The following is a 56577-nucleotide window of genomic DNA, read 5'->3' as shown; positions in this document are numbered from 1 at the left end:
GCCGCTCGGCGCCGCGCAGCCGCAGCAGGTGCACGGTGGGCACCGGGGACGGCAGCGGCGGGTGGTGCAGCACCAGCACGGTGCCCTGGGGCGCGGGGCGGGCCAGTTCCTCCGCCAGCCAGCCCAGCTGGGCGTCGTACAGATGGCCGTCGTGGCGTCCGGGCACGCTGCTGTCCAGCACCACGATCCGCAGGCCCCCGACCCAGTGCACCCGGTCGGCGGACTGCTCTCCGTCGAGCAACTCGGTGCGGAACGCGGTGCGTTCGTCGTGGTTGCCCGGTACGTACACCACCTCGGCGCCGATGCGCTCCGCGAACGGGGCGATCACCCCGCGCAGCCGACGGTACGCCTCGGCGGCGCCGCTGTCCGTCAGGTCGCCGGTCAGCAGCAGCGCGGACACCCGGGCCCCGGAGGCCGCCACCAGCTCGATGGCGGCCTCCAGGTTGGCGAGCGTGTCGACCAGCCCGTGCATCAGCTCACCCTCGGGAAGGATGTGGGTGTCGCTGAACTGCACGAGGGTCAGCTCGGGTGTAGTCATCTACTTGGCCGGGAGCAGCTTGGACGCCTGCTTGCGGGCGCCCGCGAGCGTGGACTTGGGGTCGGCGCCCTGGTAGACGGCCTTCTCGACCGCGTCCAGCATCTCGTTGCGCGCCTGGATGTAGTTCTTGCCGGGGAAGGACTGCCACGGCTCCATGCGGGCCAGCTGGTCCAGGTTGGGCTTGATCAGCGGGTTCTGCTGGGCCCAGGTCTTGAGGCCCTTGGGGTCGTCGACCAGTCCGGTGCGCAGCGGCAGGTAGCCGATCTTGCTGGAGATCATGGTGTACGCCTGGTCGCTGGTGAGGAACTTGATCAGGTCCCAGGCGGCGCGCTGCTTGGCCTTGTCCTTGGCGTAGACGAACAGCGCGGAGCCGGAATTGGTGGGGACGACGGGCTTGCCGGTGAAGCCGGGCGAGGTGGTGGCCCGCAGGTCCCACTTGTCCTTGGAGCCCTTCATGAAGAGCCCCTGGACCGCGCTGGTCTCCAGGATCATTCCCATGTCGCCGCGGGCGAACTCGGTGTACGCCTGCTCCTGGTTGAGCTTGGGGGTGGCCCCGGACTTCACCATGGCCTGGGCGTTCTTGACGGCCTCGACGGCCGGGGGCTGGTCGAAGGTCAGCGCGGAGCGGTCCTGCGAGATGACCCGCCCGCCGTTGGAGCGGACCATGGACTGGAAGCACCAGTCGGTGGCGATCTTGGTCAGGCAGTCGCTGTAGTGGCCGTCCTTGCCGGTCTTCTTCTTGATGGCGAGTGCGTCCTTGGCCACCTCGTCCCAGGTCCTGGGCGGCTTGGCGGGGTCGAGACCGGCCTTCTTGAACAGCGAGGCGTTGTAGTAGAGGACCGGGGTGGAGAACACGAACGGGACGCCATAGGTCTTGCCGGACCAGTCGCCGAGCGCCTGGGCGCGGGTGGCGTACGGGTGGGCGCCACCGAAGTTCTTCCGCACCTCGGCCTTGCCCACCAGGTCGTCCAGCGGCTGCGCCCCGAGGCCGTTGACGGCGTAGTCCAGGTCGCCGAAGCCGAGCTGGGCGACGTCCGGCGGGTTTCCGGAGGCGGTCTCGTTCTGGACGCTGGAGACGGCGTCGGCGGCCGGGTTGGGGCTGTTCCCCTGCGGCTTCTGTGCGGTCACCTTGATATTCGGGTGGGCCTGTTCGAATTTCTTGATAAGTGCGGTGAACGTGTCCGTCCACGGGCCCGCCTGGCCGAAGTTATAGCTCTCGAAAGTGATCGAGACCTTCTGGTCGGCTGCGAGTTCGGGCACCGGAGAGGAACCGGATTTCTTGTCCTCGGCGGCGCCGAGCCCGCCACAAGCGGAGGCGCCGAACAGGATCACGGCGGTGCCGAGGGCGGCGCCGAAACGGGAACGAGAGGTGCTCACGGGAAATGCTCCTAGTGAAGCGTCTGGGCGTGCTGGTACGGGGAGGGAGCGGGGGACGGGGAATTCGGCGCGGGGGACGCGGCGAAGGAGTCGGATTCCGGGGCGGAGACCGGATCGGGGTTCCAGGTCAGCCTGCGGCCGCCGGCCCGGTCGAAGAGGTGGACATGGTGCGGCGCCACGCCGAGCCCCAGCGCGTCGCCGGTGGAGACGCCCAGCGGGCGCGGACCGCGCAAGCTCACTTCGGCGGAGCCGACGGTGCAGTGGGCGACCTCGTCGCTGCCCAGGTTCTCCACCGCCCGCACCCGGGCGCGCAGCATCGGCGTTCCGGACGGGGTGAGGTGTTCGGGGCGTACCCCCAGCACCACATCGCGCGGGGGCAGGTCGGCGGCGATGCCCAGGGGGACGTCGATGTGCTGGGCCACCGCCCGCAGTTCGCCGTCGCGGCTGACGACCTGGGCGTCCATCAGGTTCATCGGCGGCGCGCCGAGGAAGCCCGCGACGAACACCGAGGCGGGCTCGTCGTAGACCTCGGCCGGGGTGCCCACCTGCTCCAGGCGGCCCGCGTTCAGCAGGGCGATCCGGGTCGCCATGGTCATGGCCTCGACCTGGTCGTGGGTGACGTACACAAAGGTGGAGCCGAGCCTGCGGTGCAGGCTCGTGAGTTCGGCGCGGGTGGAGGACCGCAGCTTGGCGTCGAGGTTGGACAGGGGCTCGTCCATCAGGAACGCGCCGGGGTCGCGCACCAGCGCCCGGCCGAGAGCGACGCGCTGGCGCTGGCCGCCGGACAGCTCGCGGGGGCGGCGGTCCAGCAGCGCGGCGAGGTCGAGCACTTCGGCGACCTCCGCGACCCGGCCGCGGATCTCGGGCCGGGACCGGCGGCGGGCGCGCAGCGGGAAGCCGATGTTCCGCTCGACGCTCAGATGCGGGTAGAGGGCGTAGCTCTGGAAGACCATGGCGAGGTCGCGGTCGCGCGGCGGGCTGTGGGTGATGTCGGTGTCGTCAAGGCGGATGCGGCCCGCGGTCAGCGGGGTGAGCCCAGCGATCATCCGCAGCAGGGTCGACTTGCCGCAGCCGCTCGGCCCGAGCAGGACCAGGAACTCGCCGTGCCCGACATCCAGGCTGACCCCGTCGACGGCGACGGCCCGGCCGAAGCTTTTGGTCACGCCTTCGATGCCCAATCGGCTCACGAGTCAATTCCTTTCCCGCCGGGTTATGGTGCGGGAGAACCAAAACAGCCGCAGATGGATTCGAGGTAAACCAGTCCTGACGATATGCGCTCGTCGGGCGGTGATTGATTTCTTCGATCAGCCGAGTGGAGAAGGGAATTGACAAGAAAGGGGACGGGGGGCGCCGGACAGCATGGAACCCATGCGCTCTCGTCCGCTCCTCGCATTCATTTGTACCGCCACTTTTCTGGTCTATCTCGACACCAGCATCACCCCGGTGGCCCTCCCCGATATCCGCGCCGACGTGGGCGGTGGCACGACCGCCGGGCAATGGCTGCTCGACGCCTACACGCTGGCGTTCGCGTGTCTGCTGCTGACGGCGGGCTCGCTCGGTGACCGGCTGGGCCGCCGGAACGTCCTGGCCCTGGGTATCGCGGGGTTCACCGCGGCGTCGGCGGGCTGCGCGCTCGCCCCGGACACCGGCGCGCTGATCGCCGCGCGGGCCGCGCAGGGCGTGTTCGCCGCGGCGATCGTGCCGCTGTCCCTCGCGGTGGCCTCGGGTCTGTACGACGACGCGAGGCAGCGGGCCCGGGCCATCGGGATCTGGGGCGGCACCAGCGGGGTGGCGCTGGCGCTCGGACCGCTGCTGGGCGGGCTGCTGGTGGAGGCGGCGGGCTGGCGCAGCATGTTCTGGATCAACATCCCGATCGGCGTGGTGGCCCTGACCGGGCTGCTCGCCACCATGCCGCCCGCCCCGCCGTCCGGTGCCGCGCGGCGGGTGGACGGCGTCGGCCAGCTGCTGTTCACCGGTGGCGGGGCGGCGCTCACCTTCGTGGCCATCGAGGGACGGGCCCTCGGCTGGCTGTCCGCGAGCGTGGTCGGACTGTGCGTGGTGGCGGTGGCCGCGCTGGGGGTGTTCGGCTGGTGGGAGTCGCGTACCCGGGAGCCGATGCTGCCGCCCGCGCTGCTGCGCATCCCGACGGTGGCCATCGCCTGCACCGTCAACTTCCTGGGTCTGCTCGGGCTGTACGCGGTGCTGTTCCTGCTCACCACCCACCTTCAGGGCACGCTCGGGCTGTCCGCCCTCCAGACCGGGCTGCGCTTCGTGACCCTGTTCGGGTGTCTGGCGGTGGCGGCGGTCGCCGCCTCGTCGGTGGTGGCGCGCTGGGGCACCCGCCGCACCATGGTGACCGGCCTGGTGTGCGTGGCGGCCGGGCTGGCGGGGCTGACGCTGGTGGAGGCCGGCGTCGGCTACCCCGGTTACGCCTGGGCGCTGGTGCTGCTCGGGGCGGGCGTACCGCTGTCGAGCGGGGTGGTGGCGATCCAGGCCATGATGGGCGACGTCCCGCCGCGGCTGGCCGGGACCGCTTCGGGCACCGTGAACACCTTCCGGCAGTTCGGCGCCGTCCTCGGGGTCGCGCTGGCGGGAATCCTGTCGCCGGAGCGCGGTGGCGCGGTCCACGCCATGCATCTGACCTTCCTGGCCACCGCGGTGGCCGCGGCCCTGGCCGCCGTGCTCACGGCAGTGGTGCTGCCGGCCGGATCAGCGGCGCGGCGGCCAGTCGAAGCCGACGGGGTTGGGAATCGGCACGGCGCCCGCGGTCATGACGAGATCGGCGAACGGGCGCACACACGCGACTAGTTCCTCGGTGCGCGCCTGCCCCAGCGCCCGGTAGGGGCGCGCCGCCAGGCGGTCGGTGTCCGTCTCGATCCGCTCGCGGACGAGGGCACCGGCCGCCGTGAGCGTTCCGTCCCCGCCCAGCCAGCCGCGGCGGGTGAGTTCGCCGAGCGCGCCGGACCACTGGTCTTCCGTCCACTTGTGGTACTTCTCCGCGTCGGACCGCGGTGAGCGGCCGGACGCGGCGGCGAGTACGTGCGCCGCGCACGGTTCGATCTCCTGCCCGGCCAGTACCGCGACATGGCCGTCGCCCCGGTACTCGCGCAGCGTGGTGAGCGCCTGCCACAGCGCCAGATGCGGCGCGTCCGGCACCGGCAGCGCGGCGTTGGCCGCGCCCAGGGGCCGTCCGCCCGCGCCCGCCACGATGGTGGCGGCGGCCGTGGCGAGTTCGGCCGCCCGGACCAGGCCCGGGGCGTCCAGCACCGGCCCGGCCAGCCGGTGCAGCGCCGCGTCCATGGCGGTGAGCCGGGCCCGGAGGAAGTCGTGCGGGGTGGCGTGGTCCCACAGCGCGGGCACGGAACGGGCCACCATCGCGGGCGCCAGGTGGTAGAACACCGAGGTCGCGGCGGCGGCCCCGATGGCGCCCAGCGGTGCGGCGCGGCAGCCGAAGTACCACATCCACCGGCCTGGCAGCCCCAGCGGCCCGGTGGCCTGCTGGGTCTCCGGCGCGTAGTAGAGGACGGCGTGCACTGGTTCGGCGGTGTGCCAGGCGTAGCGGACCAGGCTCAGTTCCACGCTCGCTGTCCCTCCGTGTCGGCCATGGCCCGCACGATCCGTTCGATGATGTGCGGTGAGGTGGCGAGGTTGAGGCGGGCGTGGCCGACGCCGGGCGCGCCGAAGAGGCGGCCCGCGCTGAGCGCGACCCTGGCCTCGCGCAGCCAGAACTCCGCCGGTTCTGCGGGTAGTTGGAGGGCGCGGAAGTCCAGCCAGGCCAGATACGTCCCCTCGGGGAGGCGGTACCGTACGGCGGGCAGCAGCTCGTCCAGGAGGTCCGCGAGCAGCCGCCGGTTGGTGTCCAGGGCGCTCAGCACCCCGGCCAGCCAGTCGCCGCCGTGGCGGTAGGCGGCGGCCCCGGCTGCGATGCCGAGCGGGCTCGCGTTCCCGGTCGTGGCGGCGGGCAGCGCGGACCAGACGGCGCGGTCGCGCTCCGATGTGACGATCGCCTGGGCGCACATGAGCCCGGGGATGTTCCACCCCTTGGAGGCGGACACCAGGGTGACGGTGTGCCGGGCCGCGGTGTCCGACAGCGAGGCGTACGGCACATGGCGGTGGCCGGGGAACACCAGCGGGGAGTGGATCTCGTCGGCCACCACACGGCCGCCGTGCCGGTCGACCACGGCGGCGATGGCGCGCAGCTCGCGCGCGGTGGCGACCGTGCCCAGCGGGTTGTGCGGATTGCAGAGCAGCAGGATGCGGGCGCCCGCGGCGAACGCGCGGTCCACGGCGGCCGGATCGAGCGTGGGCCGCCCGTCCGTGGCGCTCATGGGCACCTCGATCAGCGGCCGCCGGGAGCCGCGCACCACATCGGCAAGCGGCGGATACGCGGGCACCGGGAGGACCACCGGGGTGCCGGGCGCGGAGTACGCCTCGAGGGCGACCCGCACCCCGTGCACCACATCGGGCAGCACGAACACCTGGCCGGGGTCCACCGGCCAACGGTGGGTGCGGGCCAGCCAGTCGGCGCAGGCGGTGACCAGCTCCCGGCGGGAGCGGTCGTCCGGGTAGCCGAACGCACCGCGCCGTACCGCCGCCTCGACGGCGTCGCGGACGGGCGGCGCCGTCCCGTGGTCCATCTCGGCCACCCACGCGGCGAGCACATCCGGTGGGTGGCGGGACCACTTCAGCCCACTGACGGAGTGCGTGGCGGTCATCCGGTGGCCACCCGTTCCGGCCGGTAGTCCCGGCCGCGGGTGACCACCAGTGCCGGTTCGGCCAGCGCCGACAGATCCCTCAGCGGATCGCCGTGCACCGCGATCAGATCGGCGTCGCGGCCCGGGGTGAGGCTGCCGGTCGACGCGGCCACGCCCAGCGCGGCCGCCGCGTCGGCGGTGGCGGCGCGTATCACCTCGGCGGGGGTGAAGCCGTAACCGGCCATGGTGGCCAGGGCCGTGGCGTACGCGGCGTGCGGGGTGTCGCGGATACCGGCGTCGGTTCCGGCGATGAACCGCACCCCGCGGCGGCGCATGTCGGCCACCACGCCGCGGCGCTGGGTGGCGTACGCCTCGTCGCGGGCGAGCAGCGGGTTGAACGTGCCGCACACCGGGATGCCCGCCGCGGCGATCGCGTCGGCGAGTGCGGGTTCATAGCCGTCGAAGCCGCGCTCGGTCTGCCAGGTGCAGTGTTCGATGGTGTCCACGCCGTGGGTTACGGCGGCGCGGATGCCCTCGACCCCGTGGGCGTGCGCGGCCACCGGCATGCCGAGGAGGTGTGCCTCGGCCACGGCGGCGGCCAGTTCGGCGTCGGAGAACTGGGGCAGCCAGGGCTTCGAGCGCGGTGTGGTGTGCCCTCCGGTCACCATGATCTTCAGCAGATCGGCGCCCCACAGGGCCTGCTCCCCCACCATCCGGCGGATCTCGTCGACGCCCTCGCACCCTCCGCCGAGATACCAGCAGTGGCCGCCGGGCGAGGTGAGCGGCCGGGTGGCGGTGAGCAGCCGGGGGCCGTGGCCGACGCCGTCGTTGATCTCGTCGCGCAGCACGATGTCCAGGAAGCCGTAGCCGCCCAGGTCGCGGGCGGTGGTGACACCGGCGGCGAGCAACGCGCGGGCGTTGCGCCGCATCGTCTCCAGCAACTCGTGACTGCTGGACCGGCGCAGGGCCGGTACCGGGTCGGGGCCGCCGTCCATCGCGAGGTGCACATGGGCGTCGATCAGCCCCGGCAGCAGGGTGCCATGGGGGAAGTCCACATGGTCCATGCCGGTGGGCAGCCGGCTGGCCCGGCCGACGGCCCGGATCACCCCGCCGCCCACCACCACCCCGCCGTCGTACAGGGTCCCGCCGTCGCCGGTCAGCACCCGGGCGGCCGTGTAGAGCTTCATCGCGGGGGCTGTCCGTCCCGGATCCACTCGGCGATCCCGGGACCGATGACCGTACTGTCCTTGATCCACTGGAAGTGGTCGCGGTGGACGACGGCCGACGACGCGTCGATGTGCCAGCGCGTGATGTCGGCGGACGCGATCCGGCCGCACAGGAAGTCCACGTTGGACTTCGGGCCGAGGGGGTCCTCGTCCAGCGAGATGGCCAGCACCGGCAGCTTCAGCGCGGCCAGCTTGCGGTCGTAGTCGTGCGACCGGCCCCGGGGCCGGTAGTGGCCGGTCAGCGAGTGGCGTGACCAGTCGGCCATCACCCGGCCCCGCATGGCCCCGGGGATGAGCACCCCGCCGGGCCACCGCCCGGTGACCCGGGCGACGATGCCGATCCACTGGATCTTCCACAGCGCCTCGAACCAGCGCCGGGGTTCGAACGCCCGCCAGTACACGCTGCCGGTGCCGATGACGGTGACACTGGAGATCCGGTGCGGCGCGGTGGCGGAGAACAGCAGCGCCACCTGGCCGCCGAGGCTGTGCCCGAACAGATGCAGCGGCGCCCGCGGAAAGCGCGCCGCCACGGCGTCGACGATCGCGGGCAGGTCGACCTCGGTCAGCTCGCGGTAGCCGAAGTCCGGCGCTTCGCGCAGCTTCGGGGTGGACTCGCCCTGGGCGCGCAGGTCGACGGTGGCGACCGAGCAGCCCGCCGCGGCCAGGGCCTTGGCCATCGGGAGGTAGAACTTGGCCTTCATCGCCATCGCGGGCAGCATCAGCACCACCGGGGCGGCCGGATCCTGGTGCGGCAGCAGCCGGACGACGAAGCCCGCACCGTCCCGGGTGGTCAGCCGCAGCTCTTCGAGCGCGCCGAACTCCGAGGGCCGTTCGCCGCTCTTGTGGGAGGTGGTCATCGGCGCTCCCGGTCCGCGCCGGTGGCCACGTCCACCACGTAGTCGAAGGTGGCCTTGGCGACGAGGACGTCGGCGTCGTCGTACATCAGCGCCTTGCCGTCCACGTCCATCCGCAGCTCGCCTTCTGCGGCCAGCACCTCGCGGATCGCCCGCTCGTCGATGAGCCCGATGGCGCGGATGCGGCCGATGGCGGGCTTGCGGAAGGCGGTCCTGCTGTCCCGCAGCACGAAGCGGCGGATGGTGTGCAGCCGGGTGGCGGCGGCGCCGAGGAAGGCGGCGGCACCGGCGATGTCCGCGGCGAGGAACAGGGCGCCCGCGTGCACGGTGCCCATGTGGTTCGTCAGATGCTCCTCGCCCGGCACCTCCACGACGGCGCGCTCCGGGCCGATCTCGGTGACCCGCACCCCGGCGTGGTTGCCGAACGGCACGAGGGTGGTGCAGACGCGGCGGATCTCGTCGTAGTCCGGGTCGGCCGGGTCGATGTGTCCGAACGACGCCGAGTAGGCGCCGCCGGGCTGGGTCTTCACGTCGGTGGTCACGCTCGTCATCCCCTGATCGATGGGTTGAGTGATCCGTTCACGCAGGTCACTGGAGGGTGCGCGGCACCCGATGTCACTGGACGGTGCGCAGCACCCGGCGGCCGATGGACCAGCGCAGCACCTCGGAGGCGCCTTCGTAGATGCGCACCGCCCGGGCCTCCACCAGGAAGCGGGCCACCAGGTGGTCCTCGCACACCCCGAGCCCGCCGTGCAGCTGCACCGCACGGTCGAAGACCCGCCAGACCGCCTCGGCCACGAAGGTCTTGGCGACGGACGCGGCGTGCCGGGCGGCCGAGCTGAGCGGGCCCTGCTCGTCGAGGACCGTGGCGGTGGAGTGGATCAGGGCCCGGGAGGCGGTGATGTCGATCTCGTTGTCCGCGACCAGCCCCTGCGCCATGCCGTGCTCGGCGATCGGCACGCCGAACGCGGACCGGCCGCTGATGTGGCGGGCGGACAGCTCATGGGCGCGGGTGGCCAGGCCCAGCCAGTTCATGCACAGGGTCAGCCGGGAGGGGGCCAGCCGCGCCTGGGCGTGGTCCAGGCCCCGGCCGACCTCGCCGAGCACCGCGCTGTCGGGGACCACGCAGTCCTCGAACGTCACCTCGCTGTGGCCGCCGGGGTTGCTGTGGTCGAGGGTCGGCATCCGGCGGCCGACCTTCATGCCCGGGTTGTCCTGGTCGACCAGGAACAGCGTGACACCGTCGTCGGTGTTGGCCACGCAGATGGTGAACGCCGCGCCCTCGGCCCCGGTGGTGAAGTGCTTCCTGCCGTTGATCACCCAGCCGTCGTCGGTCTCCTCGGCGACGGTCATCAGCATGCGCGGATCGGATCCGGCGCCGGGGGCGGGCTCGGTCAGGGCGATGGCCGAGCGCACCTCGCCCGCGGCGAGCGGGGCGAGGTAGCGGCGGATCTGCTCCTCATCGCACGCGTGGGCCAGCAGATGGATGTTGCCGTCGTCGGGCGCCGAGCAGTTGACGGCGAGCGGGCCGATGAGGCTGGTGCCCGCGGCCTCCATCACCAGCGCCGCGCCGCGCATGTCCAGGCCGAGACCGCCGTGTTCCACGGCGGACATCGGCCCGAAGACGCCCGCCTCCTTGGCCGCCTTCTGGAGTTCCAGGCGCAGGGCGTCGTCCATCGGGCGGCCGTCCACCACCACCTCCCGCTCGACGGGGAGGACGTGATCGGACACGAAGGCGCGGGTACGGGCGGCGAGTTCCTGTGGGCTGGGCACCGCGGACTCCTCCTCGGCTGGCGCGGGCATCGGCATGTCGCGACCATTCCGCCAGACCGCCACGCGGGGATCCGGTGTCATTGCCAGAACCAATCGGCCGAATGGAGACCGGTGCCGCGGATTTCCTCGCCGCTCTCCTTCGGAGAGACTTCCCCGTGCCCGCCGATACGAGGAGGACGCATACCGTGGCGACGTTGGCTGAGTGGACGGCCCTGGAGGTCGCGACCGTCCGCGACGAGGCGGCGGAAGTACGCTCATTCGAACTGGTCGATCCGGACGGCGGACTTCTGCCGGAATGGGAACCGGGCGCGCATATCGATGTGCTCGCCCCGGACGCCGGCCCCGAAACGGTACGCCAGTATTCACTGTGCGGAAATCCCGATGACCGCCGCCGCTACCGTATCGCGGTATTGCGCGAGGAGAACGGCCGCGGCGTCTCGCGCTTTCTGCACGACCGTATCGAGGCCGGGGCACGGCTGCTGACCGGCGCCCCGCGCAACAACTTCCCGCTCGTCCCCGCTCCCCGCTATCTGTTCGTCGCGGGCGGCATCGGCATCACGCCGCTGCTGCCGATGCTGCGCGCGGCGGCCGCCCGGGGCGCGGACTGGGAGCTGCACTACGGGGGCCGGCGGCGCGAGCGGATGGCGTTCCTCGCGGAGCTCGACGGCCACGGCGAGCGGGTGCGGGCCCTGCCCGAGGACGAACACGGGCTGCTGCCGCTGGCCGGGATCCTGGACACCGCGCGGCCGGACACCGCCGTCTACTGCTGCGGTCCCGAGCCGCTGCTCGCCGCCGTGGAAGGGCGGTGGGGCGAGCGGCGCACGGGCACCCTGCACATCGAGCGCTTCCAGCCCCGCCCCCAGGCCCCCTCCACCGCCCCCGACAAGGGCTTCGAGGTCCGGGTCGCCAGCACGGGCAGGACCGTCCGGGTGGGCCCCGAGCAGTCCATCATGGACGCCCTCGGAGCGGCGGGGATCGAGGTCCCGTCGTCCTGCCGCGAGGGGACCTGCGCCAGTTGCGAGACCACCGTCCTGGACGGCGAGGTGGAGCACCGCGACTCGGTGCTGACCGAGGACGAGCGGGTCAACGGCGACACCATGATGCTGTGCGTGTCACGGGCCGCGTCCCCGCACCTGGTGCTGGACCTGTGACGCGATAGCGAACGGCCATGGACCGGTTGTCCAGTCCAATCACGGGCGGGTGACGGGCCGTCATCGTGCACACTCGACCGAACACCTCAGCGGGATTTCGCTCCATGCGATCCCGTGCGGTGAAATCGGGGAATCGAGGAGATCGGACATCATATGCAGCTCACCGTTCTTGGATGCCGGGCCGGAATGCCCGCGGACGGACAGCCGAGTTCCGGATATCTGGTGGAAACCGCCGGGGCGCGCCTGCTGCTCGACTGCGGACCGGGCACGGCCGTCGCGTTGAGCGCGGTCGCACCACCGGCCTCCCTGGACGCCGTGGTGATCACCCATTTCCATTCCGACCACTGCTACGACCTGCTGCCGATCGGGAAAACGCTGCTGAACGGCCTGATCGAGGTGCAGGGCGGCCCGCCGCGCCACGGGGGCGCTTTCCGCCCCGTACCGCTGTACGTCCCCACCGGCGCACGGGAATTGTTCGCCACCTGGGGCGCGCTGTTTCCGGTGACCACGCTGCCGCTGCTGGACCGGGCCTTCGAGGTGGCGTTCGACGTGCGCGAATACACCCCCGGGACCAGCTTCCAGGTCGGCGACTGCACCGTCACGCCACGGGAGTTGCGGCATGTCCTGCCGAACTGCGGGCTGCGGGTGGAGGCCCCGTCCGGCTCCCTGGCGTACACCGGGGACACCGGAGTCACCCCGGCACTGACCGAACTGGCCGCCGGAGTGGACCTCCTGCTCGCCGAGGCGACCCTCGCCGAGCCCGACCACAGCGACCACGGCCACCTCTCGGGGACGGACGCGGGCCGTACGGCGCAGGGCGCGGGCGTCGGCGAACTGGTGCTCACCCACTTCGCCTCCGGCGAGCCGGAATGGCTCGCGCATCTCGCCAAGACCGCCGCGAACGAGTTCCCCGGCCCGGTCCGGCAGGCCACCCCCGGGCTGAGGATCCCGGTGCGGTCGGCCGAGTAGGCGCGTGCGCGCGGGGGCTCGGTCGCGAAGGGGCGTTGTCAGTGCCGGGTGCGATGCTGCCGCCATGACGCCGTTAACCCTGCTCGACCTCGACAAGGCCCTGCGCGCCAGCTGGGCCGCCGACACCTGTTCACCCGACGATCTGGCCGACTGGCGGCCGGGCAATCCGGCCAAGGGCCACTGCGACATCACGTCCCTGGTCGTCACCGATGTCTTCGGCGGCGACCTGGTGGTCGGGGAGGTGTATCTCCAGGACGGTTCCCGGCGCGGCTCCCACTGGTGGAACCGGCTGCCCAGTGGCGTCGAACTCGACCTGACCCGCGAGCAGTTCCAGGAAGGCCAGACCATCACGGCCGCCCGGGTGATGCCGCGCCCGCCGGGTCCCCTGCGGCGGCGCTGGGCGGAGTACCTGCGCTTGCGCGAGCGGGTCACCGAGCGTCTGGGCGGCCCGCTCCCGGAACCGGTGTGACCGCGGACGTACCCACCAGGGGCGGGGCGGCGGGCGAGCCGGTCAGCGCCTCGGCGGCGGCGATGCCGGAGACCCGGGTGGCGCCGTAGGTGACCACGTCGGCGGGGTCGGCCGCGCCGCCCGGGGGGAAGCCCATCTCCACCACCACGGCGTCCGGCCGGTCGCGCAGCAGGTCCGCCACCGCCTCGGACATCCAGCGGTGGCGGGCCGCGTCGCGCACCACGACGACGAGGGCACGACCGGCGGCGGGCGCCAGCGCCTCGCGCTCCAGCGCCCGGCCCGCCCGGTCGACATCGGCTTCGGTCAGCCGCGCCGATGTGGTCGTGGGCCGCAGCTGGCGCAGCGGGGCGGCGAGGCCCCACGGGGTCCGGCCGTCCACGGCGAGGCTCATCGCCGGGGAGAACTCCACGACATGGACGTCGCCGGAGACCGGCAGCACCTCGGGGGCGCCCGGGCGGCGGCGTATCCGCAGCGCCCGGCGCGCGGCGGTCAGGCCGATGTCGGAGCGCGTGCCGTCGGACGGGACGGAGCGCGCCCGCTCACCGGACCACGCGGCGAACCGCCGTACCCCCGCGGCCGCTTCGGCCAGCCGCTCCTCCTCCAGCGCGCCTTCCCGTACGGCGCGTACGACGGCGTCGACCAGCCCATGGGTGACGGCCTGCCCGGCGTTCTCGCCGCCCACGCACACCGCGTCCGCGCCACCGGCCAGTGCCTTGACGGTGGCTCCGCCGAGGCCGTAGCGGTCGGCGACCGCGCCCATTTCGATGGCGTCGGTGACCACCAGGCCGGTGAAGCCGAGCTTCTTGCGCAGCAGATCCACCAGCACGTGGCGGCTGAGCGTGGCGGGCGCCTCTGGGTCGTACGCCGTCACCAGCAGATGCGCCGTCATCACGGCGCGGACGCCCGCCTCCATCGCGGCGGTGAACGGGGGCAGCGCGGTGCGGGCGATCTCCCGCGCTCCGGCGGTCACCGTGGGCAGGCCGTGGTGGGAGTCGACGGCAGTGTCGCCGTGGCCGGGGAAGTGTTTCGCGCAGGCGGCGACCCCCGCGGACTGCAACCCGCGGATCCATGCGGCGGTGTGCCGGGAGACGACATCGGTGCGGGCGCCGAAGGAGCGCACACCGATGACCGGGTTGAGCGCGTTGGAGTTGACGTCGGCGCTCGGCGCGTAGTTCATCGAGATCCCGGCGGCGTGGAGTTCGCGGCCGATGTCCCGGGCCACGCGCTCCGTCAGGTCGGTGTCGTCCACGGCGCCCAGGGCCAGGTTGCCCGGGCGGGTGGCGCCGGTCCGCGCCTCGATGCGGGTGACGTCGCCCGCCTCCTCGTCGACGGCGATGACCAGGTCCGGGTTCTCGGCGCGGAGTTCCGCGGTGAGCGCGGCGACCTGCTCGCCGTCCACGATGTTCCGCCCGAACAGCACCACGGAGTGCAGGCCGTCGGCGATCGCGCGGCGTACCCAGTCCGGAGTGGTGGTGCCCTCGAAGCCCGGCTGAAGCACGGCGTGCGCCAGCCGCTCCAGTTCCGGATCGCTGCTCGCTCCCATGGCGGGGCCTCCGAGGCGTGATGACGCGCGCCGCCGCGAACGCGACGGCGCGACACAGATCACCTGGATGTTGGCCTAGACCATTGGGGGTGTCAAGGCATTGCCCGTCAGCACCCACGAGGACGGCACACCTGCCCGTGCCCGCCCCGGCGGCACGCGAGACGCCTCGCGTCTTGCGCCACCGCGAAAACCTGAGCATAGTTTCTGTGTCCCGTATGCCCTGGCCGGTGAGCGGAGTCCCCGATGAGGTTCGGTCTCGCGATCATGAACGACTTCCCCCCGGGCGTGGTCCCCGCGGAGCGGATCGGCGCCCTGCGCGAGCAGGTCGCGGCGGCGCGGGAGGCCGGGTTCTCCTCGGTGTGGATGCTCCAGCACTACCTCGGAAACATGCCCACCCTCCAGCCGCTCCCGACGCTGGCGGCCCTGACGGCCGAGACGGGGGACATGGACATCGGCAGCAACATGCTGATCCTGCCGCTGCACCACCCCGTGGAGGTCGCCGAGCTGTACGCCACGCTCGACCATCTGTCCGGCGGCCGCGTCATCGCGGGCTTCGGCATGGGCTACCGGGAGAACGAGTTCCGGTCGTTCGGCATCCCGATGGACGAACGCAAGTCCCGCTACGAGGAGGCCGTCGAGGTCATCCGCGCCCTGTGGTCCGGGGAGACGGTACGGCACACCGGCACCCACTTCTCCGTCCGGGGCGAGCGGATCAGCCTGCCCCCGGTGCGGCCGGGCGGCCCGCCGGTGTGGATCGGCGCCGGGGCGCACCGGGCGGGGGCGCGGCGGGCGGCGCGGCTCGGCGACGGCTGGATCATCCCGCCGCATGTCGCGCCGGACCGGCTGAGGACGGTGATCGGCTGGCACCGCGAGGAGGCGGCGCGGCGCGGCCGGGAGGAGCGGCCGTTCTCGTACGTCGTCCGACGTGAGCTGGTCCTCGACCACGACGGCGACCGGGCGCGGGAGATCGGGCTGCGCGCGCGGGGCGCGCTGACCCGTGCGTACGCGGCCTTCGACGCACCGGACACCACGGCCTCGTACCGGCATCTGACGAGCGACGCGGCGGCCACGCAGGTGGCGGACGAGTCGTATCTCTTCTGCACCCCGGACGTGGCGGCCGCCAAGCTCGGCGAGCTGGCGGCGCTCGGGGTGGACTGTGTGATCCTGCGGATGCAGTGGTACGACCTGGCGCAGGAGCAGGTGCTGGCCACGATGCGGCTGTTCCGGGACGAGGTGCTGCCGCGGTTCCGGGCATAGGACTTCAGCGCGAGAAGCGGAAGCCCGGGTAGCCGCGTTCGGCGAGGGATTCGCAGTGGCGGCGGTAGGTGCCCACGCCGCCGACGTACGGCATGAAGACCCGCGGCTTGCCCGGGATGTTCGCGCCCGTGTACCAGGACCTGCCGCGCGGGAAGAGGGTGCGGTCGGCGACCTCGTTGACGTGCGCGACCCATGTGTCCTCGGCGTCCTCGTCCGCCTCGGCGCACACCATGCCGCCGCGCCCCGCGTGGTGGAGGAGGTCCGCGATCCAGTCCACGTGCTGCTCGATGGACACCACCATGTTGCTGATCACCGAGGGGCTTCCGGGGCCGGTGATCAGGAACAGGTTGGGGAAGCCCGCCGTGGCGAGCCCCAGATAGGTGCGGGGACCCTCGGCCCACTTCTCGCGCAGGCTCCGCCCGTCCCGGCCGCGGATGTCGACCGCGAGCACGGCTCCGGTCATGGCGTCGAACCCGGTCGCGAAGACGATGCTGTCCAGCTCGTAGGTGGCGTCGGCGGTCCGGATCCCGTTGGGGACAATCTTCTCGATCGGGGACGAATCGACATCGACCAGGGTGACGTTGTCGCGGTTGTACGTGGCGTAGTAGCCGGTGTCGACGGTGACCCGCTTCGAGCCGACCGGGAAGCCGCGCGGGGTCAGCAGGTCGGCCACCGCCGGGTCGTGGACGATGTCCCGGATCTTGGCGCGGATGAAGTCGGCGGCGGTGTCGTTGGCCCGTTCGTCGGTGAGCAGGTCGTTGAAGGCGCCGATGAAGCCGCCGCCGCCCTCCTGCCAGCGCGCCTCGTACTCGGCGCGGCGCGCCTCCGGTGAGGCGTCCAGCGCCGACTGGTCGTTGTTGCGACGGCCCGTTCCGTTGGGCGAGTAGCGGACCATGGCGCGGTGCTCGCGGTAGCGGGCCTTCAGTGCCCGCTGCTCGGCGGGGTCGAGGGGCCGGTTGCGCGCCGGGAGGCTGAAGTTCGCGGTGCGCTGGAACACCGTGGTGTGCGCGGCCCGCTCGGCGATCAGCGGGATGGCCTGGGTGCCGGAGGAGCCCGTGCCGATGACGCCGACCCGCTTGCCGCGGAAGTCCACGTCCTCGTGCGGCCAGTTCCCGGTGTGGTAGGTCGCGCCCTGGAAGGAGTCGAGGCCGGGGAGGTCGGGGACGCGGGCCGCGGACAGGCACCCGGTGGCCATGACGAGGAACCGCGTGCGGAACCGCCCGCCGCGGTCGGTGGTGAGATCCCAGGCGAGATCCCGCTCGTCGAAGGCGGCGCGGGTCAGCCGGGTCTCCAGCCGGATGTCGCGCCACAGGTCGAAGCGGTCGGCGACATGCTCCAGATAGCGCAGGATCTCGGGCTGGGCGGGGTAGCGCTCGGTCCACACCCACTCCTGTTCCAGCTCGGGGGAGAACGAGTAGGAGTAGTCCATGCTCTCCACGTCGCACCGCGCCCCCGGGTAGCGGTTCCAGAACCACGTACCGCCCACGCCGCTCGCCGCGTCGAGGCAGCGGACCGACAGACCGAGGCCGCGCAGCCGGTGCAGCGCGTACAGCCCGGCGAAGCCGGCGCCCACCACGACGGCGTCGAGATGGGCAGGGGGCGGGGACACCGGGGAGTCGGCCATCGGAAGTTCCTCCCGACCGTGAGCGGGTGACGCGACGAGGACGAGTGAAGCACAAAACATGCGCCTGTTTTAAGAGGCGGGAGCCGGGCTTCAGAGCAGCGAGCGCCCGACCTCGGACCAGGGGCCCATGTGGAGGTAGGTCATCTCGCGGCGGGCGAAGACCCAGCGGTCCCCCCGCCGCACATAGGCGTCGGCGTAGCGGAGGGCGCCGATGTGGGTGGCGCCTCCGAGGCCCATCTCGACATGGCCCAGCACCGTGCCCCGCGCCCGCTCCTCGTCCAGCTCGTCGAGCACGCAGGAGTGCGGCGCGTGGACGGATCGCCCGGCCCCGGCCAGCCGCTCGCGCAGGGCGTCGACCACCGCGGTCCGGCCGCGCGCCTCCTCGCCGCGGATGGGCATGGTGGCGTCGGCGTCGAACAGCGCGGCCAGCGCCTCCCAGTCGCGGTCGTCGATCGCGAGGCAGTAGCGGGCGACCAGCTCCTGGACGGCCAGCCGGGCCTCCACGTCCCGCAGTCGTCGTTCGAGGTCCATGGACACGTCCTCTCCCGGGGTGGGTGCGGCGTCTTGACCCTACCTCAAAACCAGGCGCATGATATGCACACTACTTCCGCTGGGGGGTGTACGAGTGCCGGGCAAGCGCTATCTCGTGACGGGGGCCGCCCAGGGCATGGGCCGCGCCATCGCCCTCGAAGCCGCGGCCCGCGGTGCCGAGCACGTGGCGCTGGCCGACATCGCCCCCGAGGCCGCGGAGTCGGCCGCCGCCGAGGTGCGGGCGCTGGGCGCGCGGGCGACCGCGATCGCCGTCGACCTGCGCCGTCCGCCGCAGGTCGAGGAGATGGTCGGCGCGGCGGCGGACGCCATGGGAGGGATCGACGTCCTGGTGAACAACGCGGGCGTACTGGACTCGGCCTTCGCGCCCGGCGCCACCTTCGAGACACTGCCCGAGGACGCCTGGGACGCGGTGCTGGGGATCAACCTCAAGGCGATGTGGCTCGCCACCAAGCACGCCGCGCCCCATCTGCGCGCCTCCGACCGGGGCCCCTCCGTGGTGAACGCCTCGTCGGTGGCGGGGCTCACGGGATACCCGGCGGCCGCGTACGCCGCCAGCAAGGGCGGGGTGATCCAGCTGACCCGCGCCTGCGCCATCGACCTGGCGCCCGACGTGCGGTGCAACTGCTACTGCCCCGGCTCCGTGGACACCCCCATGAGCCGCGCCCGCCTGGGCGTGGCCGAGGACCGGGCGGCACAGGAGCGCCGGATGTCCGGCACCCATCTGATCCCGCGCATGGGGCGGGCGGAGGAAGTGGCCAAGCTGGTGTGCTTCCTGGCCTCGGACGACGCGTCGTTCATCACCGGCGCCGTCTACGCCGTGGACGGCGGTACGACGGCGTGGCGCGGCATGCGCGACTGACCCGCCGCCGAGCCCGCCCGGGAACTATGCGCATGGTTATTGACTTGAGGAGAACCCTCAGGTCATGTTGGGGCGACACGTCGGGCCGCACGAGCGAACGAGGAGCCGTGGCGATGTCGGAGCAGATCCAGCAGTGCCCCGTCAGTCATACCGACTACCGGACCACCACCGCCCCCGCCGGACACTACGCACTTCTCGACCGCGAACGCGAGGCGAGCCGCTATCACTTCAGCGACACCACCGAGCGCGGCTTCTGGATGCTGACGCGCTACGACGACGTCCTCCAGGGCTTCCAGGACCCCGACACCTTCACCAACGAGGTCACCAGCGCGCTCAACCCCGAACGCGGCATCGACCTGCTTCCCCAGCAGCTCGGCGGCGAGGAGCATGCCCGGCTCCGCCGCGTGGTCAATCCGTACTTCTCCCCCGCCGCGGTCCGCCGGATGGAGCCCTTCGCCACCGCCCGCTGCGTCGAGCTGATCGAGGAGCTGCGGCCCCACGGGAGCTGCGACTTCGTGGCCGAGTTCGCCATCCGCTACCCCACCGATGTCTTCCTCGACCTGCTCGGCCTGCCCACCTCGGACGGCGCGTTCTTCGTGCCCTGGGTCGAGGACGTCTTCGGCGGCATCTTCACCGGGGACGCGGAGCGCGCCCGTTCCGCTTCGGCGAACATCACCGACTACTTCGACGCGCGGGTCAAGGAGCGCCGCCGCGATCCGCTCGACCCCTCCGTGGACCTGGTCTCCCGGCTGGTCCAGGCCCGTCGCGGGGCGGACGAGGAGCCGCTGACCCACGACGAGATCCTGACCGTCTGCATGACGCTCACGATGGCGGGGCTCGACACCACCCGCAGCGCGCTCGGCTACATGTTCTGGCACCTCGCCCGGCACGACGACGACCGCGCGACCCTCACCGGCGACCCGGACGTCGTACCGGCCGCCGTGGAGGAGTTCATACGGCTGTATCCGCTCGTCATCCAGGCCGGGCGCGAGGTGTCCCGGCCCGTCGACCTCGACGGGCTGCGCCTGGACGCGGGCGAGGTGGTGTGGCTCGGCATCGGATCGGCCAACCGCGACCCGCGCAAGTACCCCGAGCCCGACACGTTCCGGCTCGGCCGCAAGGGCGTCAACCAGCACCTGGGGTTCGGCGCCGGACCGCACCGCTGCCTCGGCATGCATCTGGCCCGGGTCGAGCTGGCCATCGTGCTGCGCGAATGGCACCGGCGGATACCCCACTACCGCATAGCCTCCGACGAGCCGCTGGTGGAGCGGGGCAGCCAGCTGACCCTGATGAGCCTGCCGCTGGAGTGGGACGCATGACCGCCTGGCTCCGCGTGGACGCGGCACGCTGCACCGGCCATGGGCGCTGCTACAGCGTGGCACCCGATCTGCTGAGCGACGACGAGGAGGGGTTCGTCGAGCAGCGCGGCACCGACCTCCCCGTACCCGGCCCGCTGCTGGGCCAGGCGGCCGACGCCGAGAGCGCCTGCCCCGAGATGGCGATCAGGCTGCTCGGTGCGGAACCTGAGAGCAGCGAGCCGTGACCGGCCGCCTCGAAGGCCGCGTCGCCGTCGTCACCGGGGGCCTGTCCGGGATCGGCGCCGCGACCGTGCGCCGCTTCCTGGACGAGGGCGCCGCCGTCGTCGCGGGCGATCTGCGCACCCCCGACCCCGCCGATGTCCCTCCCGGATACGGCGACCGCCTCACCCTGCTCACCGCGGATGTCGCCGCCGAGGACGACATCGAGGCGCTGGTCGAGACGGCGGTACGGCGCTACGGGCAGCTCGACGTCATGTTCAACAACGCCGCGGTCCTCGGGGCCATCGGGCCCATCGGCACGGCCGACATGGCCGAGGTCGACCGCACGTTCGCGGTCAATCTGCGCGGCGTGTTCCTCGGCATGAAGCACGCCGCCCGGGTCATGCGGCCCCGGCGCAGCGGCTCCATCATCTCCACCTCCAGCCCCGCGGGGCTCTCCGGCGGCCAGGGCCCGCACGCCTACAGCGCGGCGAAGGCGGCGGTCATCGGCCTCACCCGGTCCGTGGCCGCCGAGCTGCGCGCCGACCTGATCCGGGTCAACGCCGTCGTCCCCGGCGCGACCGTGACCGCGATGATGGCCGACCTCACCACCGGGGACGCGGCCGACCTGGCGGGCGCGGAGCGGAAGATGGCGGAGACCGCGTGGATGGGGCGGCCCATCCAGGCCGACGACATCGCCGAGGCCGTCGCCTTCCTCGCCTCGGACGGCGCGCGCTTCATCACCGGGGAGACCCTGTGCGTCGACGGCGGCATGACCAGCGCGCCCGGGTCCTCGCCGTTTCTCGCCGAGCGCTTCGCGGACACCTCCGCGATCTTCGAAGCCGGACGCAGGAGCCCGCGCCGATGATGCTGGAACACGTGCGGGTACTGGACCTGACCGACGCGCGCGGACTGCTGTGCGGCCGCCTCCTCGCCGACCTCGGGGCCGACACCGTGCAGGTCGAGCCCGCCCGGGGCTCCCCCGCCCGCCACCACTCGCCGCTCACCGGCGGCACCCCGCGCGGTTCGCTGCACTGGCACACGTACGCCGCGAACAAGCGCGGCGTCGCGCTCGACCTGGACGCGCCGAAGGACCTCGCCGCGCTGGAGCACCTGATCGACGCGGCCGACATCCTGGTGACGTCGTACTCCCCCGCCTGGCTCGCCGAGCGCGGCCTCGGCCACCGGCGGCTGCTGCGCGCCCACCCGCACCTGATCTACACGTCCATCACACCGTTCGGGCTGACCGGCCCCAAGGCGCACTACGCCGACAGCGACCTCGTGCTCTGGGCGGCCGGGGGCCCGCTCGACCCGCACCGCGAGGGCGACCGGCCGCCGGTGCGCATCAGTGTCCCGCAGGCGTATCTGCACGCGGCGGCCGACGCCGCGTCCGGTGCGCTGCTCGCCTACCTCGCCCGCCGCGCCACCGGGCGCGGCCAGCTCGTGGACGTCTCCGTGCAGGCGTGTCTGCCGGTGGCCACCCTCGGCCGGGCGCTCGCCGACGCGGTCGGCGACGGGAACCCCGAGTGGCAGCGCACCCCCGTCGCGCGGGGCCCCCGCACGGACCAGAGCGGAAGCGGCGCCGCCACATCGAGCGCGATGAAGAAGTGGGCGTGCCGGGACGGCGTGGTGGAATTCCACCTCGCGATGGGCCCCGCCTCGGGGGGCTTCACCAACACCTTCTTCCGGCTGCTGCACGGCGAGGGCGCCTGCGAGCCGCGCTTCGCCGCATGGGACTGGCGGCGGCTGCCGGAGCGGGTGGAGAGCGGCGAGGTCACCCCGGACGACCTTCAGGCGGCGCGGCGCGACATCCGCGCCTGGTTCGCCGGGAAGACGAAGGCGGAGATCCTGGACGCCGCGATCGAGCACCGGCTGCTGTGCATCGGCATCGCCGACCTGGCCGATGTCGCCGCGAGCCCCCAACTGGCCCACCGCGGCTACTTCACGACCGTCGGCGACGGGCCGCGCCAGGTCACCCTGCCCGGACGGTTCGCCCAGGTCAGCGACTCCCCGTATCCGTGCGTACGGCGTCCGGCGCCGCGTCTGGGCGAGCACACCGACGAGGTGCGCACCGAGTGGACCGCCCCCACGCGGCGACCGGAGGTGTCCGAACGGGCGGCGGCCCCCGCGCTGGAGGGCCTGCGGGTCCTGGACCTGTCGTGGGTGGTCGCGGGGCCCCTCGTCGGGCGGGCGCTCGCCGACCACGGCGCCGAGGTGGTACGCGTCGAGTCCACCCGGCGGATCGAGACCTCGCGCCTGATGCCGCCGTTCCACGGGGGCGTGCCGGGGGTGGAGAACTCGGCCCTGTTCGGCAACGCCAACGCGGGCAAGTACGGCCTCGCACTGGACCTCGGCACCGAGGCCGGACGCGCGGTCGCCGCCGACCTCGCCGCCTGGGCCGATGTGGTGGTGGAGTCCTTCTCGCCCGGCCGGATGGCCCGCTGGGGGCTGGGCCAGGAGACCCTGCGGGCGCACAACCCCCGGCTGATCGTGGTGAGTTCGTCCCTGATGGGGCAGACGGGTCCGCACGCGGCGCTCGCCGGGTACGGCAGCACCGGCGCCTCGCTCAGCGGCTTCCAGCACCTCGTCGGCTGGCCGGACGACCTGCCGATCGGCACCTTCGGCCCGTACACCGACTACGTCGGGCCGCGGATGGCCCTCGTCGCCCTGCTCGCCGCGCTCGAACAGCGCGAGCGGACCGGCCGCGGCTGCGCCATCGACGTCTCCCAGGTCGAGTCGGGCGTCTTCTTCCTGTCGCCCTACTGCGCGCGGTACGCGGCCGACGGCACCGTGGCCGGGCGGCGCGGCAACGCCGACGAAGCGCTCGTACCGCACGGGGTGTACCCCTGCCTGCCGGAGCGCGGCACACCCCGCTATGTCGCCCTGACCGCCCGCGACGACGAGGAGTGGCAGCGGCTGGCCCACGCCATCGGCCGCCCCGACCTCGCCACAGAACCGGCCCTCGCGACCGCCGCCGGGCGCCGGGCCCGGGAGGCCGAACTCGACGCCCACCTGGCCGCGTGGACCGCGGGCCGCACCGCCCTGGAGGCCGAGCGGCTGCTCCAGGCGGCGGGCGTCCCGGCCCATCTCTCCGCCTCCAGCGCCGATCTGTGCGCCGACCCCGCGCTGCTCCACCGCGGCCACTTCGTCCGGCTGCCGCACCCGGTGCACGGCGAGACCGTCGTCGAGGGGCCCCGCGCGGCGCTCTCCCTGACCCCGGGGTCGGTACGCGGCGCCGCGCCGACCCTCGGCCAGCACACCGCGTACGTCCTGCGCGAACTGCTCGGCTATTCCGAGGAGCGGATCCGCACACTCGAAGAGGAGAAGGTGCTGGTGTGAACGAGGACTGGCAGGCGGCCTGGCAGCCGGTCGTGGACGCGGTCGGACGGGACTTCTCCGACGGCGACGCCCCCGTCTTCGGCGCCGACCCCGTCGAGCGCGGCGCGATCCGGCGCTTCCTGGAGCCGCTGGAGCTGGACTGCGCCCTGCACACCGACCCGGCGGTGGCCCGCGCCCATGGCTTCACCGATGTGACCATGCCGTACACGGGCGTCATCACCTGGACGATCCCGCCGATGCGGGAGCCGGGGCAGCCGCTGTTCGACTCCGCCGAGCGGGACGCGCAGCCCGTGCACAGCCCGATCAACAACCAGGACATGCCGCTGGGCCCGCGCACCACGGGCTTCTTCGCCACCGGCATCGAACTCGACTTCCTGCGCCCGGTGGTGGCCGGTGAGCGCGTGGGGCGCAGCGGCAGACGGCTGGTCGACTGCGTCCCGAAGGAGACCTCGGTGGGCCGTGGCGCGTTCCTGACCTGGGAGAGCGACATCGTCACGGAGGCGGACGGCGAGGTCGTCGCCCGGATCCGCACCAGCACCTACGCCTACGAGCCGACGCCGAAGGGAGCCGGAAGGTGACCGCGAGCCCCGCGGCGGAACAGCGCTGCTTCGAGGACGTGCGCGAGGGAGAGGAGCTGCCGAGCGTCGCCTATCCACTGCCCGTCTACCGCCTGGTCATGGCGGCGGGCTCCAATCGCGACTTCAACTCCATCCACCACAACACCGACTACGCGCGGGCCACCGGCGCGCCCGAGATGTACGCCAACACCTCCCTGCTGCTCGGGATGTGGGAGCGGATCGTCCGCGACTGGATCGGCCCGGCCGGGACCATCCGCGGCATCAAGGGGTTCCGGATGCGGGCGTTCAACGTCGTCGGCGACACCACCTGGGTGCATGCCCGGGTGGTGTCGGTGGCCACCGAGGACGGGCCGGGGACGGTCGACATCGAGGTCCGCTGCGAGAACTCCTCCGGCATAACCGTCGGCCCCGGAACGGTCCGGGCGACCCTGCCGCTGCGCGCACCCGGCACGGACTGAGGAGGTGGCCGGATGTCCCATGAGCTCTCCGGCAGGACCGCCATCGCCGGTCTCGGCATCACCGAGCTGGGCAAGGTGTACGGCCGCACGGCGACGGACTTCGCGGTGCGCGCCGTCGCCCTGGCCGCCGAGGACGCCGGGATACCGCTCACCGACATCGACGGGCTGCTCGTCAACCCGGGTGTCGGCGGCGACATCGGGCTACCGCTCCAGGCCGCGCTGGGCGTCGGGGAGCTGCGGCTGCTCTCCACGGTGCAGGGGTTCGGCTCGTCGGCGTGCGCGATGGTGCAGTACGCCGCGCTCGCCATCGAGGCGGGCATGGCGGACGCGGTCGCGTGCGTGTTCGCGGACGCGCCGCTGCGCCAGGGCGCGGGCAGCGGAGCTGCGTACACCGGCGCCGCCCGGCAGGGGTCGGCGCTGGAGGAGCTTCCGCGGGCCGCGGGGCTGAACAGCGCCGCCGCGAAGTACGCGCTCGCCGCCCGCCGCCACATGGAGCGCTACGGGACGACGAGCGAGCAGCTGGGCGCGGTGGCCGTCGCCGCCCGGCAGTGGGCGGCGCTCAACGAGCGGGCGCAGATGAGGGACCGGAAGCTGACGCTGGAGGACCACCAGGCGTCCCGCGTGGTGGCCGACCCGCTGCGGCTGTTCGACTGCTGTCTGGTGAGCAACGGCGGGATCGCCGTCGTCGTCACCAGCGCCGAGCGGGCCCGGGACCTCGCCAGGCCGCCGGTGTACGTGCTCGGCTGGGGCCAGGGCCACCCCGGGCACCCGATGGCACGCGGCAGCGGCTTCGGCCTGGTCACGGGCGCCGCCACGTCCGGCCCTGCCGCGCTCGCCATGGCCGGTCTGTCCCTCTCCGACATCGGCGTCCGGGAGATCTACGACTGCTTCACCTTCACCACGCTGGTGTCGCTGGAGGACTACGGGTTCTGCGCCAAGGGCGACGGCGGCGCGTTCGTGGCCTCGGGGGCCCTCGCGCCCGGTGGCAGCCACCCCACCAACACCGGGGGCGGCCAGCTCTCCTCGTACTACATGTGGGGCATGACGCCGCTGTCGGAAGGCGTCATCCAGGCGCGGGGCGACGGCGGCCCACGGCAGGTGGCGAACGCCGGCGCGATCCTGGTCAGCGGCAACGGCGGGGTGCTCGACCATCACGCGACGCTGATCATCGGCCCGCATCCGCACCCCTGACCACCGGAAGGACGAAGCCGGTGATCATCCGTGACGAACACTCCGCGGAGTTCTTCGACGCCGCGGCGCGGGGCGTGCTGCTGCTGCGCTGGTCGAAGGAGTGCGGCGGCTACCTTCCCCCGGCCGCGACGGTCTGCCCGTGTGCCCCGCTCGCGCCGCTTCAGTGGCGGGAGTCGGCGGGCCTCGGCGAGATCGTCACCTGGACCGTCATCCCGGTGCGCGGCACGGACGCGGCGCCGCCCCCCGTGGTGGCGTACGTCGAGCTGGCTGAAGGACCGTGGATCACGGTGCGGGTACGGGGCATCGACCCGGCCGCGCTCCGGGCGGGCCACCCGGTGCGCATCGGCTTCGAGACCCCCGAGGGCGGCGGCGAGGCCGTACCGATCGCGCTGCCGCCCCACCCCGGCTGAGCCTCACCCCGGCGAGACGGCGATCGACTTGGTCTCCTGGTAGGCGCGCAGGCCCTCCGGGCCCATCTCCCGTCCGACGCCGGACTCCTTGAACCCGCCGAACGGGCTCCCGTACGCCTGCGGGTGGCCGTTGACGCTCACCATGCCGGTGCGCAGCCGCCGCGCCACCGCGAGACCCGCGTCCGGGTCGGCGGTCCACACCGAACCGGAGAGGCCGTACGGGGAGTCCTCCGCGATCGCCACGGCCTCGTCGGTGTCCCGGTACGGGATGACCGCGACGACGGGGCCGAAGATCTCCTCGCGGGCGATCCGCATGCCGTTGTGCACGCCGTCGAAGAGCGTCGGTTCGACGTACCAGCCCGCGTCGAGGCCCTTGGGGCGCCCGCCACCGGCCACGACCCGGGCGCCCTCGGAGCGTCCGGCGGCCAGATAGCCCTCCACGCGGTCCCGTTGGCGCTCGCTGATCAGCGGGCCGACGACGGTCCCGGGCGCGAGCGGGTCGCCCACGGGCACCTCGCGGAAGGCGGCGGCCAGCGCCTCGACGACCGCGTCGTGCCGGGCGGCGGGGGCCAGGATCCGGGTCTGGGCGATGCACGCCTGGCCGTTGACCATCAGCGCCATGGGGAGGATCTTCGAGACGAACGCCTCCAGATCGGCGTCGGGGAGCACGATAGCCGCCGACTTGCCGCCCAGCTCCAGCGTGACGCGGGCGACGCGCTCGGCGCAGACCGCCATGATCCGCTTGCCCGCCGCGCTCGATCCGGTGAACGCCACCTTGTCGACGCCCGCGTGGGCCACGAGGTGGGCACCCGCGTCCCGGTCCCCCGGGATCAGGTTGAAGACGCCCGGCGGAAGGCCCGCCTCGGCCAGCGTCTCCGCCAGTTCGAAGAGGGTGAGCGGGGCCTCAGGGGCGGGCTTGCAGACCACCGAGCAGCCCGCCGCAAGCGCCGGAGCGATCTTGAGCATGGGCGAGCTGAGCGGCCCGTTCCACGGTGTGATCGCGGCGACGACGCCGACCGGTTCCTGGGTGACGAGGCTGGCGTTGCCCGCGTCGTCGGTGCGCAGCTCGTCGGGGTCGGTGGAGCGCACAAGACCGGCGTAGTAGCGCAGATGGCGGATGGGGTTGGGCACATGGGCGGCGGCGCTGAACCAGCGGGGGCAGCCCAGTTCGCTGGTGAGCAGGTCGACCAGGTACTCCGACCGCTCCTGGAGGAGGTCCGCCGCCCGCTCCAGCACCGCGGCGCGCTCCTGCCGCGGCGTCTCCCGCCAGACGCCGGAGTCGAACGAGGCGCGCGCGGCGGCCACGGCCCGCTCCACGTCCTCGGCGGAGGCGAGGACGGTGCGGCCGACGAGGTCCTGGTCGGCGGGGTTGCGGATGTCGAGCGGGGTGCCGCCGCGGGACGCGGTCCAGGCCCCGCCCAGATACATCCGCCGCCGGTCCACGGGGGCGATGGTGGTCACGGGCGTCTCCTTCCGTCTCCTTGAGCCGGGCGTCCGACAAAAACCATGACTATGGATTGCACTGTAGCCGAGATCACCCGCCATGGATGGTGCATCCATCCACATCCCCTCTGAACAGGCGGTGCACGGCTCTGGCCATCCGGGCGAGGACGGGCTTACCGTGAGCCATGTCCCCGAATCTATGCGCAGGAATCGCATAGAAAGCCTTGACGGGTCAGACACGTGGGGCAATCGTGTGGACAGCCCAGCGGCCCCAGGAGGCGTTATGCGGGTACAACTCACGGCGGTCGGGCTGGTGACGGTGATGGCCGCGGGCGGCCTCACCGCATGCGGCTCGTCCTCGTCCGGCAACACATCAGCGGGAGGGAACAAGACCCTCACCCTCGGCACCACCACCGTCGTCTCGCAGTGGGACCCGTATCAGAACGACTGGGGCCCCTTCCTCCAGCCCCAGCAGGCCGCGTACGACAGCCTCGTCCACCGCAACCCGGACGGCTCCTTCGCGCCGGGGCTCGCGACGAAGTGGAGTTACGCCGACCCGTCCACGTTCGACATGACGATCCGCCACGGCGTCACCTTCTCCGACGGCACCAAGCTGGACGCCGCCGCGGTGAAGGCCAACCTCGACCACGGCAAGACCGTCCAGGGACCCAGGACCGACGAGATAGCCGCCATCAGCAAAGTGACGGTCACCGCACCCGACCAGGTGCGCATCAAGCTGTCCCGGCCGGACCCCTCGCTGCCGCTCGTCTTCTCCGCCGTGCTCGGCCAGATGGCGAGCCCGAAGGCGCTGAAGGACCCCGGGCTGCTGAAGAAGAAGCCGGTCGGCGCCGGTCCTTACACCCTGGACACGGCCGCCACCACACCGGGCGACAAGTACACCTTCGTCAAGAACCCGAAGTACTGGGACGCCAAGTCGGTCAAGTTCGACAAGCTGGTGTTCCCGATCATCCAGGACTCCACCGCGTCCCTGAACGCGCTGCGCTCGGGGCAGATCGACGGCGCGATCGGCACCCTCGACGACGTCCCGGCCGCCAAGGCCGCGGGGCTCGCCGTCTCCTCCTCGATGAGCTACTTCACCGCGCTCAACATCAACGACCGCAGCGGCCGCCAGGTCAAGGCGCTCGGCGACGTACGGGTGCGCAGGGCCCTGAACTATGCCGTCGACCGCACGGCGCTCCAGGCCACCGCCGGTGAGGGGCAGCCCACCACGCAGATCTTCCCGCCCGGCCAGCCCGGCTACGTCAAGGCGCTGGACAAGGCGTATCCGTACAGCCCCGCGAAGGCGAAGAAGCTGCTCGCCGAGGCGGGCTACCTGAACGGCATCGACCTCACGGTCACCAACACCGCCGTGCTGTTCTTCGACCGCTACGGACAGGCGCTCGCCCAGCAGTTGAAGAAGTCGGGCATCCGCATCAAGATCCACAACGTCTCGCTGCCGCAGTACCAGGCGCTGCGGCTGTCGGACAAGAACCCGCTGTACGCCTGGTTCTACAACTGGATCGGCACGCCCATCGACGCCAACCGCCTGCTCAGCAAGGACGGCCAGTACAACCCGTACCGGGTCGACAACCCCAAGCTGGACAAGCTCATCGCCAAGGCCGCCGCCGAGACCGGGGCGCGGCAGCGGGCGACGTACGAGGAGATCTCCAAGGAGGTCGTCGACCAGGCGCTCTTCGTCGTCACCAACATCGGCAAGACCTACTACTTCTACAACCCGAAGAAGGTCAAGGAGATGAACTACGTGCCGCTGGAGTCGCTGCCGTTCGTCAGGGGCCTGGAGCCCGCGTCCTGACCGGACCGAGGAGCAAGTGCTGTGCTCAGGACAGTCCTGCGACGGCTCCTGGTCGTCGTCCCGATGCTATGGGGCATCGCCACGGTGGCGTTCTGCCTGGTCAACCTGATCCCTGGATCCCCGGCGCGCACCATCCTGGGCGACGGCGCCACCGCCGGGCAGGTCGCCGCGCTGGACCGGAAGATGGGCTACGACCGGCCGCTCGCCGTCCAGTACTGGTCGTGGCTGTCGCACGTGCTGCGCGGTGACTTCGGCACCTCGCTGCTCACCAGCAGGCCGACCACCGCCGATGTCGGCGCCCGGCTGCCCATCACGCTGTCCGTCGTCGTCGGGGCCGTGCTGCTGACGGTGGTGGTCGGGGTGGCCGTCGGGGTGCTCGGCGCGGTCGGCGGGCGGCGGCTGGACCGCGCGGGGCAGAGCGTGCTCAGCTTCTTCATGGCCGTCCCCAGCTTCTGGCTGGGCGTGCTGCTGGTCTTCCTGCTGTCCATCCGGCTCGGCTGGCTGCCCGCCACCGGCTATGTGCCGTTCGCCCAATCCCCCGGCCGCTGGCTCGCCTCGATCACCCTGCCGTGTCTGTCGGTCGCGGCGGTGGGCATCGCCACCGTCGCCCGGCAGACCCGCGGCGCGATGCTGGACGTGCTCGCCAAGGACTACATCCGCACCCTGCGCGCCGCCGGGGTGTCCAACCGTTCGCTGATCTTCCGGCACGCGCTGCGCAACGCCTCGATCCCCATCGTCACCAGCGTCGGCTTCCAGTTCATCGGCCTGCTCGGCAGCACCGTCATCGTCGAGCAGGTCTTCGCGCTGAACGGGCTCGGGGCGCTGACCCTCTCGGCGGTGAACGGAAAGGACTTCCCCGTGGTGCTCACCGTCGTGCTGTTCACGACCACCCTCGTGCTGGCCGCGAACCTCCTCGTCGACGTCGCCAACGCCTGGCTCAACCCGAAGGCGAGGCGAGTATGAACGTCGGGGTGAACACCGAGGCCGTGGCGGCCGCGCCGGGCCGCCACCGGCGCGCGGGCGACAAGGGCGCGGGCCGGGCGCGCGGCGTGCTGCGCCGCCCGGGGGCCTGGCTGAGCCTGGCGTGGATCGCCCTGGTCGTCCTCGGCAGTGTCTTCGCGTCCGGGCTGGCCCCGCACGATCCGCTCGACCAGAATCTGCGCCGTGTCTACCAGGGCCCGTCCGGTACGTACTGGCTCGGCACCGACTCCCTCGGCCGCGACGTCCTCAGCAGGCTGATGCACGGCGGCGCCCTCAGCCTGCTGGGTTCCGGCGAAGCGGTCCTGGTGGCGCTCCTCGTCGGCGTCCCGCTCGGCCTGCTCGCGGGCTACCGCGGCGGCTGGGCCGACGCCGTCATCAGCCGGATCGCCGAGGCGCTGATGGCCCTGCCCGTGATCATCATCCTGCTCGCGGTGGTCGCGGTGTACGGGCGCGGCTTCGCGGTGTCCATGGGCGCCCTCGGCGTCATCTTCTCCGCCGCCATCATCCGGCTGGTACGGGCCACCACGGCGGCCGTGCGCGGTGAGCTGTACGTCGACGCGGCCCGCGTGTCGGGGCTGCGGGCGCCGCGGATCGTCGTACGGCACGTGCTGCCCAATGTCATCGCGCCCGTGCTCATCCAGAGTTCGCTGACCCTGGGTACCGCGCTGCTGATCCAGTCCGGCCTGGGCTTCCTCGGCCTCGGCCCGCAGCCGCCCGCGCCCAACTGGGGAGCGGGCATCGCCGAGGCGGCCGCCGCCATCAACCAGGACGCCTGGCTGATGGTCCCGACCGGGGGCGTCCTGGTCCTCACCGTCCTGGCCTTCAACTTCCTCGGCGACGCGCTGCGTGACGCGACCCCCGCGGGCCGGGGGCAGGCGGCCACCGGCGGCTTCTTCGCCCGGCGCGCCCTCCCGGCCGACTCCGACGCGGCGGAGCCCGACGACGGCGGTGCGCTGCTGCGGGTCCATGGGCTGGTGGTGTCCTTCCCCGAGGCCGACGGGCGTGACCAGCCGGTGGTCGACGGGGTCGGCTTCGCCGTACGGCCGGGCGAAACGGTCGGCCTGGTGGGCGAGTCGGGGTGCGGCAAGAGCGTCACCGCGCTGTCCGTCCTCGGCCTCGTCCCGGGCTCCGGGCACCTCGCCGGGGGACAGATCCTGTTCGACGGGGCGGACCTCGCCCGGATGCCGGAGAAGCGGCTCGCGGCGTACCGGGGACAGCGGATCGGCTACATCGCGCAGGAGCCGATGACCGCGCTCGACCCGTGCTTCACCATCGGCTCCCAGCTCGCCGAGCCGCTGCGGCGGCACCGCGGGCTGACCAAGGCACAGGCCCGGACGCGCGCCGTCGAACTGCTGAGCCTCGTCGGCATTCCGCGCCCGGAGCAGGTCTGCCGCTCCTATCCGCATCAGCTCTCCGGCGGCATGGCGCAGCGCGCGGCGATCGCGCTCGCCCTGACCGGCGAGCCTGACCTGCTGATCGCGGACGAGCCGACCACCGCCCTCGACGTCACCGTGCAGGCCGAGATCCTCGATCTGCTGCGCTCGCTCCAGGCGGAGCTGGGCATGGCGATGATCCTGGTGACCCACGACCTCGGGGTGGTCGCCGACATCTGCGACCGGGCGGTGGTGATGTACGCGGGGCAGGTGGTCGAGGAGGGCACGGTGGACCAGCTGTTCACGGCCGCCCTGCATCCGTACACCCGTGCCCTGCTGCGCTCCACGCCGGAGCGCGAGGAGACGGCGGCGGGGCAGCTGCCCGCCATCGAGGGGACGGTGCCGCAGCCGCGCGACTGGCCGGCCGGCTGCCGGTTCGCCGCCCGCTGTACGTATGCGACCGAGGCGTGTTCGGCCGCGCCCGTACCGATGCTGGTGCTCGGTCCCGTGCCGGGCGGCCCCCGGGCGGCCCGCTGTATCCGTGCCGACTCCTGGAAGGCGGTGGACCATGAGCGCGCTGCTGGAGCTGTCTGACCTCGCGGTCACCTACCCGGCGCCCGGCCGTCGTGCCGCGCCGCTGTGCGCGGTGGACGGGGTGAGCCTCGCCGTGGCCCCGGGCGAAACGGTGGGTCTGGTCGGCGAGTCCGGCTCGGGCAAGTCGACGATCGGCCGGGCCGTGCTCGGCCTCGTCCGCCCCGCCGAGGGACGGATCTCGTTCGACGGCGCGGACATCACGCACGCGTCCGCACGGGCCCGGCGCGCGCTCGCGTCCGACCTCCAGGTCGTCTTCCAGGATCCGTACAGCTCCCTCAACCCGAGCCATCCGGTGGGCAAGACGCTCGCCGAGCCGCTGCTGCGGCGGAAGGGGACGAGCCGGGAGCAGGCGGGGGCGGAGATCCGGCGGCTGCTGGCGGCCGTCGGGCTGCCCGACGACGCGGCGGACCGGTATCCGGCGCGGTTCTCCGGCGGTCAGCGGCAGCGCGTCGCCATCGCCCGGGCGCTCGCGGTCTCGCCCCGCCTGGTCGTGTGCGACGAACCGGTCAGCGCGCTGGACGTGTCCACCCGGGCCCAGGTGATCAACCTGCTGGCCTCGCTCCAGGCGGAGCTGGGCGTGGCGTATCTGTTCATCGCCCATGACATCGCGGTCGTACGGCACATCTCGCACCGCGTCGTCGTCCTCTACCGGGGCCGGGTCATGGAGTCGGGGCCCGCCGCCGAAGTGTGTCTGCGGCCGAGCCATCCGTACACCCGCGCCCTGGTGGCGGCGGCCCCGGTGCCCGATCCGGCGCTCCAGCGCGAACGCCGCCAGGTGCGGCGGGCCTCGGTGTCGACCTCGACGGCGGCGGCCGGCGCCGTGGCCGGGCCGGGGTGCCCGTTCGCGCCGCGCTGCCCGCACACGGCTCAGGTGTGCTGGACGACCCGGCCCGCCCGCACCGCCGTGGGCGCTGTGGAGGTGAGCTGCCACCGGTACGAGCCGGGTTCGGGCCACCCCGACGCGGGCACACCGCTCCCCGGACCCTCACGGACGGAAAACGGACATGGGCGCCAACCCTGATAAGGGTTCCGGTATACTCCGTCCCATGGAGGGACCTTGGCTATCAGGTGAGGACATGGCGCCGACGAAGACACTCAAGCGCGGGGCCAAGGTCGCCGAGGCGCTGGCGCAGGAGATCGTCCACGACATCGTGAAGCGCAAGCTGCCGCCGGGCACGCTGCTGCCGTCCGAGGCGCAGATGATCGAGGACTACGGCGTGGGGCGCGGTTCGCTCCGCGAGGCGCTGCGCATCCTCGAAGTCCACGGGCTGATCACGATGAAGCCGGGGCGCAACGGCGGCCCGATGGTCATCGAGGTGCGCACCCGTGACTACGGTCGGATGTCGACGCTCTTTTACCACCTCGGCGGCGTCACCTTCCAGGAACTCCTGGAGGCGCGGCTGGTGATGGAGGCGACGATGGCCCGGCTCGCCGCCGAGCGCAACGCGCCGGAGCTGGGTGAGCAGCTGGCCGAGTCGTGCGAGAAGTCCGTGGTGGAGGACGACGATCAGTACTTCGCCGCCACCCACGACTTCCACCGCAAGGTGTCGTCCATGTCGGGGAACCCGATCCTGAACCTGGTGAGCATGTCGCTGGAGGACATCTTCCACGACCAGGTCAGCGGCTTCCTCTTCCCGCCCGACCGGCGCGAGGACGTGCAGGCCACGCACGCGGCCATCGCGCGGGCCATCGCCAAGGGGCAGGCCGCGACGGCGGAGCGGCTGATGCGGCAGCACATGCAGGAGTACGCGGACTACGTGCGCAGGCGCCATCCGCATCTGGTCGACCAGGTCGTCAACTGGCGCTGAGCCCCTGGGCAGTGGTCAGCGGCCGCGCCAGACGGGTGTGCGTTTCCCGGCGAAAGCCGACGCCCCCTCGCGGGCGTCGGCGGAGGCCCGGACCGGCTCGTAGATCGCGTTCTGCCGGGCGAACGCCTCCTCGGCGGGCCACTGGCCGCCCTCGTTCAGGACGCGCTTGGTGGCCCGTACGCCCAGGGGGCCGTTCTCCGCGATCCGCCCCGCCAGCGACAGCGCCTCGGCGAGGGCGCCGCCGGGCGGGGTGAGCCGGTTGACCAGGCCCGCCGCATGCGCCCGTACGGCGTCGATACGGTCCCCGGTCAGCGCCCACTCGGCCGCGGTGCCCAGCGGCACCCGGCGCGGCAGCCGCAGCAGCCCGCCGCCCCCGGCCATCAGCCCGCGGCGCACCTCGGGCAGCCCGAACGAGGCGTCCTCGGCGGCCACGATGAGGTCGCAGGCGAGCGCGATCTCGAACCCCCCGGCCAGCGCGAAGCCCTCGACCGCCGCGATGAGCGGCTTGGCGGGCGGCGCCTCCACCAGCCCGGCGAAGCCGCGGCCCGGCACCGAGGGCCGCTCGCCCGCGAGGAACGCCTTGAGGTCCATTCCGGCGCTGAACGTGCCCCCGGCGCCGGTCAGTACGCCGACGCACAGCGCGTCGTCGGTGTCGAGCCGTTCCATCGCGGAGCCGATCGCCCGCGCGGTGGCGGTGTTCACGGCGTTGCGCACCTCGGGCCGGTCGATGGTGACGACGAGGACGGCGCCCCGGGTCTCGACGGTGACCTCGCCGCTCATCGCGCCTGCATCCGGATCGCGCCGTCGAGGCGGATCGCCTCGCCGTTGAGCATGGGGTTGTCGATGATGTGCAGCGCCAGCCGGGCGTATTCGTCCGGGATGCCGAGGCGGCGCGGATGCGGCGCCATGGTGGCGAGCGAGTCGCGCACCCGCTGCGGGAGCCGGGCCAGGATGGGGGTGTCGAAGAGGCCGGGGGCGATGGTGCACACCCGGATCAGCTTGCCCGCCAGGTCGCGGGCGGCCACGAGGGTGAGTCCGACGATGCCCGCCTTGGCGGACGCGTAGGGGAGTTGGCCGACCTGCCCCTCCCAGGCGGCGACGGAGGCGGTGAGCACGCAGACCCCGCGCTCGCCGTCGACCGGTTCGTTCCGGGCCATCCGGGCGGCCGCGAGGCGCAGCACGTTGAAGGTGCCCATCAGGTTGACGCGGACGACGGACTCGTAGAGTTCGAGGGAGCCGGGTGAGCCGTCGCGCTCCACCAGGCGCATCGCGCCGCCCCGGCCCGCGCAGTGCACGAGCGTGCGCAGCGGGCCGAGGGCTTCGGCGACCGCGAGGGCGTCGGTGACGGCGTCGGGGTCGGTGACGTCGGCGGGCGCGAAGTGGGCGCACGGGCCGAGGTCGGCCGCCACGGCCTTGCCGTCGGACGCGGGCAGGTCGAGCAGGACGGTCGGCACCCCGGCGGCGACCAGCCGCCGGGCGGTGGCGAGGCCCAGGCCCGAGGCGCCGCCGGTCACCACGGCGGACCCTGATGTGACATCCATGGCTGGTCGCTCCTTGAGGGGTGTTCGCGGGCGCGTGTCAGCGCGCGCCGAGGTTTTCGAGGACGAGGGCGTTGGCCATGCCGCCCGCCTCGCACATGGTCTGGAGCCCGTAGCGGCCACCGGTGTCCTCCAGGTGGCCGAGCAGGGTGGTGGCCAGCCGGGCGCCGGAGGCGCCGAGCGGGTGGCCGAGGGCGATGGCACCGCCCCGGGGGTTGAGCCGGTCGTCGGGGAACCCGAACTCGGCCTGCCAGGCGAGCGGCACGCTCGCGAACGCCTCGTTGACCTCGGCGGCGGCGATGTCGTCCAGGGTCAGCCCGGAGCGGCGCAGCACACGCCGGGTGGCGGGGAGCGGGCCGGTGAGCATCAGCAGCGGGTCGTCCCCGCACACGGCGGAGGCCACGATCCGGCCCCGGGGGGTGAGGCCGAGGGCGGCGGCGCGCTCCTCGCTCATCACCAGCAGGGCCGCCGCGCCATCGGTGAGCTGGGAGGAGTTGCCCGCGGTGACCTTCCATTCGAGGTCGGGGAAGCGGCGGTGGAAGCCGGACGCCACGAAGGCCGGGAGGAGTTCGGCCAGCCGCTCGGGGGTCGTACCGGGGCGGATCGTCTCGTCCTCGGAGACGACGCCATCGGGGGTGACGACGGGCACGATCTCGCGGGCGAAGGCGCCGCCGCTCGCGGCCTGCGCGGCGCGCTCGTGCGAGCGCGCGGCGTAGGCGTCGAGCACGTCGCGGCTCAGGTGCCACTTCTCCGCGACGAGTTCGGCCGCGATGCCCTGCGGCAGCAGGCCGGGGGCGTACCGGCGGGCCACTCCCGCGCCGAACGGATCGGCGCCCATGCGGGCCGACCCCATCGGCACGCGGCTCATCGACTCCACCCCGGCCGCGATCACGGTCTCGTACGCCCCGGCGGCCACTCCCTGCACGGCGAAGTCCAGCGCCTGCTGGCCGGAGCCGCATTTGCGCTCGATGGTCACCGAGGGCACATGCTCGGGGAGTCCGGCGGCCAGCCACGCCTGCCGTCCGGGGGTGGCGGACTGCTCACCGGCCTGCCCCGCGCAGCCGACGAGGACGTCGTCCACGGTGCCGGGGTCGATGCCGGTGCGGTCCAGGAGCGCGGTGAGGACCGCCGCCAGCAGATCGACCGGATGGACGGCCGAGAGCGCGCCACCGGGTTTCCCCCGGCCCATGGGAGAGCGCACGGCGTCGACGATGACGGCTGCGGGCATGGCGTTCCCCCGGGTCCTCGGCGGGCGGGCGGCGGCTGATGTGCGGTGCCTTGACACAGAAACTATGAATACCTTTACCATGGATTCGTGTCCGGAACCATGGTGAACGACCCCGCGGACGACCTCTCCGAGCAGCAGCGAGAGGTGCGCCGCATGGCGCGGGAACTGGCCCGGGAGCACTACGCACCGCTGGCCGCGCGATGGGACGCGGAGCGCGTGCCGCTGCCGCACGAGGAGCGCCGCAGGCTCGGCGAACTGGGGCTGCTCGGCATCACGCTGCCCGAGGAGTTCGGGGGTTCCGGCGCCCCGGTGCTGGACGCGCTCGTGGTGATCGAGGAGCTGGCCAAGGAGTGCCGTCCCGCGGCGTTCCAGGTGTTCGAGTGCAACACCGGCCCTGCCACCGTCGTCAATCTGCTCGGCGGCGACGAGCTGCGCGCCCGCTGCCTTCCCCCGATCATCCGCGGCGACGCGACGATGGCGGTGGCGATCTCCGAGCCGGACGCGGGCTCCGCCGCCACCGACATGACCACCCGCGCGGTCCGGGAAGGCGACTCCTACCGTGTCAACGGATCGAAGCGATGGATCTCCGGCGGCGGTCACGCCGATCAGTACCTGCTCTACGCACGGCTCGCCGACGTACCCGGCGCGCGCGGCATCGGCGCGCTGGTGGTCGACGCCGACACCGCGGGCATCAGTTACGGCGCGCAGGAGAAGCTGATGGGCTTCCGGGGCATCCCGTCGTGCGACATCCACTTCGACGACGTGACGGTCCCGGCCGCCAATCTGCTGGTGGACGCGGGCCGCTTCCGCGAGCTGTTCACCGGCTTCTCGCTCGAGCGGCTGGGCAACGCGACCATGAGCCTGGCCCTCGCACAGGCCGCCGTCGACCGCACCGTGGACTATGTGCAGGCCCGCAACGCCTTCGGCAAGCCCCTGATCGAGTTCCAGGCCACCCAGCTGACCCTCGCCGACATGGTGCTCCAGGTCGAGGCGGCCCGGCTGCTGGTGTACCGGGCGGCGCGGCGCGCCGGGCGGGGCCTGCCGTCGCCACTGGAGGTGTCGCTGGCCAAGTGCACGGCCAACGAGACCGCGAAGCGTGTCACCGACCTGGCCATGCAACTGCACGGCGGCAACGGCTACACCGAGGAGTACGGCATCGAGCGGCTGCACCGCGACGCCCACGGCTGGGCGCTGGCGGGCGGCACACCCACCATGCAGCGCACCCGCATCGTCTCCGAGCTGCTGGGCCGGAGCTTCGACCAGCGCCGCTGACCACCCCACCCCGGCCCCGCGGGGATGCGAACGCGAAGGAGACCGCCCATGCCCTTCGAACTGCCCCCGCGCCACCGGGACCTGCGGACCCGCGCCATGGAGCTGGCCGAGCGGCTGCGGCCCGGCGCCGACCGCGCCGACGCCGCCACCGGCGTCGACCCGGCCACGCGGGACGCGCTGCGCGCCAGCGGCCTGGTCCGGCTCACCGTCCCCGCCGCGTACGGCGGGGAGGACGAGCGCGTGGACCCGCTCGCCGTCACGGTGGTGCGCGAGGCGCTGATGGGCGTCTCCGCGCATCTGGACTCGCTGTTCGCCATGCAGGGCATCGGCGGCTTCGCGCTGGCCGCGGCCGCCGCGCGGCTACGGGACGCCTGGCTCCCCAAGGTCGCCGCGCTGGAGGCGATCGCCGCGCTGGCGCTCACCGAACCCGAGATCGGCTCCGATCTGCGGTCGGTCACCACCCGGGTCACGGAAGGCGACGGCGGGCTCGTCGTCAGCGGCCGCAAGTCATGGATCACCAACGCCGGTGCGGCCGACTTCTACACCGTGCTGTGCCGGGAGGGCGAAGGGCACAGCCTGGTGCTCGTGCCCGGCGACGCCCCGGGCGTACGAGTGGAGAGCGGCCCGGACATCATCGCGCCGCACATCCTCGGCACGGTGTTCCTGGACGGGGTGACGGTCCCGGCGGACCACCGGATCGGCGCACCGGGCGGTGCGTTCCCGCTGGTGCTGCGGACCCTGTCCACCTTCCGCGTCTCGGTGGCGGGTTCGGCCGTCGGGCTCGCCCAGGCGGCGCTCGACGAGGCCGTACGGCACACCACCTCGCGCGAGCAGTTCGGCACCACGCTCTCCCGGCTCGGGCCCCTACCCCATCTGCTGGGCACCTCGTGGTGGGAGATCGAGGCCGCGCGCGCCCTGACCTACACGGCGGCGGCCAGGGCGGCCGAGGACCCGGCGGCGGCGCTCCCCTGGTCCTCCATGGCCAAGGTGGCGGCCACCGAGACCGCGGGCCGGGTGGTGGACCGCTGTGTGCAGATGATGGGCCGCTTCGGCCTCGTCACGGGGTCCACCATCGAACGGCTCTACCGCAATGCCCGGCCCTTGCGGATCTACGAGGGCGGCAACGAGGTGCTGACGGGCCAGCTCGCCAAGACGCTCACCCGGGGCCGGGCCTGAACCCTGGCCGCCGGGGCCGAACCCTGGCCCCGAAACCATGACTATGGTTATATCGTTTCTGTTCGAGTCATCGCCACCGCGCGGACAAGGGGTGAGATGAGGACCTACACGGACCTGGTGCCGGCCTTCCCGGACCAGCGCGACTGGACCCTGGCGACCGTGCTGCGCCACCAGGCGGACGTCCGCCCCGAGGCGGTCTTCCTCGACGTACCGGAGGAGCACCGCACCTTCAGCTACGCGCAGTCCCTGGAGCAGGCCGCGTCGGTGGCCGACGCGCTGGCCGCGGCCGGGGCCGAACCCGGCGACCGGGTGCTCGTCATGGCGGCCAACTCCTCGCAGTTCGTCCGCACCTGGCTCGGGGTGTCGCTCGGCGGCTATGTCGAGGTGCCCGTGAACACCGCGTACGAGGGCGTGTTCCTCGGCCACCAGCTGGCGACCGCGGGCCCGCGCTGGGCGGTGGTGGACGACGTACTCGCCGACCGGTTCCTCGCGATCGCCGACGACGCCCGCGCCATCGAATGCTTCTGGGTCGTCGACACCGGCTCCCGCGACGGCGCCCTGCGCGCGCTGCGCGACGCCGGGTGGCGGGCGGAGCCCTGGGAGGAGCTGGCGCGCGGCGCCCGGCCCGGTGCGCAACCGGCACAGCCCGTGCCCTCCTCCCTGGCGTCCATCTTCTTCACCTCCGGCACCACAGGGCCCTCCAAGGGCGTGGCGATGCCGCACGCCCAGATGCACTTCTTCGGCGAGGAGGTGGTCAGCCTCCAGCGGCTGACCGCCGACGACGTGTACTTCACCTGCACCCCGCTCTTCCACGGCAACGCCCAGTTCATGGCCGCGTATCCGGCCCTGATCGCCGGGGCGCGGCTGGTGGTGCGGCCGCGCTTCAGCGCCAGCCGGTGGGTCGGCCAGCTGCGCACCTCCGGCGCCACCGTCACCAACCTCATCGGCGTGATGATGGACTTCATCTGGAAGCAGCAGCCCCGGCCCGACGACGCCGACAACCGGCTGCGCTCGGTCTTCGCCGCGCCCACCGCCGCCTCCATCCTGGCGGGATTCCGCGAGCGCTACGGCATCGAGTCGTTCGTCGAGGTCTTCGGGCTCACCGAGACCAGCGCGCCGATCCTCAGCCCGTACGGCGAGGACCGCCCGGCCGGGGCCGCCGGGCTCCAGGCCGCCGACTGGTTCGACATCCGGCTGGTCGACCCGGACACCGACCGGGAGGTGCCGACCGGCGAGACCGGTGAGCTGGTCGTCCGCCCGAAGCACCCCTGGACGTGCAGCATGGGCTACTACGGGATGCCCGAGCGCACCACCGAGGCCTGGCGCAACCTCTGGTTCCACACCGGCGACGCCCTGCGCAAGGACGCGGACGGCTGGTACTACTTCGTGGACCGCTACAAGGACGCGCTGCGCCGCCGGGGCGAGAACATCAGCTCGTACGAGGTCGAACAGGCCCTGCTCGCCTGTGACGCCGTCCTGGAGTGCGCCGTGATCGGTGTCGCCGCCGGGGTCGAGGCGGGCGAGGACGAGGTGCTGGCCTGCGTCGTCGCCGCGCGTGACCTCGACCCCGCCGAGCTGTGGGAGTGGTGCGAGGGGCGCGTCCCCGCGTTCGCCGTCCCCCGCTTCGTACGCTTCGTCGACCGGCTCCCCAAGACCCCGTCGGAGCGGGTGCGCAAGACCCTGCTGCGCGCCGAGGGCGTCACCCCCGGCACCCACGACCGGCTCGCCCCGCGCGGCGCCCCGGCACCGGAGCGCACCCCGTGAGCGGGGAGCGGGGCAGCTGCCCCGGGCCGCTCGCCGGGGTCACCGTGCTCGAACTGGGCACGATGTACGCGGCCCCCACGGCCGGACGGATGCTGCGCGACTTCGGCGCCCGCGTCATCAAGGTCGAGGACCCGTCGACCGGGGACTTCGCCCGGCACTGGATGCCGCAGTACAACGGCCTCGCGCTCGGCTTCGCCCGGCTCAACGCGGGCAAGGAGTCCATCGGCATCGACCTGCGCCGCCCGGCGGGCCGCGACCTGGTGCGCAGGCTCGCCGCGCGGGTGGACGTGGTGCTGGAGTCCTTCCGGCCCGGCAGGCTGGAGGAGTGGGGGCTCGGCTACGACGTGCTGACCGCCGACAATCCGGGCCTGGTGCTCACCCGCGTCTCCGGCTTCGGGCAGACCGGTCCGTACCGGGCCCGCCCGGGATTCGGCACGGTGGCCGAGACCGCGAGCGGCTACGCGTTCACCAACGGCTGGCCCGACACCCCGCCCACCTCGCCGCCGTTCGGCTTCGCCGACTCCATCGCCGGGCTCTCGGCCGCCTTCGGCACGGTCACCGCGCTGCTGTCCAGGGCCCGCACCGGCCGGGGCGACGCGGTGGACGTCGCCCTGTACGAGCCGCTGATGTTCATCCTCGGCGACAGCATCCTGCGCTACACCAGCAGCGGCGAGATCCAGCAGCGGGTCGGCAACGGCTCGGGATCGGCGTCACCGCGCGGCATCTACCAGGCGGGGGACGGCACCTGGCTGTCCATCGCCGCGTCCTCGCAGACCATCGCGCTGCGCCTGTTCACCGCCATGGGCCACCCCGAGTTCGGCGACGACCCCCGGTTCGCCACCAACCCGGCGCGCATGGAGCACAACGAGGAACTCCAGCGCCTGGTCGGCGCGTGGGTGCGGCAGCGGCCGCGCGCCGAGGTGCTCGCCGACCTGGAGGCGCACGAGGTGGTCGCCGCGCCCGTCAACGACGCCAAGGACATCGTCGAGGACCCCCACTTCCGCAGCCGCACCCTGGTCGAGCTGGCCGGTACCGCCCTCGGGCGGGTGCTGGTGCCGGGCCCGGTCGTCCACCTGGACAGCTACCCGGGCCCGCTGTACGAGGGGGTGCCCGGCATCGGCGAGCACACCGCGCCCGCGCTCACCGAACTGCTCGGCCTCACCCCGGGGGAACTGGCCGAACTGGCCGCGTCCTTCGCCGTGGCCCCGGACCGGACCCGCGTGCCATGACCCTCGAAGGCCGGGTGGCGCTGGTGACCGGCGGCAGCCGTGGCCTCGGCCGGGAGATCGTGCTGGGCCTGGCCGGCGCCGGGGCCGACGTCGTGATCGCCAGCCGCACCCTGGAGCGCTGCGCCGAGGTCGCCGACGAGGTGCGCCGGACCACCGGGCGGCGCGCCCTGCCGTACGCCTGCCACGTCGGGCGGTGGGACGGGCTGGACGCCCTGGTCGACGCCGTGTACGCCGAGTTCGGGCGGCTCGACGTCCTCGTCAACAACGCGGGGATGTCGCCGCGTTACGACACCGTCGCGGAGGTCTCCGAAGTCCTCTTCGACAAGGTGATCGGGGTCAACCTGAAGGGACCCTTCCGGCTGGCGGCGCTCGCGGGCACCCGGATGGCCGCGGAGCAGGGCGGCAGCATCATCAACATCAGCAGCACCGCCGCCGTGCGCCCCCGGGCCGACGTCCTGCCGTACGCCGCGGCCAAGGCCGGGCTCAACGCCCTCACCGCGGGCCTCGCCCACGCCTTCGGCCCCACGGTGCGGGTCAACGCCATCATGGCCGGAACCTTCCACACCGATGTGACCGCCGCCTGGGACATGGATGCCTTCGCCGCCCGGGCGGCGGGCTTCGCGCTGCGCCGGGGCGGGCAGCCCGCCGAAATCGTCGGCACCGCGCTGTATCTGGCCTCCGGCGAACTGTCCTCGTACACCACCGGCTCGGTCATCGCCGTCGACGGCGGCCAGCCGTGAAGGGAGCGGGTCCGAAGTGATCATCGATGTGCACTGCCACGCCTGGCCCGACGCCCTCGCGGAACGCGCCCTCGGCGGCCGGGTGCCCCAGCTGGAGCGGCACGGCGACGGCAAGATCTCCACCCTGCACCGGGTGCTGGCCCGCTCCGGCGTCGACAAGGGCGTCCTGCTCGGCATCGCCGACACCGCCCGGCACGTCGACGCGGTCAACCGCTTCGTCGCGACCCAGCGCGGCCCTGACCTGCTGCCCTTCGGCACCGTCCACCCGGACCTGCCGCTGGAGGACAACCTCGCGAGCCTGCGCCGCCACGGCATCGCGGGGGTCAAACTCCACTCCCTCTTCCAGGGATTCGCCTACGACGACCCACGGGTGTGGGACCTGCTGGAGGCGTTCGGCTCGCGGATCGCCGTCATCGCCCACGTCGGCGCGGGCGGCGACCGGCAGAGCAACGAGCGGGCCACCCCCGCGATGATCCGCGCCATCGTGCGGCGTTTCCCCGATCTTCGTCTGATCGCCTGCCACTTCGGCGGCTACCACCGGCTGGAGGAGGCGGAGGAGCAGCTGCTCGGCGAGAACGTGCACCTGGAGACCTCCTGGCCGCCGACCATGGCCCGGCTCGCGCCCGAGCGCGTACGGACCATCATCGGACGGCACGGCGCGGACCGGGTGGTCTTCGGCTCCGACTGGCCGATGGCCGACCCGGCGGCGGAGATCGCGGCGATCCGGGCCCTCGGCCTGTCCGAGGAGGCCACCGAGGGCATCCTCGGCGGCAACTTCGCCCGCCTCATGGGGCTGGACGCCGGACGAACACCCCGCCGCCACGACCGGGCGGGGCAGCCATGACCGGCGACGTCCTGGTCGAGCGGCGCGGCGACGCCACCTGGATCACCCTCAACCGCCCCGACCGCCGCAACGCCTACGACCCCGCCATGGCCGAGGCGGTGGCGGCCGCCCTCGACGGCGCCAGCCGCTCCCGCGCGGTCGTCATCACCGGCGTCCCCGGCAGCTTCTGCGCCGGTGGCGCCCTCACCGGCCTCAGCCGTCCCGACGTGACCGCGATGCGCGGCCTCTACCGGGCCTCCCTGCGGCTCTTCGACGCCGTACGGAACTGCCCCCGCCCGGTCATCGCCGCCGTGGGCGGCGCGGCGGCCGGGGGCGGCAACGAACTCGTCGTCGCCTGCGACCTCGCCGTCGCCGCCGAGTCGGCGACGTTCGGGCAGACCGGCCCCCGGGTCGGCAGCTCCCCCGTCACCGGCGCCACCAATGTGATGGGCGTGCAGATCGGCGAGAAGCGCGCCAAGGAGATGGCCATGCTCTGCCGCCGCTACTCCGCCGCGCAGGCGCTGGAATGGGGCCTGGTCAACGCCGTGGTCCCGGACGCCGAGCTGGTGCCGACCGTCGAGTCGTGGATCGCCGAACTCGCGCAGCTCAGCCCGCGCTATCTGGAGATCACCAAGATCAGCTCCAATGTGTGGTGGAACGCGGCCCGCGACTCCTTCAGCAGCGGCCTCGGCATGCTCGTGCAGTCCATCGGCAGCCCCGACATGGCCGAGGGCGCGCAGGCGTTCCTCGACAAGCGCCGCCCCCGCTTCCCCGGCCCCGACGCCTGAGGAGGCGCGCATCGTGCACATCGTCGTGGTCGGCGCCTCCCTCGCCGGCATCCGCACCATCCAGCAGCTGCGCCGCCGGGGCAGCGACGCCCGGATCACCCTGGTCGGGGCCGAGCCCACGGTCGCGTGCGACCGGCCGCCGCTGTCCAAGGGCTACCTCGCCGACCCCGGCGCCGAGGCCCCGCCGCTGCTGTCGGCGCGGGAACTCGCCGCGCTCGGCGTCGAACCGCTCCTTGGGTTCACGGCCACCGGCCTGGACCCGTCGGGCCGCACCGTCGCGCTGCGCGGCGCGCCGCCGCTGCCGTACGACGCGCTGGTGATCGCCACCGGCTCCGTTCCCCGCACCCTCCCCGGGCTGCGGCCCCGCCCCGGTGTGCGGGTGCTCCGTACGGCGGAGGACGCGGCGGCCATCCGGGCGGGCTGCCGGGGCGGGGCCCGTCTCGTGGTCGTCGGCGGCGGGTTCATCGGCGCCGAAGTGGCGTCCACCGCCCGCTCCCTGGGCTGCGCGGTCACCGTCGTCGAACCGCGGCCCGCGCTGATGACGCGCGGCCTCGGACCGGTGCTCGGCCCTGCGCTCACCGGACGCCACGTCCGGCACGGCGTCGAGGTGCGGCTCGGGGCCACGGTGGCGGGCGTCGAGGACGACGGCCGGGGCGGGCTCCGGGGCATCACGCTCGGGGACGGCACGCTCGTCCCCGCCGATCTGGTGGTGCTGGGCGTCGGTTCCCGGCCCGCCACCCGGTGGCTGGAGGGGTCAGGGCTGGTCCTGCGGGACGGTGTCGTCTGCGATCAGCACCTGGGCGCGCTGGGCGCGGCGGACGTGTACGCGGCCGGTGACATCGCCCGCTGGCACCATCCCCGCTACGGCGCCGACCTCCGCGTCGAGCACTGGACGAACGCCGTCGACCAGGCGTCCGTGGTCGCCGCCAACCTCACCGGGACGCCTCTGGTGTGCGACGCGGTGCCGTATGTGTGGTCCGACCAGCTCGGCGGGCGGCTGCGCATCCACGGACGGGTCGGCGCGCGGGACGAGGTCCGGATCGTCGCGGGCGACGCGGACGAGGGCGACTTCACGGCGATCGCGGGAGGCGGGGGCACGCTGCGCGCGGTCGTCGGGTTCTGCGGGGCGCGCGAAATCGCCCCGTACCGGAAGCTGCTGGACGCCGGGGGCGGCTGGCACGAGGCGCTGGCGCTCGCCGAGGAGCGGCGCGCCGCGTGTACGAGCGGATGACCGCGAAGGGAACGGGCCACCGATGAGACCGTACCGATCGATCCTGTTCGTACCCGCCCACAAACCGGACTGGGCGGAGAAGGCCCTGGCGGCGGGCCCGGACGCCATCGTCCTCGACCTGGAGGACTCGGTGCCCGACGAGCTGAAGGCGCGGGCCAGGGTCCTGGCCGCCGGTGCCGTCACCCGGCTGCGCGCGCTCGATCCGTCCGTCGGCCTGCTGGTGCGGGTCAACGGGCTCGCCACCCGGCTCACCGGCGCCGATCTCGAAGCGGTCGTCGTCCCCGGGCTGTCCGGTATCTTCGCGCCGAAGATCGAGCAGGCCACGGACGTCCTGCGCTACGACGCCCTGCTCGACCACTTCGAACTGCGCGGCGGGGTGACGGGACTTGAGTACATCGTCCCCGTGGAGACGGTCCGGGCCATCCACAACTGCCGCGAGGTGGCGGCCGCGTCCCCGCGCGTCGCCGCGATGATCGGCCCGACCGCCGAGCACGCCGACATCGCGCGCGAGGTCGGCTTCGAGTGGTCGCCGGAGGGTACGGAAACGCTGTATCTGCGCAGCCGGGTGCTCCTCGCGTGCCGCGAGGCCGGGCTGCACGCCCTGACCGGCCTGTGGGAGCGCATCGACGACCTCGAAGGGCTCCGCACCTTCGCCCGGCGCGGCCGGGCGCTCGGCTTCCGCGGCATGGTCGCGATCCACCCGGCCCATGTCCCCGTCCTCAACGAGGTGTTCTCGGCCACCGCGGAGGAGACCGCGTTCTACACCGGGCTCGTCCGCGCCTACGAGGAGGCGGCCGCCGGGGGCAGCGGCGCAGTGCGCTACCAGGGGCTGCACATCGACCGGGCGCACTACGACAAGGCCGTGCGGTGGCTGGCCACGTGGCGGGAGATCACGGGTTGAGCGGGGGGGGCCGGGGACGTCACCCGCGCCAGATCTTGCGGTACGCCGCCCGGAAGCCCAGGGGGTTCCAGCTGGTGGCGCCCCTGCTGTTGGCGGCCGTGGCGACGTGGACCGGGGCGCTGTATCCGCTCGGGGGCCGCCCGGCGAACGCCCGGTTGAACTCGTCGATCATCTGCCAGCCCTGCTGGGTCAGGGGTTCGGGCACGGTGGCGGCCTGGTACTGCCGGTGGTTGACGCGCTGGAAGGCGGAGGGGTCGCCGTCGCCCGCGCCGATGTTGAACGGGGGTCCCGAGCCCCGCTTGCCGCCCGCGCGGAGGGCGGGGGCGGCGTCCGCGAAGTACAGGTCGTTGATGGCGACGGAGTAGGTCCAGTCGTTCGGGAAGCGGGAGAGGAGGGAGGACACCTCCTGGGGGGTGCGGCTGCCCGCGTCCGGGATCGGGATGTTCTCGTACGCCAGCAGCCTGACGTCCCGGCAGCTGGCCAGCTCCTTGCGGATCAGCTCGGACTTGTTCCTGGCGAACGGGATCGAGGCGTCGGTGAAGATGACGGCCCCGGCCCTGCCGCGGGACCGGGCGATCACCCAGTCCGCGCTGATCCTGGCCGTCTCCTCGACCCTGGTGGTGACGTTGGTGAACAGCCTGGGCCTCCTGCTGGGCCCGGGGGAGGCGACCGCGTGCCAGCCGATCAGCGGGATGCCCGCCGCCTCGGCCTGCGCGACCTGCCGCGCGGTCTGGCCGGGGTCGAAGCCGCCGATGACGATGCCCGAGGGCTGGAGGGCGACGGCCTCGCTCAGCGCCGCCTGGATGCCCGCGGGGGTGCCGCCGCCGTCGATCACCCGGACCCGCCAGCCGATGACCTCCGCCGCTTCGCGCACCCCCTGCGCGGTGCCCGCGACACCGGGGTTGGTCATGGTCTGCGCGACGTAGACGACGGTCTTGCCGGGCACCGCACGGGGGCCTCGGACCGGGCCGTTCCAGGGGATGTCGGTCCGCTCGGCCCGCTGGACGGCTGCCTTGGCCCGGGCGAGGACGGCGGGGCAGCCGACGGGGCCCCCGGTGGGCTCTCCGCCGGCCGACGAGCCGCGCTCGCATCCGGCGAGTACGGCCGCCAGCAGCGCGGCGGCTGCGAGCGCGGTCCTACGGCGCGGCCGCATCGGGGCTCCTCCCGCGGTCCGCGGTGATGCCCGTACGCAGCCGGCGCCGCGCGGAGTAACCGGCCAGGCCGACGACGACCAGCAGGGTGCCGCCGTTGAACAGCGGCGTCACCCAGAACTGGGCGCCGAGCTGACCGATGCCGGAGAGCCCGATGGCGAGGACCGCCACCGCGACGACCGTGCCCAGGGCGTTGGCGCGGCCCGGTTTGATCGTGGTGGAGCCGAGCAGGGCGCCCGCGAAGGCGGGCAGCAGATAGTCGAGGCCGACGCTCGGGTTGCCGATCTGCTGCTGCGCCGCGAGGAGCACCCCGGCGAACCCGACGATCAGGCCCGACACGGCGAAGGCGCAGACGGTGTACCGGCGGGCGGGGATGCCGACGAGGTCGGCGGCGCGGCGGTTCGAGCCGATGACATACAGATACCGGCCGAGCGGCAGCCGCTCCAGCAGCAGCCAGAGGACGACCGCCAAGGCGAGCACATAGAAGGCGGGGACCGGCAGGCCGAGGAAGGTGGAACCGTAGACGTCGGTGAAGGCGTCCGGGAGACCGGCCGGGCCGGGGACGATCCTGCCGCCGCCGGTGACCCAGCCGGTGACGGCATAGAGCATGCTGCCGGTCCCGAGGGTCGCGATGAACGAGTCGATCTGGCCGAACTCGGTGATGACCCCATTGAGCACGCCGACCACCGCCCCTCCGGCGACCACCGTCAGACAGGCCAGCGGCCAGGGCCAGCCGCCGTGGACGATGAGCTGCATCACCATCACATGGGCCAGGCCCAGGCCGTATCCGATGGAGAGGTCGAAGTTGCCGGTCACGATGGGGACCGTGGCGCCGAGCGCGAGGATGGCCGGGATCGACTGGTTGGCCAGGATCGAGGAGATGTTGTCCAGGGTCGGAAAGGTGCGCGGCAGGGTCACGGAGAAGATCAGGAACAGCAGGGCGGTGAGCGCCAGCAGGCCGTACGTGCCGATGAGATGCCCGCCCGCCCGGCCCCGGCCGCGCACCAGCCGTGCGAAGCGGCCCGGCCGGGAGGGGGGCGAGGGCGAGGGCGCCGGCGTCACCATGGGGCCTCATGCCCCGGACGCGGGCAGCGCCGACGCCGCCCGGGTCAGCCCCGCGACGGTGAGCGACGCCCCGCTCAGCTCGGCCGTCACCGCGCCCCGCACGAACACCAGGGCGCGTCGGCACACCCTCGCGACCTCCTCGAAGTCGGTGGAGATGAGCACCGCCGCGAGACCGGCCGCGAGCGCGTCGTCGAGCAGCCGGTAGAGCGCGGCCTTGGCCCCGATGTCCACGCTCGCGGTCGGCTCCTCCAGGATCAGCACGCGCAGCTCCCCCCGGAGCCACCGGCCGAGCATGACCTTCTGCTGGTTGCCGCCGGACAGGGTGGCGATCGGGACCTCGCTGTCGCGGGGCCGCACCGCGAACCGTTCGATCAGGGCGCGGGCCTCGGCCCGCTCCCGCCGGGGGCTGATCCAGCGTCGCGTCGGCGGGCCGCCCGCCGCCGGGTTGGCCAGCAGGTTCTCCCGTACGGTCAGTTCGGCGGCGCAGCCCTCCTCCACCCGGTTGCCGGTCACCAGGCCGACCCCGGAGGCGACGGCGGCGGCGACCGTACGCGGGCGGTACGGCCGCCCGTCGAGGAGCGCCCGCCCGGCGGCGATCGGCCGGGCCCCGGCGAGGGCGCGGCCCAGCTCGCGGTGCCCGGCGCCGGTGAGCCCCACCAGGCCGAGGACTTCCCCGGCGCGCAGGTCGAGGGAGACGGGTCCGGCCCGGTCGGTGCGTACGCCGTCCAGGGTCAGCACGGCCGGGCCGGACCCGGCGGTGGCGGGCCGGTAGCCGGTCGGTTCGTCGCCCACGATGTCCCGCACCAGGCGGGCGGCGCCGTGTGCGGCCAGCGGGCCGTGGCTGACGAGACGGCCGTCGCGCAGCACCGCGAAGGCGTCGGCGACCTCGTACACCTCGTCCAGGCGATGGGTGACGTAGAGGATGGCGTGCCCCCGGTCGCGCAGGGTGTGCAGGACGTCGAAGAGCCGGGCGCAGTCGGCGGCCGGGAGGCTGGCGGTCGGCTCGTCGAGGACGATGAGCCGCGCCCGGGCGGCGAGGGCGCGGGCGATGGCGACCAGGGAGCGTTCGGCGGGCGCGAGGTCGGCGATCCGGGTGTCGGCCGGGAGGTGTCCGGCGACTGCCGCCAAGACCTCGGCGCCGCGCTCCCGGGTGCGGCGCCAGGAGATCAGCCCGGCACGGCGGGGATAGCCGGTGGTCAGGGCGATGTTCTCGGCGACCGTCATCCATTCCACGAGGCCGAGGTCCTGATGGGTGAAGGCCATGGCCCGGGTCGCGGCCTCGGTTCCGAGCGGATGCCCGGCCACCGTCACCGTGCCGCCATCGGCGGGGTGATAGCCCGCGAGCACCTTGATGAGGGTGGACTTCCCGGCGCCGTTGGGGCCGAGCAGCGCGAGCACGCTGCCCCCGTGGATGTCGAGGTCGACGCGGTCCAGCGCGAGCGTGCCGCCGAATCGCTTGCTGAGCGCCCGGATGCGGACGAGCGGTTCCGCGTCCGCGTCCGGGGATGTGGATGCCCACCTCACATCCGAGACCTTAGCGGGACTGATCATCTTCTTTACCGAATGAGGCGGGCCCCGATGCCTCTGTTACCCCAACGGGCCAATGCTCCGGCGAGGCGGCCTCATGCGGCGGCGAGGGGGCATTCGGCCCAGATGACCTTGCCGTCCGCGGTGTGGCGGGTCCCCCAGGCCAGCGCCAGCTGGGCGACGAGGAACAGTCCGCGGCCGTCCTCGTCGGTGGTGGCCGCCCGGCGCAGATGCGGGGAGGTGCTGCTGGTGTCGGAGACCTCGCAGATCAGGGTGCGGCCATGGAGCAGCCGCACCCGGATGGGCCCGCTGGCGTGCCGCAGGGCGTTGGTGACCAGCTCGCTGAGCAGCAGCTCCGCCACGAACGCGACCTCGTCCCGCCCCCACTCGGCCAGCTGCCGGACGGCGGCGGCCCGGATGTCGTGGACGACGGCCGGGTCGGTGGGCAGCTCCCAGGTGGCGATCCGGTGGGCGTCGAGGGCGTGGGTGCGGGCGACGAGCACGGCGATGTCGTCGCAGGGGTGGGCGGGCGCCACGTCGTCCAGGACCGCCTGGCAGGTGTCCTCGGGGGTGCGCTCCGGGGAGGTCAGGACCTCGCGCAGCCGGTCCAGGGCCACGTCGATGCCGCGGTGCCGGTCCTCGATGAGCCCATCGGTGTAGAGCACCAGCCGGCTGCCCTCGGGGACGTCGATCTCGGCGGTCTCGAAGGGCAGGCCGCCCAGCCCGAGCGGGGGCCCGGCGGGCAGGTCGGGAAACGACACGCCGCCGCCTGGGCGGACCAGCGCGGGCGGCGGGTGACCGGCGCGGGCCATGGCGCAGCGCTGCGACGTCGGGTCGTAGACGACGTACAGGCAGGTCGCGCCGATGATGCCGAAGCCGTCCCCGGAACCCTCGCTGCTCTCCTCCCGGTCCAGGCGCAGCACCAGGTTGTCGAGGTGGGTCAGCACCTCGTCGGGCGGGAAGTCGAGTTCGGCGAAGCTGCGCGCGGCGGTGCGCAGCCGTCCCATGGTGGCGGCGGAGTGCATGCCGTGGCCGACGACATCGCCGACGACGAGGCCGACGCGGGTGCCGGGCAGCGGGATGATGTCGTACCAGTCGCCGCCGACCCGCGATTCGGCGGGCAGATAGCGGTGGGCGACGTCGACGGCGTCCTGACTGGGCACACCGTGCGGGAGCAGGCTGTGCTGGAGGGCCAGGACCATGGTGTGCTCGCGGGTGTAGCGCCGGGCGTTGTCCATGGACAGCGCTGCGCGGGTGGCCAGTTCCTGGGCGAGGGAGCGGTCGTCGTCGCCGAACGGCGCGGAGTCGAGCGAGCGGTAGAAGCTGACGATGCCGAGGACGGTGCCGCGGGCGACCAGGGGGACCGCGATGAGGGAGCCGACGTGGGACAGCAGCCGCGCGGTGTGCTCGGGGTCCTGGATGAGCCAGCCCGCCGCGGTCCGCAGATCCGGTTCCAGCATCGCGTGCCCGGAGCTCACACAGCGCAGCTGGGGCGTGGTGGGGTGGTAGTGGATCCGCTTGTCCACCGGGTAGAACGGGCAGTCGCCGCGGATGCCGTGGACCACGGCGCGGCGCAGATCGTGCCGGGGGTCGAGGGGTTCGTCGCCGCGCAGCACGGCGTCGGGCAGGTCGATGGTGACGAAGTCGGCCAGCCTGGGTACGGCCGTCTCGGCGAGCTCCTCGGCGGTGCGGCGCACGTCCAGGGTGGTGCCGATGCGCGCGCTGGCCTCGGACAGCAGCTCCATGCGGCGGCGCGCCGCCAGGGCGTACTTCCCCACCTCCGGCTCGCCGACCAGCACCAGCCCGGCCAGGCCGTCGGTGACATGGTCCGGGGGCCGCGCGACCTGGGCCTCGGCGGCCGGGGCCGTGTCCGCCGGGGCTTCGAGGACGTCGGCCCGGGCGGGTGCGGTGGCGGGGCGGTACGGGGAGAGGTACGAGGGCAGGGTGAGGGGCGGCCGCGGTTCGCGGTCGGGGAACATGGCCTCCACGGCCATGCCCTCCACCCCGGTCGCGCTCGTCATCGGGCGGCTCACCAGGGTGACCCGCCGCCCGTCGGACAGGGTCACGTCGACGGCGGCCCGCTGCCCGTGGGAGAGCAGTTCGGCGGCCCGCTCCTTGATCACCATCTGGTCGCCGAGGCGCAGCCCCTGGACGAAGGCGTCCACCCCCATGGCCTGCCTGCCGCCCTCACCTGCCACCGACGCGACGCCCGCGTCCAGATACGCCAGCAGCAGCCCGCGCTCCCGTGCGGAGCTCTGCGCCAGCAGCCGCCGTTCGATGGCCTGGGTCGCCTTGCGCAGCACGCTGTCCAGCTCCGGATGCCCGGAGCTGCGGGGATAGGCGAGGCACAGGATGCCGTCGACCCGGCCGCTGAGCGGGTCGTGGACGGGTATCGCGCTGCATCCGTTCGACAGGCCGCGCTCGGCGAAGTGCTCGGCGCCGTAGACCTGGATGAGCCGCCGCTCCGCGAGGGCGAGGCCGATGCCGTTGGTCCCGGCGTACTGCTCGGCGAAGACGAAGCCCGGCACCTGCTGGATCGGCGGGAGGGTCCTGGCCCATGAGTCGTCGCCGAAGCGGCGCTGGAGCACGGTCCCGCTGCCGTCGGCGAGCGCGATGTTCATCGGGCTGCCCTGGAACCGGGTCCGGAGCCGGTCGAGCACCGGACCGGCCGCGCGGACCAACCGGTCCTCGGGATCGAACTGCCGGTACGGAAGCTCGAAGCCGCCCAGCGGCAGGCCCTGGGTCCGGCAGCGCTGCCATGAATTCAGGATCAGGCCGCGTACGCCGGCCTGGACCGCCTCGCCCTGGAGAAACCGCTCACGCGACCGTGCGGGCCCGATACCGCCTGCCACGAGCCCCGCCAGGATCGTTTCCTCACCGGACCGAATCACGCCTCTCCTAGCCACATGCTGTGATTAGCCCATAAAGTCCACTTTCGACAATAACGGGTACAGGTGTCGTCACGGCGAGCACGAGAGACATGTGTTCGATATGTCGCATACGGTGACCGTCGCGGGTCCGGCCGTCAGAGCACCGCGACCGGGTTGACGGGTGAGCCCGTACCGCCCGGGACGTTCAACGGCGCCACGACCAGCTGAAAGGTATGGCGGCCCGCCTCGGCGGTGGCGGCGGAGAGCGCTTCGAGGTCGAGATTGTCCAGCAGCGGCACTCCCATCGCGGTCAGGGCGAGCGCATGGACCGGGGAGTGCACCCCCTCGACCGGTGAGGGCCGTACGTCGCTGTCGCCGTCCCCGCCGAGCAGGGCGATGCCGCGCTCGGCCAGCAGCGGGACGGCGTCCACATGGAGCCCCGCGCTCGCCACGCCGGGGTCCCAGGCGCCGCACTCCGCCCGGCGGCGGGTGCTCCCGGAGCGCAGCAGCACCGCGTCCCCCTCGCCGATCGTCACCCCCAGCGCCCGTTCGGCGGCGACGATGTCCTCGGCGTGCACCGCCTGCCCCGGCTCCAGCCAGGGGATTCCCAGGACGGTCGGCAGGTCGAGCAGGACGCCCGTCGTGACGAGCGGCCCGAGCGCGGCGACCGTCCCGTAGCTGGCGCCCCCGGCGCCGACCACCTCGTCCGCAGCCCGGCCGTCGTAGAGCCGGCCCCGGTAGGCGGCGTGGCAGAGCGCGTCGAGATGGGTGATGCCCTTGCCGTGGTAGTCGGCGGCGAGGAAGTCCTTGTGGATGGCGGGCTCCGGGGCCTCCACATCGCCGAGGTCCGTCATGTGGTGGAGGGCGGGCCTGGGGTTGTCCGGTGCGGGCTCGGTGGCCCAGGGCCGCGCCAGCGGGACGACCACTCCGGATCGCACCCGGGCGGCGGCCCGCCGCACATGCTCCGGGGTCACCCTGTTCCAGGCGCCACGGTCGGCCGGGTGCCAGCGGCCCCAGGTGCGGACCGCTTCGAAGAGCACGTCGAACTCCTCGCGGGAGACGGCGGGTCCATGGCTGCGGGTCATCCGTGCTCACCCCGACAGGGTTCGGTAGGGTTCGGCGCGATTTCCGGCAAGAGTCTACCGGCGCCGGGGATTTGCGGCCGGGCGCGGCGCCCGGCGCGCGCGGAGCCGGATCCGGCCGCCCCTGGCGGGGACGATCGTCACCGCGAGGAGCCGCGCCGGTTCCGGGGGTCCGGCCGGTTCGGGGACGGCGATCGCGAGGATGTCCCTCAGGACGGTCTCGGTCTCCAGCTGGGCCAGCGCCACCCCGATGCAGCGCCGCAGGCCGCCGCCGAACGGGGTCAGCGCGTAGGGCGGCGGTTCCGCACCCAGATGCCGCCCGGGCCGGAAGGCGTCCGGCTCCGGCCACAGCGCCGGGTCGAGGTGGGTGAGCGGGAACAGCGCCGCGACGAACGCGTGGCGCGGCACCGGGTGGCCGCCCAGCTCGGTGTCGTGTGCGGCGGTGCGCATGGCGTTGTAGACGGCGGGGCGCAGTCGGCCGGACTCCTTGATCGTCGCCCTGAGCAGCCGGTCCGAGCCCGCGTCGAGGTCGGCGATCAGATCGTCGCGGGCGGCGCGATGGTGGGCGAGCAGATGCAGGGTCCAGGCGATCGTGGTCGCCGTGGTCTCGTAACCGGCCAGGACGAGACCGGTCAGCTCGTCCAGGAGCCGGGCGTCGTCCAGCCCGGCGCCGCGCTCGTCGCGCGCGTCCAGCAGCATGGACAGCACATCGTCGCGGTGGGCGCGGTCGGGCGCGGCGCGGCGCGCGGCGATCTCCTCGCTGGTCAGGTCCCATACGGCCGCGCGGAGCCGGTGGAAGCGGCCGCCCGGCGAGAGCGGCCCGAGGTCGCGCCGCAGCGGCCCCGGCAGGAACAGGACGGCGAGATTGGCCGTGGCGACGTACGCGTTGAGCGCGGCGCGGAAGGTGGCGACCCGGACCGGGTCCGTCAGGCCGAAGACGACCCTCAGGATGACGTCGAGGGTCAGCCGCTGCGCCCACGGCCGCACCGGAACGCCGTCGCCGCCCAGCAGTTCGGGCAGCCCGGCGCGCACCAGCTCCCGCACCCGCTGCGCCCAGCCGGTGATCCGCTCCCCGTGGAAGGGCGGCAGCAGCAGCTTGCGCTGGGCCAGATGCAGGGGCGGCGGCGTGCAGATCAGCGATCCGGCGCCGATCGCGGGCGCCAGCAGGGCGGCCGCGTCACCGCCGGTGAACCGCTCGTGGTCGGTCAGCACCGCCCGGTTGGCCGCGGCGTCGGCCGCGCAGACGAGGGCGCCGCGGTAGGGGTAGGTACGGAGCGAGAAGACCGGCCCGAACCGGCGGCGCAGGGAGCGTGCGTAGCCCTGGGGGGCCCGGAGCATCCGCGCCGTCTGCACGGGCCGTGGCGCCCGGGAGGCCGGTGGGAAGCGCCGGGGATCCCACCGCGGCTCCCGGGCGAACGCGTCGCTCATGGCTGCCACGGCCCGGCCGGGTCGTCGTACGCGGCGGCGTAAGCGTCGGTGGCGATGGGCGCCCGGAGCAGGTCGTCCGGGATGGCGAACGCCTCCACCAGGGCGGGCGCGTACGGGGCCAGCTCGGCGGCGACGCGGTCGACGGCGGGGGCCAGGTCGCGGACCGAGTCGGCGGTGAGGTGCCCGTCCGCCAGCAGCGGGCCCGCGTGGGGTATGAGACTTTGCAGGACGAACAGCTGGAAGACCCGCTCCAGCAGGGCGCGCGTGGCGTCGTCGGCGATGCGGTCGACGGCGGCCAGGAACGCCTGGGCGGCGCGCCGGGTGGCGTACGCGTCGACCAGGTCCAGGGCCGGGTTCACCGCCTGGTTCCAGC

The 56577-nt window shown here is 73.3% G+C and carries 51 protein-coding genes (2 of these 51 running past the window's edge); 28 read left to right on the top strand and 23 right to left on the bottom strand.

Annotated elements, in window-relative coordinates:
- The 3 genes in view from ACH4TL_RS11015 to ACH4TL_RS11005 are tightly spaced (at most 11 nt apart) and all read right to left on the bottom strand, a layout consistent with a single transcriptional unit that may run on beyond the window.
- Nucleotides 1–538 carry the 5' portion of a metallophosphoesterase gene (locus tag ACH4TL_RS11015; protein WP_398326308.1) on the bottom strand. It extends 323 nt beyond the left edge of the window, so the window shows 538 of its 861 coding nt (coding positions 1–538); it begins with the start codon at nucleotides 536–538; its stop codon lies beyond the left edge, outside the window.
- Nucleotides 539–1915, bottom strand: a complete 1377-nt coding sequence (locus ACH4TL_RS11010) for an ABC transporter substrate-binding protein (protein WP_398326305.1) — start codon at nucleotides 1913–1915, stop codon at nucleotides 539–541. It lies immediately after the preceding gene.
- 11 nt (nucleotides 1916–1926) lie between these two features.
- Nucleotides 1927–3102: an ABC transporter ATP-binding protein gene (locus tag ACH4TL_RS11005; RefSeq protein ID WP_398326302.1), complete on the bottom strand. Its 1176-nt coding sequence runs from the start codon at nucleotides 3100–3102 to the stop codon at nucleotides 1927–1929.
- 181 nt (nucleotides 3103–3283) lie between these two features.
- On the opposite strand from ACH4TL_RS11005, the gene ACH4TL_RS11000 reads away from it, so the two are divergent.
- Nucleotides 3284–4723, top strand: coding sequence for an MFS transporter (locus ACH4TL_RS11000; RefSeq protein ID WP_398326300.1), 1440 nt, complete (start codon nucleotides 3284–3286; stop codon nucleotides 4721–4723).
- Here ACH4TL_RS11000 and ACH4TL_RS10995 read toward each other — a convergent pair.
- From ACH4TL_RS10995 to ACH4TL_RS10970, 6 genes are all read right to left on the bottom strand, one after another.
- Nucleotides 4625–5494, bottom strand: coding sequence for a hypothetical protein (locus ACH4TL_RS10995; RefSeq protein ID WP_398326297.1), 870 nt, complete (start codon nucleotides 5492–5494; stop codon nucleotides 4625–4627). The two genes, ACH4TL_RS11000 and ACH4TL_RS10995, sit on opposite strands and share 99 nt — an antisense overlap.
- Nucleotides 5485–6630, bottom strand: coding sequence for a MalY/PatB family protein (locus tag ACH4TL_RS10990; protein ID WP_398326294.1), 1146 nt, complete (start codon nucleotides 6628–6630; stop codon nucleotides 5485–5487). Before ACH4TL_RS10990 ends, ACH4TL_RS10995 begins: the two co-directional genes overlap by 10 nt.
- Nucleotides 6627–7796 (bottom strand): amidohydrolase family protein, encoded by a 1170-nt coding sequence (locus ACH4TL_RS10985; protein WP_398326291.1) that lies wholly within the window; start codon nucleotides 7794–7796, stop codon nucleotides 6627–6629. The genes ACH4TL_RS10990 and ACH4TL_RS10985 overlap by 4 nt, the downstream gene beginning before the upstream one ends.
- Complete coding sequence (locus ACH4TL_RS10980) at nucleotides 7793–8692, bottom strand: alpha/beta fold hydrolase (protein WP_398326288.1); 900 nt, start codon at nucleotides 8690–8692, stop codon at nucleotides 7793–7795. Before ACH4TL_RS10980 ends, ACH4TL_RS10985 begins: the two co-directional genes overlap by 4 nt.
- Nucleotides 8689–9240: a DUF4442 domain-containing protein gene (locus ACH4TL_RS10975; RefSeq protein ID WP_398326285.1), complete on the bottom strand. Its 552-nt coding sequence runs from the start codon at nucleotides 9238–9240 to the stop codon at nucleotides 8689–8691. Before ACH4TL_RS10975 ends, ACH4TL_RS10980 begins: the two co-directional genes overlap by 4 nt.
- 64 nt (nucleotides 9241–9304) lie before the next feature.
- Entirely contained in the window at nucleotides 9305–10462 is a 1158-nt protein-coding gene (locus ACH4TL_RS10970; RefSeq protein ID WP_398326282.1) for an acyl-CoA dehydrogenase family protein, read from the bottom strand.
- A 194-nt stretch (nucleotides 10463–10656) separates the two neighbouring features.
- On the opposite strand from ACH4TL_RS10970, the gene ACH4TL_RS10965 reads away from it, so the two are divergent.
- The 3 genes from ACH4TL_RS10965 to ACH4TL_RS10955 all read left to right on the top strand — a co-directional run bounded on the left by ACH4TL_RS10965 (nucleotide 10657) and on the right by ACH4TL_RS10955 (nucleotide 13051).
- On the top strand, nucleotides 10657–11613 hold the full coding sequence (locus ACH4TL_RS10965; RefSeq protein ID WP_398326433.1) for a PDR/VanB family oxidoreductase: 957 nt from the start codon (nucleotides 10657–10659) through the stop codon (nucleotides 11611–11613).
- Between the two features lie 153 nt (nucleotides 11614–11766).
- Nucleotides 11767–12582: an MBL fold metallo-hydrolase gene (locus tag ACH4TL_RS10960; RefSeq protein WP_398326279.1), complete on the top strand. Its 816-nt coding sequence runs from the start codon at nucleotides 11767–11769 to the stop codon at nucleotides 12580–12582.
- A gap of 64 nt (nucleotides 12583–12646) precedes the next feature.
- Nucleotides 12647–13051, top strand: coding sequence for a hypothetical protein (locus ACH4TL_RS10955; RefSeq protein ID WP_398326276.1), 405 nt, complete (start codon nucleotides 12647–12649; stop codon nucleotides 13049–13051).
- On the opposite strand, the gene ACH4TL_RS10950 is transcribed toward ACH4TL_RS10955, so the two are convergent.
- On the bottom strand, nucleotides 13011–14594 hold the full coding sequence (locus ACH4TL_RS10950; protein ID WP_398326273.1) for a glycoside hydrolase family 3 protein: 1584 nt from the start codon (nucleotides 14592–14594) through the stop codon (nucleotides 13011–13013). The two genes, ACH4TL_RS10955 and ACH4TL_RS10950, sit on opposite strands and share 41 nt — an antisense overlap.
- A gap of 243 nt (nucleotides 14595–14837) precedes the next feature.
- Here ACH4TL_RS10950 and ACH4TL_RS10945 point away from each other — a divergent pair, with 243 nt between their 5' ends.
- Nucleotides 14838–15851: an LLM class flavin-dependent oxidoreductase gene (locus tag ACH4TL_RS10945; RefSeq protein WP_398326270.1), complete on the top strand. Its 1014-nt coding sequence runs from the start codon at nucleotides 14838–14840 to the stop codon at nucleotides 15849–15851.
- Nucleotides 15852–15855: 4 nt separating this feature from the next.
- Here the strand turns inward: ACH4TL_RS10945 and ACH4TL_RS10940 are convergent, their stop codons facing one another.
- Complete coding sequence (locus ACH4TL_RS10940; RefSeq protein WP_398326268.1) at nucleotides 15856–17475, bottom strand: flavin-containing monooxygenase; 1620 nt, start codon at nucleotides 17473–17475, stop codon at nucleotides 15856–15858.
- 90 nt (nucleotides 17476–17565) lie between these two features.
- Nucleotides 17566–18006: a nuclear transport factor 2 family protein gene (locus ACH4TL_RS10935; RefSeq protein ID WP_398326265.1), complete on the bottom strand. Its 441-nt coding sequence runs from the start codon at nucleotides 18004–18006 to the stop codon at nucleotides 17566–17568.
- A 94-nt stretch (nucleotides 18007–18100) separates the two neighbouring features.
- Here ACH4TL_RS10935 and ACH4TL_RS10930 point away from each other — a divergent pair, with 94 nt between their 5' ends.
- The 9 genes from ACH4TL_RS10930 (at nucleotide 18101) to ACH4TL_RS10890 (ending at nucleotide 26379) form a co-directional block, all read left to right on the top strand.
- Nucleotides 18101–18886 (top strand): SDR family NAD(P)-dependent oxidoreductase, encoded by a 786-nt coding sequence (locus ACH4TL_RS10930; RefSeq protein WP_398326262.1) that lies wholly within the window; start codon nucleotides 18101–18103, stop codon nucleotides 18884–18886.
- 113 nt (nucleotides 18887–18999) lie between these two features.
- On the top strand, nucleotides 19000–20205 hold the full coding sequence (locus ACH4TL_RS10925; RefSeq protein ID WP_398326259.1) for a cytochrome P450: 1206 nt from the start codon (nucleotides 19000–19002) through the stop codon (nucleotides 20203–20205).
- Entirely contained in the window at nucleotides 20202–20429 is a 228-nt protein-coding gene (locus ACH4TL_RS10920; RefSeq protein ID WP_398326256.1) for a ferredoxin, read from the top strand. The genes ACH4TL_RS10925 and ACH4TL_RS10920 overlap by 4 nt, the downstream gene beginning before the upstream one ends.
- Entirely contained in the window at nucleotides 20426–21271 is an 846-nt protein-coding gene (locus tag ACH4TL_RS10915; RefSeq protein WP_398326253.1) for a glucose 1-dehydrogenase, read from the top strand. Before ACH4TL_RS10920 ends, ACH4TL_RS10915 begins: the two co-directional genes overlap by 4 nt.
- Nucleotides 21268–23742 carry a CoA transferase gene (locus ACH4TL_RS10910; protein WP_398326250.1) on the top strand — a complete coding sequence of 825 codons (2475 nt, stop codon included), beginning with the start codon at nucleotides 21268–21270 and terminating at the stop codon, nucleotides 23740–23742. The genes ACH4TL_RS10915 and ACH4TL_RS10910 overlap by 4 nt, the downstream gene beginning before the upstream one ends.
- Nucleotides 23739–24320 (top strand): MaoC family dehydratase N-terminal domain-containing protein, encoded by a 582-nt coding sequence (locus ACH4TL_RS10905; protein WP_398326248.1) that lies wholly within the window; start codon nucleotides 23739–23741, stop codon nucleotides 24318–24320. Before ACH4TL_RS10910 ends, ACH4TL_RS10905 begins: the two co-directional genes overlap by 4 nt.
- The gene (locus tag ACH4TL_RS10900) at nucleotides 24317–24778 is read left to right on the top strand and encodes an acyl dehydratase (protein WP_398326245.1); all 462 of its coding nucleotides are present in this window, start codon (nucleotides 24317–24319) and stop codon (nucleotides 24776–24778) included. The genes ACH4TL_RS10905 and ACH4TL_RS10900 overlap by 4 nt, the downstream gene beginning before the upstream one ends.
- Nucleotides 24779–24790: 12 nt before the next feature.
- Entirely contained in the window at nucleotides 24791–25969 is a 1179-nt protein-coding gene (locus ACH4TL_RS10895; protein WP_398326242.1) for a thiolase C-terminal domain-containing protein, read from the top strand.
- Nucleotides 25970–25989: 20 nt separating this feature from the next.
- The gene (locus ACH4TL_RS10890; protein ID WP_398326239.1) at nucleotides 25990–26379 is read left to right on the top strand and encodes a Zn-ribbon domain-containing OB-fold protein; all 390 of its coding nucleotides are present in this window, start codon (nucleotides 25990–25992) and stop codon (nucleotides 26377–26379) included.
- 3 nt (nucleotides 26380–26382) lie between these two features.
- On the opposite strand, the gene ACH4TL_RS10885 is transcribed toward ACH4TL_RS10890, so the two are convergent.
- A complete protein-coding gene (locus tag ACH4TL_RS10885; protein ID WP_398326236.1) occupies nucleotides 26383–27840 on the bottom strand; it encodes an aldehyde dehydrogenase in 1458 nt (485 codons plus the stop codon).
- A 265-nt stretch (nucleotides 27841–28105) separates the two neighbouring features.
- Between ACH4TL_RS10885 and ACH4TL_RS10880 the strand changes: the two genes are divergently transcribed.
- Genes ACH4TL_RS10880 through ACH4TL_RS10860 form a run of 5 tightly spaced genes read left to right on the top strand, consistent with a single transcriptional unit; the run spans nucleotide 28106 to nucleotide 34391 of the window.
- Nucleotides 28106–29635 (top strand): ABC transporter substrate-binding protein, encoded by a 1530-nt coding sequence (locus tag ACH4TL_RS10880; RefSeq protein ID WP_398326233.1) that lies wholly within the window; start codon nucleotides 28106–28108, stop codon nucleotides 29633–29635.
- Nucleotides 29636–29656: 21 nt separating this feature from the next.
- Nucleotides 29657–30598, top strand: coding sequence for an ABC transporter permease (locus ACH4TL_RS10875; protein ID WP_398326230.1), 942 nt, complete (start codon nucleotides 29657–29659; stop codon nucleotides 30596–30598).
- Entirely contained in the window at nucleotides 30595–32583 is a 1989-nt protein-coding gene (locus ACH4TL_RS10870) for a dipeptide/oligopeptide/nickel ABC transporter permease/ATP-binding protein (RefSeq protein WP_398326227.1), read from the top strand. The genes ACH4TL_RS10875 and ACH4TL_RS10870 overlap by 4 nt, the downstream gene beginning before the upstream one ends.
- Nucleotides 32558–33604, top strand: coding sequence for an oligopeptide/dipeptide ABC transporter ATP-binding protein (locus tag ACH4TL_RS10865; RefSeq protein ID WP_398326224.1), 1047 nt, complete (start codon nucleotides 32558–32560; stop codon nucleotides 33602–33604). Before ACH4TL_RS10870 ends, ACH4TL_RS10865 begins: the two co-directional genes overlap by 26 nt.
- Nucleotides 33605–33659: 55 nt before the next feature.
- Nucleotides 33660–34391: a FadR/GntR family transcriptional regulator gene (locus tag ACH4TL_RS10860; RefSeq protein ID WP_398326221.1), complete on the top strand. Its 732-nt coding sequence runs from the start codon at nucleotides 33660–33662 to the stop codon at nucleotides 34389–34391.
- Nucleotides 34392–34406: 15 nt separating this feature from the next.
- Here ACH4TL_RS10860 and ACH4TL_RS10855 read toward each other — a convergent pair whose 3' ends face one another.
- The 3 genes from ACH4TL_RS10855 to ACH4TL_RS10845 are packed head-to-tail and all read right to left on the bottom strand — an operon-like array spanning nucleotide 34407 to nucleotide 37157.
- A complete protein-coding gene (locus ACH4TL_RS10855; protein WP_398326218.1) occupies nucleotides 34407–35171 on the bottom strand; it encodes a crotonase/enoyl-CoA hydratase family protein in 765 nt (254 codons plus the stop codon).
- The gene (locus ACH4TL_RS10850; RefSeq protein ID WP_398326215.1) at nucleotides 35168–35932 is read right to left on the bottom strand and encodes an SDR family NAD(P)-dependent oxidoreductase; all 765 of its coding nucleotides are present in this window, start codon (nucleotides 35930–35932) and stop codon (nucleotides 35168–35170) included. Before ACH4TL_RS10850 ends, ACH4TL_RS10855 begins: the two co-directional genes overlap by 4 nt.
- Before the next feature lie 37 nt (nucleotides 35933–35969).
- Entirely contained in the window at nucleotides 35970–37157 is a 1188-nt protein-coding gene (locus tag ACH4TL_RS10845) for a thiolase family protein (protein WP_398326212.1), read from the bottom strand.
- A gap of 87 nt (nucleotides 37158–37244) precedes the next feature.
- On the opposite strand from ACH4TL_RS10845, the gene ACH4TL_RS10840 reads away from it, so the two are divergent.
- The 9 genes from ACH4TL_RS10840 to ACH4TL_RS10800 all read left to right on the top strand — a co-directional run bounded on the left by ACH4TL_RS10840 (nucleotide 37245) and on the right by ACH4TL_RS10800 (nucleotide 47081).
- Complete coding sequence (locus ACH4TL_RS10840; RefSeq protein WP_398326209.1) at nucleotides 37245–38429, top strand: acyl-CoA dehydrogenase family protein; 1185 nt, start codon at nucleotides 37245–37247, stop codon at nucleotides 38427–38429.
- Nucleotides 38430–38477: 48 nt separating this feature from the next.
- On the top strand, nucleotides 38478–39605 hold the full coding sequence (locus tag ACH4TL_RS10835) for an acyl-CoA dehydrogenase family protein (protein WP_398326206.1): 1128 nt from the start codon (nucleotides 38478–38480) through the stop codon (nucleotides 39603–39605).
- A 96-nt stretch (nucleotides 39606–39701) separates the two neighbouring features.
- Complete coding sequence (locus ACH4TL_RS10830; RefSeq protein WP_398326203.1) at nucleotides 39702–41369, top strand: AMP-binding protein; 1668 nt, start codon at nucleotides 39702–39704, stop codon at nucleotides 41367–41369.
- Nucleotides 41366–42598, top strand: a complete 1233-nt coding sequence (locus tag ACH4TL_RS10825) for a CaiB/BaiF CoA transferase family protein (RefSeq protein WP_398326200.1) — start codon at nucleotides 41366–41368, stop codon at nucleotides 42596–42598. Before ACH4TL_RS10830 ends, ACH4TL_RS10825 begins: the two co-directional genes overlap by 4 nt.
- Nucleotides 42595–43338, top strand: coding sequence for an SDR family NAD(P)-dependent oxidoreductase (locus ACH4TL_RS10820; RefSeq protein ID WP_398326197.1), 744 nt, complete (start codon nucleotides 42595–42597; stop codon nucleotides 43336–43338). The genes ACH4TL_RS10825 and ACH4TL_RS10820 overlap by 4 nt, the downstream gene beginning before the upstream one ends.
- Before the next feature lie 16 nt (nucleotides 43339–43354).
- Complete coding sequence (locus ACH4TL_RS10815) at nucleotides 43355–44182, top strand: amidohydrolase family protein (RefSeq protein ID WP_398326194.1); 828 nt, start codon at nucleotides 43355–43357, stop codon at nucleotides 44180–44182.
- Nucleotides 44179–44949, top strand: coding sequence for an enoyl-CoA hydratase/isomerase family protein (locus tag ACH4TL_RS10810; RefSeq protein ID WP_398326191.1), 771 nt, complete (start codon nucleotides 44179–44181; stop codon nucleotides 44947–44949). Before ACH4TL_RS10815 ends, ACH4TL_RS10810 begins: the two co-directional genes overlap by 4 nt.
- A gap of 13 nt (nucleotides 44950–44962) precedes the next feature.
- Complete coding sequence (locus tag ACH4TL_RS10805; protein ID WP_398326188.1) at nucleotides 44963–46180, top strand: NAD(P)/FAD-dependent oxidoreductase; 1218 nt, start codon at nucleotides 44963–44965, stop codon at nucleotides 46178–46180.
- Nucleotides 46181–46202: 22 nt separating this feature from the next.
- The gene (locus ACH4TL_RS10800; RefSeq protein ID WP_398326185.1) at nucleotides 46203–47081 is read left to right on the top strand and encodes an HpcH/HpaI aldolase/citrate lyase family protein; all 879 of its coding nucleotides are present in this window, start codon (nucleotides 46203–46205) and stop codon (nucleotides 47079–47081) included.
- A 19-nt stretch (nucleotides 47082–47100) separates the two neighbouring features.
- On the opposite strand, the gene ACH4TL_RS10795 is transcribed toward ACH4TL_RS10800, so the two are convergent.
- The 7 genes from ACH4TL_RS10795 to ACH4TL_RS10765 form a co-directional block, all read right to left on the bottom strand.
- Nucleotides 47101–48234 carry a substrate-binding domain-containing protein gene (locus ACH4TL_RS10795; RefSeq protein ID WP_398326182.1) on the bottom strand — a complete coding sequence of 378 codons (1134 nt, stop codon included), beginning with the start codon at nucleotides 48232–48234 and terminating at the stop codon, nucleotides 47101–47103.
- Nucleotides 48218–49294, bottom strand: a complete 1077-nt coding sequence (locus tag ACH4TL_RS10790) for an ABC transporter permease (protein WP_398326430.1) — start codon at nucleotides 49292–49294, stop codon at nucleotides 48218–48220. Before ACH4TL_RS10790 ends, ACH4TL_RS10795 begins: the two co-directional genes overlap by 17 nt.
- A 9-nt stretch (nucleotides 49295–49303) precedes the next feature.
- The gene (locus tag ACH4TL_RS10785) at nucleotides 49304–50821 is read right to left on the bottom strand and encodes a sugar ABC transporter ATP-binding protein (protein ID WP_398326179.1); all 1518 of its coding nucleotides are present in this window, start codon (nucleotides 50819–50821) and stop codon (nucleotides 49304–49306) included.
- Nucleotides 50822–50919: 98 nt separating this feature from the next.
- A complete protein-coding gene (locus ACH4TL_RS10780; RefSeq protein ID WP_398326176.1) occupies nucleotides 50920–53715 on the bottom strand; it encodes a SpoIIE family protein phosphatase in 2796 nt (931 codons plus the stop codon).
- Nucleotides 53716–53849: 134 nt separating this feature from the next.
- A complete protein-coding gene (locus ACH4TL_RS10775) occupies nucleotides 53850–54779 on the bottom strand; it encodes a cyclase family protein (protein WP_398326173.1) in 930 nt (309 codons plus the stop codon).
- A gap of 54 nt (nucleotides 54780–54833) precedes the next feature.
- Nucleotides 54834–56204 (bottom strand): cytochrome P450, encoded by a 1371-nt coding sequence (locus ACH4TL_RS10770; protein ID WP_398326170.1) that lies wholly within the window; start codon nucleotides 56202–56204, stop codon nucleotides 54834–54836.
- On the bottom strand, nucleotides 56201–56577 hold the 3' portion of the coding sequence (locus ACH4TL_RS10765) for an acyl-CoA dehydrogenase (RefSeq protein WP_398326167.1). It continues 1246 nt past the right edge of the window; 377 of the gene's 1623 nt are visible here — the last part of the coding sequence; the start codon falls outside the window, past its right edge — the gene reads right to left on this strand; it ends in the stop codon at nucleotides 56201–56203. Before ACH4TL_RS10765 ends, ACH4TL_RS10770 begins: the two co-directional genes overlap by 4 nt.

Source organism: Streptomyces sp. NPDC021115, assembly GCF_044333065.1.
In the GTDB taxonomy this organism is placed as follows: domain Bacteria; phylum Actinomycetota; class Actinomycetes; order Streptomycetales; family Streptomycetaceae; genus Streptomyces.
The sequence above is the reverse complement of the archived record's forward strand: the minus strand, read 5'-3'. Positions and strand labels throughout refer to the sequence as shown.

Excerpts from the sequence above, each read along its gene's own strand:
- ACH4TL_RS11000 (WP_398326300.1), top strand. The coding sequence starts at position 3,284 with ATGCGCTCTCGTCCGCTCCTCGCATTCATTTGTACCGCCACTTTTCTG.
- ACH4TL_RS10990 (WP_398326294.1), bottom strand. The coding sequence starts at position 6,630 with ATGACCGCCACGCACTCCGTCAGTGGGCTGAAGTGGTCCCGCCACCCA.
- ACH4TL_RS10985 (WP_398326291.1), bottom strand. The coding sequence starts at position 7,796 with ATGAAGCTCTACACGGCCGCCCGGGTGCTGACCGGCGACGGCGGGACC.
- ACH4TL_RS10980 (WP_398326288.1), bottom strand. The coding sequence starts at position 8,692 with ATGACCACCTCCCACAAGAGCGGCGAACGGCCCTCGGAGTTCGGCGCG.
- ACH4TL_RS10975 (WP_398326285.1), bottom strand. The coding sequence starts at position 9,240 with ATGACGAGCGTGACCACCGACGTGAAGACCCAGCCCGGCGGCGCCTAC.
- ACH4TL_RS10960 (WP_398326279.1), top strand. The coding sequence starts at position 11,767 with ATGCAGCTCACCGTTCTTGGATGCCGGGCCGGAATGCCCGCGGACGGA.
- ACH4TL_RS10955 (WP_398326276.1), top strand. The coding sequence starts at position 12,647 with ATGACGCCGTTAACCCTGCTCGACCTCGACAAGGCCCTGCGCGCCAGC.
- ACH4TL_RS10950 (WP_398326273.1), bottom strand. The coding sequence starts at position 14,594 with ATGGGAGCGAGCAGCGATCCGGAACTGGAGCGGCTGGCGCACGCCGTG.
- ACH4TL_RS10945 (WP_398326270.1), top strand. The coding sequence starts at position 14,838 with ATGAGGTTCGGTCTCGCGATCATGAACGACTTCCCCCCGGGCGTGGTC.
- ACH4TL_RS10940 (WP_398326268.1), bottom strand. The coding sequence starts at position 17,475 with ATGGCCGACTCCCCGGTGTCCCCGCCCCCTGCCCATCTCGACGCCGTC.
- ACH4TL_RS10935 (WP_398326265.1), bottom strand. The coding sequence starts at position 18,006 with ATGGACCTCGAACGACGACTGCGGGACGTGGAGGCCCGGCTGGCCGTC.
- ACH4TL_RS10925 (WP_398326259.1), top strand. The coding sequence starts at position 19,000 with ATGTCGGAGCAGATCCAGCAGTGCCCCGTCAGTCATACCGACTACCGG.
- ACH4TL_RS10920 (WP_398326256.1), top strand. The coding sequence starts at position 20,202 with ATGACCGCCTGGCTCCGCGTGGACGCGGCACGCTGCACCGGCCATGGG.
- ACH4TL_RS10910 (WP_398326250.1), top strand. The coding sequence starts at position 21,268 with ATGATGCTGGAACACGTGCGGGTACTGGACCTGACCGACGCGCGCGGA.
- ACH4TL_RS10895 (WP_398326242.1), top strand. The coding sequence starts at position 24,791 with ATGTCCCATGAGCTCTCCGGCAGGACCGCCATCGCCGGTCTCGGCATC.
- ACH4TL_RS10880 (WP_398326233.1), top strand. The coding sequence starts at position 28,106 with ATGCGGGTACAACTCACGGCGGTCGGGCTGGTGACGGTGATGGCCGCG.
- ACH4TL_RS10870 (WP_398326227.1), top strand. The coding sequence starts at position 30,595 with ATGAACGTCGGGGTGAACACCGAGGCCGTGGCGGCCGCGCCGGGCCGC.
- ACH4TL_RS10865 (WP_398326224.1), top strand. The coding sequence starts at position 32,558 with ATGAGCGCGCTGCTGGAGCTGTCTGACCTCGCGGTCACCTACCCGGCG.
- ACH4TL_RS10860 (WP_398326221.1), top strand. The coding sequence starts at position 33,660 with ATGGCGCCGACGAAGACACTCAAGCGCGGGGCCAAGGTCGCCGAGGCG.
- ACH4TL_RS10855 (WP_398326218.1), bottom strand. The coding sequence starts at position 35,171 with ATGAGCGGCGAGGTCACCGTCGAGACCCGGGGCGCCGTCCTCGTCGTC.
- ACH4TL_RS10850 (WP_398326215.1), bottom strand. The coding sequence starts at position 35,932 with ATGGATGTCACATCAGGGTCCGCCGTGGTGACCGGCGGCGCCTCGGGC.
- ACH4TL_RS10845 (WP_398326212.1), bottom strand. The coding sequence starts at position 37,157 with ATGCCCGCAGCCGTCATCGTCGACGCCGTGCGCTCTCCCATGGGCCGG.
- ACH4TL_RS10835 (WP_398326206.1), top strand. The coding sequence starts at position 38,478 with ATGCCCTTCGAACTGCCCCCGCGCCACCGGGACCTGCGGACCCGCGCC.
- ACH4TL_RS10830 (WP_398326203.1), top strand. The coding sequence starts at position 39,702 with ATGAGGACCTACACGGACCTGGTGCCGGCCTTCCCGGACCAGCGCGAC.
- ACH4TL_RS10820 (WP_398326197.1), top strand. The coding sequence starts at position 42,595 with ATGACCCTCGAAGGCCGGGTGGCGCTGGTGACCGGCGGCAGCCGTGGC.
- ACH4TL_RS10810 (WP_398326191.1), top strand. The coding sequence starts at position 44,179 with ATGACCGGCGACGTCCTGGTCGAGCGGCGCGGCGACGCCACCTGGATC.
- ACH4TL_RS10800 (WP_398326185.1), top strand. The coding sequence starts at position 46,203 with ATGAGACCGTACCGATCGATCCTGTTCGTACCCGCCCACAAACCGGAC.
- ACH4TL_RS10795 (WP_398326182.1), bottom strand. The coding sequence starts at position 48,234 with ATGCGGCCGCGCCGTAGGACCGCGCTCGCAGCCGCCGCGCTGCTGGCG.
- ACH4TL_RS10775 (WP_398326173.1), bottom strand. The coding sequence starts at position 54,779 with ATGACCCGCAGCCATGGACCCGCCGTCTCCCGCGAGGAGTTCGACGTG.
- ACH4TL_RS10770 (WP_398326170.1), bottom strand. The coding sequence starts at position 56,204 with ATGAGCGACGCGTTCGCCCGGGAGCCGCGGTGGGATCCCCGGCGCTTC.